Raw genomic sequence first — 57,671 nt, 5'->3', positions numbered from 1 at the left:
ATTTTATTGGGAAGAAAAAGGGCAAACGATTACGTATCAATTCCAGATGGGGAGTGGACGCTATACAAAAAGAATTGAATAGAAAAGGGTTTATTTTATTAGAGTCCCTTACAGCGCTGATGATTGCTTCCGTCTGTGTGTACTTAGTGAGTTTTGGTCAGCTTTTTTTACTTCAGGCAGAAAAGAACAGCGGGGAGGAAATGCTACTTATTCGAATGGTTTACGAAGATACCAAGACACAGCGGATATATCACAAAAGACCAGAGCGAAGTGAAGAAATGATTATGTACGATATCCAAATTATCGAAAATAATGGAGTAATCGAAAAAGTGCTTGTCAATATGGAGAAAGAAGCGATCAATATTGAAAAAACAAGAAATCCCGGCATTTACGCTGATTGAATGTCTAATCGGACTAATGATAGTAAGCAGTATATTGCTGTCATTCAATCTTTTGATCCAGCAAACCATCCAAGTAAGTGACTTTCTGCAGCGTAAAGATCAAAAAGAGTGGCTGATATTTTTAGCACAATTAGAAGAGGAACTTAACAGCAGTCACAATGTTTCCGTGAAAAATCAGCAATTGCATTACACTGTAGAGGATAAACAGTACATCATCGAAAGATATCAGACGATGATACGTAAAAGAAGAACTTCCGGCGGACATCAACCTATGTTAACAAGTATCACTGAGCTTCAATTATTGGAAAAAGAACACACAATTTCTTTTTATGTACACTTTGAAAATGGAGAAGATGGATATGCCATATGGACAAAAAATGATCAATAGAAAATGTTGTAAGGGCTCTATTTTATTTTCTGTGTTGCTTTTATTTCTTTTATGTACGTTTTTATTAACGGCAGCATTAGAAAGCTATCGTTTGTCAATGGATCTGAATATACGAATAAAAAATTATTATATAGCAAAAATAATGAAACAGATGGCTCTATCGGAACAGTCTATACTTGCTGAGAAGTCGGAAGGGATTTTTTACTACACAACGGGATCTGTAACATATCAATGGGTACAACAGTCTCTATTCTTGGAGGTAGAAGTCTCGCCGTTTATCTTTCGATTCATAGAAGAAGTAAAAAATGATACAGATACTGGTACAGAATGAGGAATTGTTCGTGAAAACGCCCTCTTTTCTGTTATAACACTGTTTTTAATAAAAAAATGTTTGCCGTTTCACAAATAAAAAACAGTGAAAACGATTGAAATTTTGTCAATTGTTCGATAGAATTAAACAGGTGAAAAAATTGTTATAATATATCTAGAAATGAGGTGCACCATGTTACCAGAAAAAATGGAACAAGGGTTCAATCAGAACCTGGAAGCTATTCAGCTTTTACAGAATGCATTGGGAACTTCCTTTTTAGAAGCCTATGTCGAAAATGCAGAAAATCTAATAGATGATTATCAAGTACGTGTGGTGGATGGAGTGCCGACAAAAGAGACAGCACAACGGATCACAGCTCTTTATGAAGAGTTGAAAAAACTTTCTTTCGAGCCAGAAGAATGGCGCAGATTGTCTCAACTGCTTTTATTGAAGGGCAACCAGACAGAACATCTGCAGGCGAACCATCAACTCACTCCTGATAGTATCGGTTTTTTATTTGTTTTTCTTATTGAACAACTATACACAAATAAAAAGGAACCAGTTAAGATTCTGGATATTGCGGCAGGAATGGGCAACTTGTTATTAACAGTTCTTTTAAACCTATCGAATGCGGGGTATCAAACAGAAGGATTTGGTGTGGATATTGATGATACATTGTTGGCTGTGGCAGCTTCTACAAGTGATTTGACACAAGCAAATGTTCAATACTTCCATCAAGACGGGTTGCAGGATTTATTAATCGATCCTGTCGATTTTGCAATCAGCGATTTGCCGATCGGTTATTATCCGAATGACGAAAAAGCAAAAGAATTTTTAACAAGTACCGAAGAAGGCCACAGTTATGCACATCATTTATTGCTGGAGCAATCAATGAAATACGTGAAGCCGGATGGTTTTGGTTTGTTTTTGATGCCAAGCGGTTTTTTAGAAACGGATCAAAGCGAAGAAATCAAAAAATGGTTTAAAGAAGAAGGCTATCTTCAAGGAATGATTCAATTGCCAGATGAGTTGTTCCGCAACAAACAATCACAAAAAAGTATTTTGATCTTACAGAAAAAAGGACCACAAGCAAAACAAGTAAAAGAAGTACTGCTTGTGAAACTTGCTTCACTAAAAGAACCAGAGAAGGTGACGGAATTTTTCAACGAGTTTAAAAACTGGAAATCATCTGCTCTGTAATCATTCAACGAGAAGGAGAGTCATATGTCTAAAACAATTGCAATCAATGCTGGGAGTTCAAGTTTGAAGTGGCAATTATATCAAATGCCAGAAGAAACCGTAGTTGCGAAAGGGATCGTCGAACGTATCGGTTTACAAGATTCTATTTTTACGATCAAGTACGGCGATAGTCAAAAATTCGAACAAATCATGGATATCGAAAACCACGAAGTAGCAGTAAAAATGCTGTTAGATCAGTTGATTGAACTGCAAATTTTAAGTTCTTATGATGAAATCACCGGTGTAGGGCACCGTGTTGTTCACGGAGGAGAAACTTATGGGGATTCAGTAGTGATCGATGAGGGAGTAATGGACCGCATTGCTGAATTAGCAGAATTTGCTCCTTTGCATAACCCTGCTAACCTGATGGGAATCAAAGCCTTTAAAAAGATTTTACCTGACATTTTGAGCGTAGCTGTATTCGATACATCTTTTCACTCAACAATGCCAAAGCAAAATTATTTATACAGCTTGCCAGTGTCTTATTACGAAGATTTCAAAGTAAGAAAATATGGCTTCCATGGCACAAGTCATCGTTATGTATCGGAACGTGCAGCAAAATTATTGAACAAACCGATTGAAGAGCTAAAAATCATTACTTGCCACTTAGGAAACGGAGTATCAATCACAGCTGTAAATGGTGGTAAATCCATGGATACTTCTATGGGATTCACGCCATTAGCTGGTGTGACAATGGGTACGCGTTCAGGCGATATCGATCCAGCTGTTCTTCCATACTTAATGGAAAAATTAGAGATTGATATTGATGAAATGATCAATGTTTTGAATAAAAAATCTGGTTTGCTAGGCCTAACAGGATTGTCTAGCGATATGCGTGATCTTGAAAAAAACTATGAAAAAGAACACATTCGTTTAGCTTATGATATCTTCGTGGATCGCATCCGAAAATATATCGGCGGATACGTGACAACGATGAATGGTGTCGATGCAATCGTCTTTACTGCTGGTATCGGCGAAAATGACGGACATGTACGCAATGAAATCATTAAAGGTATGTCTTGGTTTGGCTGTGAAATCGATCCAGCGTTGAATGAATTGCATGGTGAAGAAGTAGATATCTCTACAAAAGAATCAAAAGTAAGAGTATTAGTGATTCCAACAGATGAAGAACTAATGATTGCCCGTGACGTGGAGCGTTTGCGCGGCTAAAAATACACGCGTGTTCTCTTTAGAAAATGGATAATTTTATATCCGTTTTCTAAGAGGACATGCTTTTTTATTTTTTACACAGAAGGATCTGAATATAAAGAAGTGAGTGAATCCAAGTATTCTTTGAATCGTGAGAGGAAAGACGCTCAATAAGCGAATTTATTTTTTGAAGAACAAAAAAAGCTGTGTCCAGACAAGTGATCTTCAAAAGTTTTACTTTTGAGATCCCCTCTGAAACACAGCTTTTCATCAATTAGTCTTTTTTAGGAGGCAATTGGTTTTCTAAATCAGTTCGAACAACAAGCACATCGCAAGCCGCGTTTCTAATAACATATTCAGAAACAGAACCAATAAATAAACGTTCTACAGCATTCAATCCTGTAGCTCCTAACATAATCAAATCTACTTGATTATCTTCTGGGATTTCTTTCGCAATCAGTTGTTTTGGTGAGCCATATTCTACGACAGAGGTTACATTATTCAAGCCAGCTTTCTTTGCGTTGCTTTCATAATCTGCCAATGTTTGCTTTGCCATTTCAGTAGCTTGTTCTGCCAACATTCCATCAAATGATGAAACGGTTTGGAAAGAACGTGTGTCAATGACATGTGCTAATAGAAGTTCTCCGTTATTTCGGATAGCTACATTGACCGCCTTTTTAAAAGCTAATTCAGCTTCATCAGAACCATCCACGGCAACCATGATTTTTTTGTATTGTTGTAACATAAGCATTCACTCCTTAAGTCAATCGTGTTGTACTCTTTTATTGTAGAACACTTTGTGGAAAAAGAGAATTATTTACTGCTTTGGTTCAGCAATTTTTTTTGCAAAGCGGATACTGAAGGTGGCAGAAACGAGAATCACGATCAATAAAAAGATCAAAGCGATGAAGCGTTGATTGAAAAAAGCGGCTAAAATACCCATAACGCCTAAAACAGCATACGCAGCTCCATAAAATTGTAGGAATCCTTGATTTTTGTCATTTTTCTTGATCAATACAAAAAAGATATCCTGTTTATTAAATAAATAATAGCTAACGAATAATAATAGTAAAGTGGCGATAATCATCAAAATCCTAATCATGAACAAATCCTCCAAAATAAGCAACAAATAGAAAAAGCAATTTGCCAAGAGCAAATTGCTTTATTCTTTAAAAGATGGTAATCTCCGTTAATGCCGTTATTTGTCCTGTAGTATTGATCCCGCGAATTCAAGCAGGTGGGTCCCATGGTCGTAGCTTCGAACTACCAAATGATAAGGCATGTTACCAGCAGTGACACAAGACGGGTCCCAAGATATCAATAAAAATGTTCGGTCAACACACAAAGAGGACAATTCGAACATCACAGATTTCCCATCTCTATAGTAGCATATGAATTTAAAAAGAGCAATGAGAGAGCTCGCAGAAATAGAACCGTTTTCTTGTTTAATTTTTTGGGGGATGTTTTTTCCACTCTTTTATGCGGTAATACTGTTGACCTAGCGCCTGTTCATATTTTCCTGTATCCTTTGGCTGGTAATATTGAACATTTTTTAGCCTATCTGGTAAATATTGCTGATCGACCCAAGCATGATCGAAATGATGAGGATACTGATAACCCACACCGCGGTTGAGGGATTTCGCACCTTTGTAATGGCTATCTCTCAAGTGGTCGGGAACATCTCCAGCTTTACCCTCTCGAATATCAGCAAGTGCTGCATCTAATGCCATATAGGCAGAATTGGATTTGGGCGACAAGCAAAGATCAACGACGACATCTGCTAGCGGGATACGTGCCTCAGGTAACCCTAATCGTTCAGCAGCTAATACAGCGTTTACTGTACGCGCAGCAGCAGCAGGATTGCCTAAACCTATATCTTCATAACCGATAACCATCAGGCGACGACAAATACTTGCCAGATCACCTGCTTCAACTAGACGGGCGAGATAATGAAGGGCAGCATCCACATCACTTCCGCGAATCGATTTTTGAAACGCTGAAATAACGTCATAATGAGCATCTCCATTTTTGTCATGGGTAAGAGCTTTTCTTTGGACACATTCTTCGATAATCGACAGAGTAAGATGAATCTTTCCTTCTTTATCTGGAGGAGTCGATCGTGCAGCCAGTTCCAATCCATTCAATGCACTACGCAAATCGCCATTCGTTGCACGCGAAAGGTGAAGAAGAGCCTCTTCATCTAACTGAATTGCTTGTTGACTAAGACCGCGTTCCTTATCCTTTAAGGCATGTTCCACTGCCAACTGGATGTCTTGCTCTATTAATGGCTTGACTTCAAAAATCTGTGTGCGGCTGCGGATCGCTGGATTGATAGTAATATAAGGATTTTCAGTAGTCGCTCCGATCAAGATGATTCGGCCACTTTCTAAATGAGGAAGCAGAAAATCCTGTTTTGTTTTATCTAATCGGTGTACTTCATCCAATAAGAGGATCACAGTACCACTCATTTTAGCTTCTTCCGCTACAACCTGCAGATCTTTTTTTGAATCTGTAGCAGCGTTCAGCATGCGAAATGCATAATTAGTAGAACCGGCAATCGCACTTGCGATACTCGTTTTTCCAGTACCAGGAGGCCCATATAAAATCATGGAAGAGAGCATGCGAGCATCGACCATGCGGCGTATGATTTTTCCTTCACCGACTAGATGCTGCTGACCAACGACTTCATCGATCGTTCGAGGTCGCATGCGATAAGCCAATGGCTGTTGCATAGGATTTTCCTCCTTCTTGTTTTTACGTTCCTTAATTATAACATATTTAGTAATATAGCTAGAAAGAACAGCCTTCTGTTGTTTTGTTTTCATAGCTTATCCAACTAATATTGTGTATGATAAAGTAGGTGAGAAAAATGACGGATAAACAAAAGATAGATGAATTTTTTTGGAATAAAACGACGCCGGAAGTAGCGCGGGATTTATTGGGGATGTATTTGGAGCATGAAACACCAGAAGGAAGATTAGCTGGATATATTGTAGACGCGGAAGCATACCTAGGTCCAGAAGACGAGGCCGCCCATAGCTATGGTTTAAGAAGAACACCACGTGTGCGGGCAATGTATGAAAAACCAGGTACGATCTACCTTTACACGATGCATACTCATCGGATTTTGAACATCATCACTCAGCCAGAAGGGATTCCTCAAGGAGTAATGATACGTGCAATCGAACCAGCTGCAATGATTGAACAAATGAGTAAAAATCGTGGTGGAAAAACTGGTCCAGATATCAGCAACGGTCCTGGAAAATTAGTGGAAGCATTAGCAATTCCTCAAGAACTCTACGGTCAGTCTATAGCAGATAGTTCATTACGTTTAGTTTTTGAGAAAAAGAAGATACCAAAAAAAATCGATGCTTTGCCTAGGATCGGTATCCCGAACAAAGGGGAATGGACAGAAAAGCCGTTGCGTTTTGTTGTGTCTGGCAATCCATATATCTCTTTACAAAGAAAAAACCAAATCGAGGAAGATTGGGGTTGGAGGAAAGAAAATGAAAAAGAAGGATCTATTAACATACTTAGATGAAATAATCGAAAAACAAGTGACGGACTATGATGTGGCTTTAGATTGGGATACAAAAAATCATACGATCGAAATCGTTGTTCGTTTGTTTGCGGAAAATAAAGCACAATTTGAGATTGATGATGCAGAAGGGATTGTTTCGCAAGAACCAATTATCGAATTTGAAGATGGCGTACTCCTTTTTAATCCTCAGAAATCTGTTTTTGATGAACAAAATTATCTAGCAGCAATCCCCTATGAAGGAAAAAAAGGGTTGGCAAAATCAGTAGCTGATTCTTTAGTGGAATATTTGAATGAAGTATTAGCACAAGGGCAAAGTGATTTGCTTGATTTTTTAGATGAAGATGATGACGAAGCTGTATTCGAACTCCATTGGGATAATCAGAAACTAGCAGAGTTAGTAGAAGCAAAACAGCAAAATGAAACAGAGACTTATTTACCGTACCCAAGTTATTAAGGAGTGACAGACATGAAATGGAATGAAGTAAAAGTAGAAACCGAAAGTGAAGCAGTCGAAGCGGTCGCTAATATTTTGATGGAGGCAGGAGCGAGTGGTGTTGCGATTGAAGACTCTTTAGATGTTGAACATTTTAAATCGGATCAATATGGTGAAATTTTAGATAAAAATGATTTTACATCGTTGAAAGAAGGCGCGCTAGTCATGGCTTATTTTCCAGAAACGACTTTTTTACCGGAAATCTTGCCTTTTATCAAAGATCGTATCACGCAATTGCCTGAGTTTGGTCTAGCGATTGGAAAAAACAAAGTAACTGTTAGCGAAGTAGAGGAAAGCAATTGGGCAACAGCATGGAAGAAATATTATCATCCGGTGCGTATTACGCGAATGCTGACGGTTGCGCCAAGCTGGGAAAACTATCAGACAGAAGATCCTCTAGAAAAAATCATCACATTAGATCCAGGTATGGCGTTTGGAACAGGCACCCATCCGACGACTTCTTTGACATTGACAGCACTAGAAACAGTATTGCGTGGTGGCGAAACATTGTTAGATGTTGGAACTGGTTCGGGTGTACTAAGTATTGCAGCAAAATATCTTGGTGCGAAAGATGTCTATGCCTTTGATTTAGACGAAGTAGCCGTTCGTTCAGCGAAAGAAAATATGGATATGAATGAAGTAGCCAAAGATGTCCACGTATCAGCTAATGATCTTTTGAAAGGAATCGAGATTGAAAGTGATGTAATCGTTGCGAACATTTTAGCAAATATCATCTTATTGATGATCCCGGATGCTTGGCGTTTACTAAAACAAACAGGGACATTGATCGTTTCAGGAATCATTGAAGAGAAGAAGCAAATGGTTCTAGATGCTATGATAGAACAAGGATTCATCGTGGATCAAATTTTCCAACAAAAAGACTGGTATGCAATTATTTTGAAAAAACCAGAGGTGGAATAGATGCAGCGATATTTTTTGAAAGAATCGTATGAACCAAAAGACAATTTTATTTTAAAAGGGGAAACCTATCATCACATTGTACGGGTTATGAGAATGGAACCGAAAGATGAAGTTTTTTTGGCATTCAATGATCAGATAGCCGTTGTTGCAGAAATCACAAAAATCACCGAAGATGCTGTTTATCTGAAAGAAATTAAAAAAGAAGAAAACCAAAAGGAATTGCCAAGTTCGATAACCATAGCGAGCGGCTATCCTAAAGGAGAGAAGTTGGATTGGATTATTCAGAAATCCACTGAATTAGGCGCACAAGCTTTTCTTGGGTTTCCGGCATCAGCCTCTGTGGTTAAATGGGATGCAAAGAAACGCATGAAGCGACAACAAAGGCTTGAAAAGATTGCTCAAGAGGCAGCAGAACAATCCCATCGGCAAATCGTGCCCTCAGTAGAGTTACTGGAAACGAAACGTGACTTATTTGAACGGCTAGATGATTATGACGTGGTCTTGGTTGCTTATGAGGAATCAGCAAAGCAAGGCGAAAAATCAAATGTAGCCAAAATTCTTAGTGAAACAAAACCGGGCAGTCGAATCTTAGCTGTCTTTGGACCAGAAGGCGGCTTATCCCACGAGGAAATCAATTATTTCGTAGAACACAAAGGGATACTATGTGGATTAGGACCAAGAATCCTCCGTACAGAAACAGCGCCTCTTTATTTATTAAGTGCTGCTAGCTATCAATGGGAGTTAATGGATCCCTCTCATAGCTAACGTTTTTCAACAATAAAAGAGTATCGACGGAAAGAATTGAAAAAATAGGGAACAATTTGTATAATAGAAACAATTATTTGTACAATGAATACGAAAAATTGTTTGAAAAAGCTTTTTAAAAGCGAACATTTCCGTAAAAAAATGTATAACTTCACGGATTTTGGGGCAACTATCAAACAGATATTTGTCCCGATTCCTGTTTTACCGAAAAAGAAAGGGGGATCGATTCCTGTGCCAAAAGAAGAAATTTTAACGGGTCCCGGTGTCATAAAGCTCGTTAGTCAATATATGGGGCCCGAACATGTAGCATTTGTTGAGAAAGCATGCGAATATGCGACTGCTGCACATGACGGACAGTTTAGAAAATCAGGAGAACCCTACATTATCCATCCTATCCAAGTCGCAGGTATATTAGCAGATTTAAAAATGGACCCCCACACAGTGGCTACTGGCTTCTTGCATGATGTTGTTGAAGATACAGAAGTCACCTTAGAAGATCTGAGAGAAGAATTTGGCGATGATGTCGCTATGTTAGTAGACGGAGTAACCAAATTAGGGAAAATAAAATACAAATCCCACGAAGAGCAGCTAGCAGAAAACCATCGAAAGATGCTGCTGGCAATGGCTCAAGATTTACGCGTTATCATGGTCAAATTAGCTGATAGACTACATAACATGCGTACGTTGAAACATCTGCGGGAAGATAAGCAAAGAAGGATTGCTCAAGAAACTTTAGAAATCTATGCACCTCTTGCACATCGTTTAGGTATCAGCCGAATCAAATGGGAATTAGAAGATACAGCACTTCGTTATCTTAATCCAAAACAGTATTACCGTATCGTTCATTTGATGCAGACGAAGCGAGAAGAACGTGAAAAATACGTGAATGGTACTGTTGAGGATATTCGAGTAGCAACAGAAGAGCTGGGGATTTTTGCAGAGATCTATGGACGGCCAAAACATATTTATTCGATCTATCGTAAAATGAAAGACCAGAAAAAGCAGTTCAACGAAATCTATGACTTGCTAGCTATTCGAGTAATCGTAGACTCAATCAAGGATTGTTATGCTGTATTAGGTGCGATCCACACAAAATGGAAACCAATGCCTGGCAGATTCAAGGACTATATTGCCATGCCGAAAGCTAATATGTACCAATCTTTGCATACTACAGTGATTGGTCCGGCAGGAAATCCAGTAGAAATCCAAATCCGTACACAGGAAATGCATGAAATTGCTGAATTTGGGGTGGCTGCGCACTGGGCGTATAAAGAAGGAAAAAATGAAAAAGTAGAACCAGATGGTATGACGAAACAATTAAGCTGGTTCCATGAGATACTTGAACTCCAAGATGAAAGCTATGATGCCTCTGAATTTATGGAAGGTGTAAAAGGAGATATCTTTAGTGATAAAGTCTATGTCTTCACGCCCAAAGGAGACGTTACTGAGCTGCCAAAAGGATCTGGACCACTGGACTTTGCATACAGTATCCATACAGATATCGGTAATAAAACCACTGGTGCAAAAGTAAATGGCAAAATGGTGCAACTTGATTACAAATTAAAAAACGGGGATATCATAGAAATCATGACTTCTCCAAATTCATTTGGTCCAAGTCGTGACTGGTTGAAATTGGTGGCAACTAGCAAAGCAAGAAATAAGATCAAGCGTTTCTTCAAAGCACAAGATCGGGAAGAAAATGTGATCAAAGGTCACGAGTCTGTGGTCAAGTGTATTACAGATTTAGGGTTTACACCTAAAGATATTTTGACAAAAAACAAACTTCAAGAAGCACTTGATCGTTTTAACTATCAATCAGAAGATGATTTATATGCAGCTGTAGGATATGGGGAAGTCAGTCCTTTGACGATGGCCAATCGTCTGACAGAAAAAGAACGGAAAGAACAAAAAATCGAGCAGCAAAAGCAAGAAGCAGAAGAAATCATGAATCAGCCGAAAAAAGAACCTGAGAAAATGAAAGTACGTCATGAAGGTGGCGTTGTCATTCAAGGGGTAGAAAACTTACTGATTCGTATCAGCCGATGCTGTAATCCGATTCCTGGTGATGATATCGTTGGCTACATCACTAAAGGCAGAGGGATATCCATCCATCGTCGAGATTGTCCGAATGTTCAGCCTGATAAACCAAATGTAGCAGAACGTTTGATTGAAGTCGAATGGGAAGATACATCGAATACACGAAAAGAGTATGATGCAGACTTGGAAATCTACGGCTATAACCGTTCAGGCTTATTGAATGATGTACTTCAAACAGTCAATGCGCTGACGAAAAATCTCAACAGCGTCGAAGCTCGGACGAATAAAGATAAAATGGCGACAATCCATTTGACGGTTGGTATCCAGAATTTGTCCCACCTAAAAAGTATCGTGGATAAAATCAAAGCAGTACCTGATGTCTACAGTGTACGCCGGACGAATGGATAGGAGGGCCAGATATGAGAGCAGTCATTCAACGGGTGAGTCAAGCGGCAGTGTCAGTTGATCAGCAAGAGATTGGAAAAATTGGCTGTGGCCTACTCGTTTTATTAGGTATCCATGAAACAGATACGCCAAAAGATGTGGAATATCTAGTAAAAAAAATCGCACAAATGCGTATTTTTGAAGATGATCAAGGAAAAATGAATATTAGTGTAGAAGACGTAGGAGGACAAATTTTAAGTGTCTCTCAATTCACACTATTTGCGGATACGAAAAAAGGAAATCGACCAAGTTTTGTGGAAGCCGCACGACCAGAAATAGCTATTCCTTTATACGAATCGTTCAATGAAGGAATCAGAAGTCGCGGCATCACAGTCGCTACCGGACAATTCGGAGCAGATATGTCGATTTCTCTCGTCAATGATGGACCTGTAACGATTATTATTGATTCTAAAAACAAATAAAGTCAGTTAGTTTTCATCAATAAGAAATATAAATCAAGTCGTTTAAGTTAGACTGAAAAACTCTAACTTAAGCGACTTTTTTCTCGTCTACAAAAAGCGCTTCTTTTGTCAGCAGTCAGAAAAAAAGTTAAGCTTAAATTATACAAGTTATTTTTAGGAGGTTGCTGAAGATGAAAGAAGTACCAGTAGTAGATGTCAAAATCACGGATCTAAAAAGATTGTATCAAAAGGGATACAACATGTTGGAGGAGTTACGTCATGAAGCAGACGCTCCCGTTGTCAAAGCAAAGATTTTCAATAAAGAAGCTATTGTGATCTACGGATCGTCAGCGGCAAAAATATTTTATGACCCAAGAAATTTCAAACGAAAAGGTGCTATGCCAAAATTAGTGTTGAAGACACTTTTTGGTCAAGGTGGAGTACAGACTTTGGATGGAGCTGCCCATCATCATCGGAAAAATATTTTTATGGATCTGATGACCCCCGAAAGAATGGAAGATTATCATCGTATCTTAGATAAGAACCTGACGCAAGCACTTGAAACACAGCATGGTCAATTTGAATTATTTGATTTAAGCAAGATGGTTTTCTTTACATCGATTTGTGAGTGGGCAGGTATCAATTTATCTTTGCTTTCTAAGGATGAAGTCGAAAAATTAGCAGAATATCAAATCTCCATGATCAGCGGAACGTTTACTTCTCCGATTGATCACATAAAAGGTGTCGAAAATCGCAAGAAATCAGAGAAATGGGCGCAAAGTTTGATTGAGGAAGCTCGGAAAAATCCTGTGGCTGGAAAAGAAAATGTGGCATTGTATGCATTTGCCAATGCCACAGATCTAGACGGACAGCTTTTGCCTCTGGAAGTAGCAGCTGTTGAATTATTGAATATCATCCGTCCGACAGTTGCTTTGACTGTATGGGCGGCGTTGATGGGACACGCGCTTTTCAGCAGACCTGATTTGTACCAACAATTGAAAAACGACTTTTCTACGTTGCAAGATCCGTTCATTCAAGAAATGAGACGCTATTATCCGTTCTTTCCGATGTTACCTGCGATTTCTCTGAAAGAAGTAGAAGTCGATGGTTATCGTATACCAGAAGATAGTTGGGTCATTCTAGATTTATATGGAACAGATCATGATGAACGAACGATTGAAGCACCAGATTCCTTTATGATCAAACGATATTTAGGAAAAGCAAAAGATATTTCATATAAAGAAGAATATGAGATGATTGCACAAGGTGGAGGAGATTTTCGACAAATGCATCGCTGCGCAGGAGAATGGATCACTCTCCACAGCCTACGTGTGTTTTCCGATCAGTTAGTAAACAAGTTTGAATTCTCTGTACCTGAACAAGACTGGACGATCCCATTCAATCAGTTTCCGACTTATCCAAACAGCCGAGCGCTACTTTATAAGAATTAGATTAGTATAAACTTATCGAAAAAAGGAAGATCAGCACTGTTTGATCTTCCTTTTTTCATACTACTATAAGTGGATAAGGTCAATTGCTCAAAATCTGTGAAATGCTTCATCAATGGTTTGATAATCCTCACTGGATAAATGCAAATCTAAAGCTTGGACATTGTCAGAGACTTGCTCTGGACGTTTAGCTCCGGGTATGACTACAGACACTCTCGGATTCTTCATATACCAGGCTAGAACAAGTTGCGCAGGGGTAGCTTGGTATCTTTTAGCAATGGGGCGAAGTATGTCGACAGCGGCTAAAATTTCTTTGAAACGTTCTCCTTGAAAATCCGGATTGCTTTTTCGAGGATCTCCTTCGCTGAATTGTTTTTCCTGACCACGTTCATATTTTCCTGTCAGTAAACCGGAAGCAAGAGGAAAATAGGGGACAAAGCTGATTTTGTTTTTTTCAAGATAAGGAAATAATTCTTTTTCAGCCTGCCGATGGATCAAACTGTATTTATCTTCTACTACATCGACATATCCATCTGTATTCGCTTCTTTCAATTGTTCTAACGTGAAGTTCGATACACCAACTGCTCGGATTTTTCCTGCTTCTTTCAATTCGTGCAATGCAGCAACTGCTTCATTTTTTGGTGTGCTTTTATCCGGAAAGTGGATATAAAAAATGTCAATGTAATCAGTTTGCAGACGTTTCAGTGCGTCTTCCACCGATTGTTTGAGAAACTCGGGTGAATTGTCAAATGTTCGTCCTTTATTTGGCACATGAGCAGCTTTTGTAGCAATGACGATACGTGAACGATCATATTCTTTTTCCTTCAATACCTCACCGATCAGTTCTTCAGAACGGCCGTTTCCATAAGCATAGGCGGTATCGATCAAATTGATTCCGCTATTCAAAGCTGTACGAACCACTTGTTTTCCTGTTTCGTCTTCCAAACCGTCAAAAAGATTGTGTCCCCCAACGGCATTTGCTCCTAGTCCAAGCTGTTATGCGTAGACTTGTGAATGTCCGATTCTTATTTCTGCCATAGCTGATTCCTCCTTTTTTATCTAGTCTAAAACAAAAGAACAAAAAGCTGAACTAAAACGTTTTTGTGAGGGAAAATAGTCAGATAACTCTTGACTTTGAGATTGGTTTTTAGTAGGTTATAAGTAATATCGAAATGTCAATGAAAGAGCGAGTAAGTTTTTGAAACTTTACAAGAGAGGATCATCAAGGCTGAAAATGATCCAAAGTTTCATTAGCCCAAAGACACTCTGGAGATGGACGAGTGAAAAGCCGTCCCGCGTACGAGCGTTATTCGTAAGAGGAAAGAGAAATCTTTCAAAATTAGGTGGTACCGTGTATGAATTTCATTCACCCTTGTTCATGATGAACAAGGGTGATTTTTTTATTTACATAGCTAAGAAAGGGAGAGAAAACTATGAGTTTCCAAAGACCAAAAGGAACAAATGATATTTTGCCAGGCGAATCAGAAAAATGGCAGTTTGTCGAAGAAACAGCACGTTTATTGTTCAGAGATTATCAGTATAATGAAATGCGTACACCGATTTTTGAACATTATGAAGTGATATCCCGCAGTGTAGGTGATACGACGGATATCGTTTCAAAAGAAATGTATGATTTTTATGACAAAGGGGAACGTCATGTGACGCTTCGACCAGAAGGTACAGCGCCAATCGTTCGTTCTTTTGTTGAGCATAAATTGTTCGGTCCAGAGTATGCAAAACCGTTCAAAACTTTTTATATGGGACCAATGTTTCGCTACGAACGTCCGCAAAAAGGACGGTTACGTCAATTCCATCAGATCGGAGTAGAAGCATTTGGATCAGAGAATCCTGCAACAGATGTGGAGAGCATGGTGATGGCACTCGATTTCTTCAAACAGTTGGGAATCACGCAAATCCGTCTAGTCATCAATTCATTGGGTGATAAAGACACACGTCAAGCCTATCGTCAAGCATTAATCGATTATCTTTTACCTTTTGAAGCAGAGTTGAGTGAAGACTCTAAACGCCGTCTTCACGAAAATCCATTGCGTGTGTTGGATAGTAAGGACAAACGAGATCAAAAATTTGTAGCAGATGCGCCATCTATCTTAGATTATTTAAGCGAACCTGCTCAAAAACATTTTGATACCGTTGTTTCCATGCTGGATGCATTGGCTGTTCCTTATGAAATCGACAGTAACATGGTTCGCGGATTAGATTACTATACGCATACGATTTTTGAAATCATGAGTGACGCACCGAAAATGGGGGCACAAGCAACGATTTGCGCAGGCGGACGTTATGACAATCTAGTGGAAGAACTGGGTGGTCCTTCAACACCTGGCTTTGGATTTGCAATGGGTATCGAGCGATTACTCTTGACTATGGAGGCAGAGGAAGTAGTTATCCCTGCATTTAATGAGTTAGATGCTTATGTGGTCGCACTCGGAGACGAAACAAATATCGAAGCATTGAAAGTGGTCCAAGCGATTCGAAACTTCGGTTTTTCAGCTGACCGCGACTTCATGAACCGTAAAGCAAAAGCACAATTTAAGACAGCAGATAAAGCGAATGCCAAATTAGTATTGGTGATCGGTGAAGATGAGCTTGCTAGCCAAACGATCAATGTCAAAGCAATGGCAAGCCGAAAAGAAAAAAGTTTTCCATTAGAAGAAATATATGAGCATTTTGATGAAGTCTATGATGAAATGACTTTATTCGAGTAGGAGGAAAAAAGAAATGGCACAAAGAACGATTTATTGCGGATTAGTTTCCGAACAACAATTAGAACAAACAGTTACATTAAAAGGATGGGTACAAAAAAGACGAGACCTTGGGGGAGTAATCTTTATCGATCTACGTGATCGCGAAGGAATCGTTCAAATCGTCTTCAATCCTGAAATCAACAAAGAAGCATGGGAAATCGCAGATAAATGCCGCAGTGAATACGTGATCGAAGTAACTGGGATAGTCAGAAGACGCGGTGAAAATGCAGTAAATCCTAAAATGGCCACTGGTGAATTTGAAGTGATTGCAAGTGAAATCGTGATTTTGAATCAAGCAAAAACACCGCCATTTCAAATTGAAGATGATCAAGCAATCAGTGACGAAATACGTTTGAAATATCGTTATTTGGATCTGCGACGTCCCAAAATGACTAAAAACATCAAATTGAGAAATGCGACAACAAAAGCGATTCGTCATTATTTAGACGATAATGACTTTCTAGATATTGAAACACCTTACCTAGGAAAATCTACACCAGAAGGCGCAAGAGACTATTTAGTTCCTTCACGTGTCCATGCTGGACATTTCTATGCGTTGCCGCAATCTCCTCAACTGTTCAAACAATTGCTGATGAATGCTGGGTTCGACCGTTATTATCAAATCGTTCGTTGTTTCCGTGACGAAGATTTACGTGGAGATCGTCAGCCTGAATTTACGCAAGTAGATATTGAAACAACGTTCCTAACAGCAGAAGAAATCCAAACCTACACAGAGGGATTGATTGCGAAGGTAATGAAAGAAGTTCGCGGCATCGAAGTCGCATTGCCATTTCCCCGTATGACCTATGATGAAGCAATGGCTCGCTACGGCAGCGACAAACCGGATACACGTTTTGAAATGGAATTGATCGATCTAAGCGAAACAGTCAAAGAAGTAGAATTCAAAGTCTTCCAAATGGCTCTTGAAAACGGCGGAGTCGTGAAAGCATTGAATGCGAAGGGCGCTGCAGATCGCTACTCACGAAAAGATATGGATCAGTTAGGACAATATGTAGGGCAATTCGGAGCTAAGGGACTTGCATGGCTGAAAGTGGAAGAAGACGGTTTGAAAGGCCCGATTGCTAAATTCATGGTAGAAGCAACAGAAGCAATCATCAAAGCAACAGATGCAGAACCAGGTGACTTGCTGATGTTTGGCGCAGATAAAAGTGAAATCGTCGCTGCTGCATTAGGGGCTATCCGAACACGTTTAGGAAAAGAATTAGGACTAATCGATGAATCCAAATTCAATTTTTTATGGGTAACTGATTGGCCTCAATTTGAATTTTCAGAAGAAGAAGGTCGATATGTCTCTGCTCACCATCCATTCACGATGCCAAAAGCAGAAGATATCCCATTACTAGCTGAAGACCCTGCAAAAGTCTATGCAGAAGCTTATGATATCGTCTTGAACGGTTATGAACTAGGTGGAGGTTCTATCCGGATCCATACTCGGGAACTTCAAGAAAAAGTGTTGAAAACTTTAGGCTTTACAAAAGAACAAATGGAAGAACAATTTGGTTTCTTGCTAACAGCTTTAGATTACGGATTCCCTCCACATGGCGGCATTGCATTAGGATTGGATCGTTTTGCAATGTTATTAGCAGGGGAAGACAATATTCGTGAAGTCATTGCCTTTCCTAAAAACGGAAAAGCAGCCGATGTGATGAGTGATGCACCAAGTATGGTTTCACCTTTACAATTGTTCGAATTGAATATTGATGTAACCAATATAGAAGAATAGCCGATAAAAAGGCAAAAAGGATTTGTCGAATCTGCTTCTTTTGGCAACCTTGATTTAATTGAAAAACACTTTATAATGAAGCCATAACATATAAAGCGGGGCTTTTCCATGAAAAAAACATTCGAAAATTGGGCTTACCATGATTACACGACCAAACTTTCGGTATCAATCGTTTATGCGTTGATCGCATCTGTCGCATTGAATTTCTTTTATCAACCAGGACATATTTATTCAAGTGGTATTACTGGCCTGGCTCAGATTTTGACGACTTTGTCAAAATCACTCATAGGGTTCGAGGTGCCGGTATCAACCACTTTGTATTTACTGAATATACCTTTGTTCGTCTTGGCGTGGTTCAAAATCGGGAAGAAGTTTACAATTTTCACTTTTATCACAGTCACTTTGACCTCCCTTTGTATCCATATTTTACCGGAAACAGTCTTATCTACCGATCCAATCATTTGTGCGTTGTTTGGTGGGGCTGTGATGGGACTAGGGATTGGGCTAGCGTTGAGAAATGGCCTATCATCGGGTGGTCTAGATATCGTGAGTATCACGATTCGTAAAAAAACAGGAAAGTCGATTGGTTCTATCTCGATCTACTTCAATGCATTGATCGTTTTTGTTGCTGGGATTCTATTTGGCTGGCAATATATGTTTTACAGTACGTTGTCTATTTTCGTCAGTGGAAAAGTAACTGATGTCGTTTATACTAAACAAAAGAAAATGCAGGTAATGATCGTAACGAAACATCCAGAAAAAGTAGTGAATGAAATTCAAAACTGTATGCGTAGAGGAATCACGATCATCAATGAAGCAGAAGGTGCTTATAAACATGATAAGCAGACAGTATTGATGACGATCGTTACACGTTACGAACTGCCTCTACTCAGAGAAGCGATGAAAGCTTCTGATCCGCAAGCTTTTGTAAGTATCGCGGAAAATGTCCAGATACTTGGGCGTTTCTACGAGGATGGCATTTAGATCGAGTTTGACAAAAATTCATGAAATACTACTGTAGACAGACATTCGTTTGTCTGCAGTTTTTTTCTACCAAAGGACGGATCAGCAAATAGAAATTACTTTTTTATTTGAAATTTTCTTAAAGTTGAAAAAAAGCATGTTTATTTTTTAAAATTTATGGGATGATAGAAAAAAATAGTAGAGAAAGGACACGATTCTACTTGCTATTTTCACTTAATACCCGTATATTACGAATGAAAAAAGTTTATGAAAAGTTGGAATATTGAATGGAAAAACAAAAAAGGTTAAAAAACAGCCGCTACATCACTGGGTTTGATGGGCTCCGTTCATTAGCTGTGGTTGGTGTTATCTTCTATCACCTTCTGCCAACTAATATGAAAGGCGGCTATTTGGGCGTTCCGATTTTTTTCGTCGTATCTGGTTATCTGATCACGGATCTGCTAAGGCAGGAATGGGAACAAAATGGAAAAATCAATATTTGGCAATTTTATGTCAGAAGAATGAAGAGACTCTATCCGGCACTCGTTTTTATGCTTGTTACAGCTTCGGCTTATATCACCTTGTTCCAGCGAGGATTGTTGAATAATCTTCGAGGAGTTGTCGTCAGCAGCTTACTGTATGTCAACAATTGGTGGCAAATCAATAACGGTTTATCTTATTTCGACCGATTTGCTAATGAATCACCGTTTACGCATATCTGGTCTTTAGCGGTAGAAGGTCAAAACTATTTGGTTTGGCCAATCTTGTTTGTATTGTTGATGGTATTTGTTCGTAAAAGAAAATGGATCTTTTATACCGTGTTAGGTACATCTTTCCTCTCTGCGATTTTGATGATGATTTTGTATACACCAGGGGGCGATCCAACTCGTGTTTATTATGGAACGGACACCCGGCTGTTTTCTATATGGTTGGGAAGTGCGCTCGCTTTTGTTTGGCCAAGTACTCGTTTGAAGAAAAACATCCCGAAACAAGCAAAAAGTATCCTGAATATCGCTGGAGGAATCTCACTGTTGGCACTGATTCTTTGCTTCTTCTTTTTAGATGATCATTACAATTTCATCTATTATGGAGGGATGCTCCTAGTGAGTCTGTTATGCGTAGTACTAGTTGCAGTGACAGCACATCCTGGAGCAAGCTTGAATCGTTGGCTGACAAATCCAGTATTTACTTGGATTGGCAAACGAAGCTACGGGATTTATCTGTATCAGTTTCCAGTTATGATTTTTTATGAAGCAAAAGTGACTGATATTGCTGATCATGTTCTGTTCCATACTTTAGTGGAAATTACATTGATTTTAATCATCAGTGAACTTTCTTATCGATATGTGGAACGTCCGCTAGCACGTTTTGACTATGGTCGTACATTCCAAGTGATGAAAGGATGGTTCAGCAAACCGATCATCAGTAAGAGCAAACCATGGGTCGTTCCAGGCACATTACTTGTAGCAATTGCATTCGTTGGTTTCGTTACGGCACCGAAAAATGCTGTAACGGCCGATCAAAAACAATTGCAGGCAAAGATCGCTGAAAGTAAAAAATTAGCAGAAGAAACCAGAAACAATTCAGAAAATACCACTAGTTCAGTTGACCAAGCGGTTCTTGATAAGTATGAGTTGTCTAAGGCCCAAGGAAACAAGGCACAAAAATTAGAGCTAACGGCATTTGGTGATTCAGTTATGCTAGATGCTGCAACTGATCTACAAGAGCTTTATCCAAAAGTAGTGGTAGATGGCGATGTGGGGCGACAATTATACGCCAGTGTACCGTATATTGAAAAATTAAAGGAACAAGATTTATTGAAAGACACTGTTCTAATTGGATTAGGAACGAATGGCTCATTCTCTGAAGCTCAGTTTGATAGCGTGATGGATGCAATCGGTGATCGAAAAGTATACTGGGTCAATGTCCGAGTACCGACGAAACGTTGGCAAAATGACGTGAATGCGATGCTTGAACAGATGACGAAAAAATACGACAATATGACGCTGATTGATTGGTATAGCTACAGTAATGACCACAGTGACTGGTTTTATGATGATCAAGTCCATCCAAATCCTGAAGGGATGACACATTACATTCACTTAGTCAGCGAAGCCTTGCTAGGAGGAAGTTCAAGTACGAACAGCAGCGAGACAAACGTATCAGAATAATAGCTACAAAAAACTTCAGGCAAGAACAGTTGTTTTTGCCTGAAGTTTTTTTATCGTGTTTTTAACAGTCATCTATTTTCAGGAAGCAAAACGGTTGAGTGTGTCTTCAAATAATGTTCTTTTTGTTTTCGGGTGAGTTTTTTGAATGCAGCTTCTGCTTTTGTTGCTTCGCTTCTTGAAGAAAATACTTCTGCATGGATCATCTTAACAGGTCTTCTTTTTTGAAGACGTGTATATTTAGCGCCAGTACCATTGTTATGTTCCCCTAGTCTCCTAGAAAGGTCTGTTGTGTACCCACCGTAAAATGTCTGATCTTTACAGAATAATACGTAAAAATAATGTTTATTTGCCATAGAGCATCTCACGAATCTCTGCTGTGTATTCCCCGTCTGCATCGTAAGTGATCAATGGCGGAGCGACTTTGAATCCATCTAATTTACCATCTTTGATTCCTTCAACTAACAAAATATTTGCCTCTTTTCCAGCTTTTGGGTAAACAAATTGGATCCGTTTAGGTGCAATCCGATGATTTTGCATAATTTGGATGATCTCTAAGAATCGTTCAGGTCGATGGACCATAGCGAAACGCCCATTTGTTTTTAGTAACTTACTTGAATTGTCGATCACTTCTTCTAATGTTGTATGGATTTCATGACGGGCGATTGCTAGGTGTTTATTAGGGTTCGTTTTATTTGTTGGCAGCCCTTTGAAATAAGGTGGATTGCAGACGACTAAGTCACAAGAATTATGCCGAACGACGGATAAGCTGTCTTTCAGATCGATGGTGTGGACTGTCATCTGTTCATCTAGATGGTTCAGCGCGATGCTGCGTCTTGCCATGTCTGCTAGGCGAGGCTGAAGTTCGATAGCATCAATAGCTGCTTGAGTTCGTTTGCTTAAAAACAGGCCAACTGCACCATTACCTGCGCAAAGGTCAACAATCTGTCCTTTTTTAGGCACACGAGAGAAATGAGCAAGTAGCACAGCATCTAAAGAAAAAGAAAATACTTGGGAACTTTGGATAATTTTGATATCTTCTGCGTATAATTGGTCGATTCGTTCGTCTTCGTGAAGCATGGATTCCCTCCAAAATGAAAAAAATAGTCGTTTGTATTATACTATTTTTATTAAAAAGAACCAAGGTGGCTTGTCAAACCTCTGTTTTTTATGCATACTATGACCATAAGAAGGGAAAGGAAGAGACTATGTTTTATCGATTTATGCGAGGGGTAGTTCGAGTACTATTAGCTTTAGTCAATGGAAATGCCCGTTATGAGAATAAAGAAGTATTACCGCAAGATGAGAATTACATACTAGTTGCCCCCCATCGTACTTGGTGGGACCCATTATATCTAGCGGTAGCTGCAGCACCGAAGGAATTCAGCTTTATGGCAAAAGAAGAACTGTTCAAAAATCCGGTTCTGCGATTTATATTAACTCGATCCAATGCTTTTCCAGTTAAAAGAGAGAATCCAGGACCAAGTGTCATTAAAACACCTGTAAAGATTTTAAAATCGACAAATTTGAGTTTAATCATGTTCCCCAGTGGGACAAGGCATGCTACAGAACTTAAAGGCGGGATGGCGTTGATTTCCAGAATGTCTAAAGCGAAAATCGTGCCAGCCGTATACCAAGGTCCGCTGACACTTGGGGATTTGTTCAAGCGTAAGAGAGTGACAGTGCGTTTCGGTGAACCAATCGACCTATCAGATATCAAGAAAACGGATAAAGAAGGAATGGCGGAGATCGAACGACGAACACAAGCGGCTTTTGATAAATTGGACAAAGAAGTGAACCCAGATTTCAAATATGAAATCAAAAAAAAATAAAGTGATAAGTTTAGGAGTGGGCGGTCTTTTTGAATCTCCTGTTCTGTTCAGACTTTTCGATGAAAAACGAGGGAGAGACGTCAAGTCTGCCCTCTTTTTGCTTTCCAACGTGCAAAATAGAAGACGGGTGTCATGTAATGGATCAAAGTGTTATAATGATTAGAAGGACATTTTTTGGGGTGATTGGATGCGTTTTTTACATACAGCCGATTGGCATATCGGAAAAAAACTACAAGGTTATGACTTGATTGAAGACCAACGTCATGTATTATCTTCTATACTGAATATCGCGAAAGAAGAAAAAGTAGAGGCAATCGTGATTGCAGGAGACTTATATGATAGGAGTGTGCCGGCTGTCGATGCCGTAGCATTATACAATGAATTGATAGTTGATTGGAATTTAAAGGAAAGAATCCCAATTTTTGCTATATCAGGAAATCACGATAGCAGTACGCGACTTTCAGCTGGTACGCCATGGTTCAGTTATTCGAACTATTTTTTGCGAACGCAGCTAGCAGAAGCTTTCGAACCAGTCGAGTTTAACAACATACAATTTTTCTTTCTTCCTTACTTTGAACCAATTGCAGCCAGATTATATTTTGAAGATGACAGTATCCGCACGATCCATCAAGCGGTAGCAAAAGTGATAGATAAAATGGAAGAGCTGTTCGATTCAGGGAAAAAACACGTACTGATTAGCCATTTTTTTGTAATGGGAAGTGTAAAATCTGATTCGGAAACGAAAATCGAAGTAGGGGGTCTGGATTCGATCCCAGGCGAACTGCTTGCACCGTTTGATTATGTAGCACTAGGACATTTGCATAATCAAGCTGCTTTAAGGCAAGATAATGCTCGCTACAGTGGCTCGCCGTTGAAATTTTCTCTATCTGAGATCAACCAGAAAAAAGGCGTATGGATCGTTGATCTGGCAACAGACCTAGAGTTGAATTTTAGGGAGATCGAACCACTGCATGATATTGAAGAAATAACAGCAAGTTTTAAAGAATTGTTGGATCCTGCCTTCTATCAGTCCATCAATCGGGAAAATTATATCCATATCTATCTCACGGACAGAACGATTATCCCGAATATGATGAACCAGCTTCGGCAAATATATCCTCGTATTTTGGGGATTGAACGGGCAAACGGCCGAGCAGAACAAACAAAGCGCAAACGAAAAGTACTAGAAATGAAAGATCCTCAAAAATTAGCAGAAGCATTTTTTAGTGAAATGACGGAAGAACAGCTAACGGCAAACCAAGAAAAATGGCTCGGAGAAACGTTGCAAGAAATCATGGAAATGGAATGATCAAGAATGAAACCGAAAAAATTAAAACTTAAAAATTTTGGTCCTTTTATCAATGAGACCGTTGATTTTTCACGATTGACAGAAGCACCGCTTTTTTTGATCAGCGGGAAGACTGGAGCAGGAAAAACGACGATTTTTGATGGGATCACTTTCGCACTTTTTGGTGAAACTTCCGGAAGACTTCGTTCTGGAAAAGAGATGCGTTCCTTGTTTGCTACACCAGAAGAAGAAACAAGCGTGACTTTTTCTTTTGAACATCAGCAGATGAACTATGAAATCGAACGAAAACCAGAACAAGTTTTAGCGAAACGAAAAGGAAACGGAACAAAAAAACAGGCAGCTAAAGTAACGTTGACCATTTTTGATGGGAAAGGAAAAGAAATAAAACAAATCACAAAACGTACAGAAGCAGACCAGTTGATCAGAGAACTGATGAATCTCGATGCGAAACAGTTTTCCCAAATCGTTTTACTGCCCCAAGGAGAATTCCGTAATTTTTTGGTTTCATCAAGCAGTGAGAAAGAGACTGTTTTACGTCATTTGTTCGGTACTCAGCTTTTCCAACAGTTTAATGAGCGATTAAAGGAAAAAGCAAAGCAACAGCAACAAAAACTAGATCATTTAGAGCAAGAACTTCATCTTCTGCAAAAAAGATTTGTTTTAGTCAAAGAAGAAGAAGCAGCAGCAGGGTTTGAAGCCGTTCTTTCCCAATGGACAAACCATCAGGCCATACTAGAAAAACAAATCACTGAAGAAAAAGAAGTTTTAGCAGACTATCAGGAGAAACAGAAACAATTAGAAAATTCCTACTATCGTTTTGAAACCTTGAAAAAAAGCTATGAAGAAAAAGCGACATTACTAAATAAGCAAAAGAAATTAGCCGCTCAAAAAGACGAAATAGAGGAAAAGAAACGATGGATTGGGTATTATGAATTTACACAACGTTTAATTGAACCACTCCAGCACCTGAAAGAAATAAAAGCTGAAAAAATAGAACTGTCACAAAAAAGCAGTGAACAAATAAAGAAACTAGCGATGACTACGCAGCATTATGAAGAGTGGCAAAAAAATGAAACAGACCGCATACATCGGCAAACAAAAATCAAAGAAGCTGCTCAACAATTGCAAAACAAACAGATGATGGTACCGATTGTCGAAGCCTTGCGTAGTAAAAAACAAGAAGCAGGACAATTAAAACATTCATTAGATAAAGAAGAAACGAACGCCGAAAAGCTACATCAAAAACAGGCTATTTATCAGGAAAGAACTCGAATTCTTCAAGAAATCTTATTGGATCAGGAAAAACTGCAGGAAGATCGTCTTGCTTTTGGACAGTTAAAACATCTAGATGAAAAACAGCAGGAAATAGAACAACAAAAAACAAAAAGCATCGAATCACTCAAACAGATAAGAGAAGAGCTCAAAAAAGCAGCCGAAGAAACAACAAAAAATAATCAGCGATTGAAACAACAGATAGAACAAGCAGAACAGCTGAAAAGCCAATGGGCAAAGCAGCAAATTGCTCGTCTTCAGCTTTTTTTGCGTCCGGGGGAACCATGTCTGGTTTGTGGGTCGACAGAACATCCCGTACAACAATCAAAACATGAACAGCCAAATAAAGAAGATATCTTGAAAGTAGAGCAACAACTGGCAGAAGCTGAGTCAGCTGTAGAAAGAACCCAGCAAATCATTGCCAAAAATGAAGCATATGAAAATAATCTTCAACAGCAATTATCTGATTTAGAACAAAAAATCATGGAAACGAATATACAACTAGCTGGACAAGAAAAACACTTACGACAGGCTTTGCAACAGGCATTTCCTGCGATAACAGAACAAAAAACAACAATTGCTCTTACAGTAATCGAACAATCTTTAGATAAACGAAAAAGCAAGATAGCCAATGCAAGAGCAGAGCTGGAAGAAATAAGCCAACAAGTAGAAAAGCTTGAGCAGCAATTAGCTGACTACAAGCAGCAACAGACAGCAAAAAATAATCAGCTTCAACAACTGCAAGGCGAAATCAAAAGTTTAGAAAAACAATTACAAGATACGGATAGCAACTGTTTAGAAGAAGAGATACGACAACTTGAAAAACAGTTAGAAGAAGACTCAAACCAACTCGCTGCTGAGCAGAAAGCAGGAATGCAATTGTTGCAAGATCTGCATATGCTTCGGACACAACTTGATCTTCAACAGGAACAAATAGAAAAAATAGATGAAAAAATAGAAAAAGAACAGCAAAGAATAGCTGAAAAGCTGGAAAGCCAATCGTATTTTTCAACAACTGAGGAAGTCTGTGCATTCGCACAACAGCAAGCACAATACGAAGAGAACCAGCGCATAATCACTACTTATCATGAAGCACAATTAGTGACAGCTGACCGACTACGTCAATTAGAAAATATCCAGCTGACGGAGATAGTTCCAGATACAAAAGAGATCAGCCAGCAATTGGAAGAGATAAGAGAGATGATCGAAACAAAGCAAGAAAAGATATACAGTTTACAAGAACAAAAAATCAATAACCAGAAAATCTACGATGAATGTCTTTCGATTTATCACACAAGCCAGACGCAATTAGATGAACTTACGCAATTACAGCAGCTTTCGCAAACATTCAACGGAGAAAATCCTAAGAAGACTAGTTTAGAACGGTATGTGCTTCAAGTTTATCTACAAGAAGTGTTACAAGTAGCAAATGATCATCTCCAACGTTTAACGAAAAATCGTTATCAGTTTGAACTAGCGGATACGATCGGCAGTTATCGAGGGAAAACCGGATTAGAAATCAATATCTATGATGATCAGGCAGGCATGTCTCGAAGCGCGCATACGCTGTCTGGCGGTGAAAGTTTTATTGCAGCACTTTCTTTAGCATTAGCCCTTGCGGATGTGATTCAGACACAAGCTGGTGGGGTAGCAATCGATGCATTGTTTATTGATGAAGGTTTTGGGTCATTAGATGAAGAAGCTTTGGAAATGGCGATGGAAGCTTTAGAAACGATTGAAAGTGAAGGAAGAATGATCGGGATCATTAGCCATGTAAGAGAATTGAAAGAACGAGTATTACAGCAAATAAGAATTGATACAGAAGGTAGCGGACAAAGCAAAATACGCTATCAACTTGGATAAAAAGGGAGATTGGTAACTATGAAATGGAGTATTCCGGAAAAAGTCATTGCACGTGGGCGTCAATACTTGCAAGAAGGCCGAGTGTTATCGGTTGTCCCTGACCAAGAAGAAAACGTGTGGCATGCAGAAGTCTTGGGCAGTGAATTGTATATGGTTGATTTGGATGGGACAGCAAAAGAGATAGATTACTGCCAATGTCCATATTGGGAGGAACATAAATATTGTAAGCATACAGTTGCTGTGGAACTTTACTTACGGTCGAAAAATCTATCTCGTATCATGAAAAAAGACCAGCCGATGTTAGAACCGGTAAAAACAACAAGTGAAGGAGAAATCATTGCAAAAGGTTTTTCTCGTCTAAAAATACAAAAAAATCCTCAAGCGGTGCAACCCTTGATTATTGAATACCAAGTAGAAACGATTGAGACAAATCAGTATCATCCAGAGCTTTCTATTTTGGCGCTTTACTTACGTATCGGTTCTTTGGCATCGCCGAAAAAAACATATATCGTAAAAAACATCTATGATTTTTTACAGGCTTACACAGAAAAAGAAACCTACACAGTCAATAAGCAGTATCAGTTTCGTCTAGATAAACGGGCTTTTCAAAAAGAAGATCAAAAAATACTCGCTCATCTTGCAGGAAGTGCCCAAACGCATCAATTATTAGGCACGAATGGCTTGCAAGTCAAAGGGAAACTAGACAAAAGATACCTGCTTCTCCCAGTAGAACAAGCCCGCTTCCTGCTAGAACAGATGAATCAGACGACACGTTTGCATCTGCAGATAAATGAACAAAACGATCAAGGAATCCAATTTTCCGATCAAAACAAGCCTTTATCATTCAAAGTGGAAAAACAGGGAGAAGACTATTTATTGCAAGCATTGAATGATTTTGATTTTTTCTTTATGCATTATCAGTGGGGGCTTATCCAGGGAGTATTCTATTCTCTAACGAAGCATCAACAAACAGTTTATCAAACTTGGAAACAATTGATTCGCCGATTGGAGAAACCAGAAATAGTATTCAAGAAAAAAGAACTACCGGCCTTGTTTAAAGAAATCATTCCTCTTCTTTCGGAGATCGGAGACGTAGTGGTTGCCTCTGAAGTAGAAAAGGAAGTAGCAGATATTCCAGTCGAATTTATTTTCTTTTTTCGAAAAGCCAAAGGAAAAATCCAAGCTCGAGTCGATTTCGTCTATGGCGAAGTCATCTATTCGACCGATCCAAAACATGAGGTCTCGGCCAATCAGGACTTTCAGGTGCTGCGTGACAGAGCTGAAGAAAAACGAGTCCTTGATTTATTCAGGATGTATCGCTACCAGAAAAATGAAACTGGCTATGAGCGTCCATTGCCAAGCGGGGAGGAACTATATGCCTTTTTCCGTACAGAACTATCTGTCTTCCGTCAGTTTGGTGAAGTCAGACTTGGCAGAAAGTTGCGGGAGTTGTATTTAGATGCGCATAAACATCAACCGCAAATCGAAGTAACCGAGACTGGTTCATGGCTTGATATTCGGTTCGACGTATCGGGGATAGAAGAGCAAGAGATTGATCATGTACTGCAAAGCTTGTTGCGAAATGATGCTTTTTATACATTGGAAAATGGACAGGTTCTTTCTTTTGATTCAGAGGAATTCCAACAAACAAGCCAAGTATTGCAACAATTACGGGAGTCAATACGTTCAGAAGAAGGGACGATCCATGTACCTAAGAATCAAGGACTGATCATTCAAAATCAATTGGAAAAAAGCAATGCTACTTTTAGCGAATCGTTTCAAACGATGGTCCAAGATCTCATTCATCCAGAAGGGTATCAGGCGCAACTTCCCAAAGGATTGAATGCAAAGATGAGAGAGTATCAGAAGCAAGGGTTCCGATGGTTGAAGATGTTAGGCCATTATCAGTTTGGCGGTATCTTAGCCGATGAAATGGGACTTGGGAAAACACTGCAGACGATTGCCTTTTTACTTTCGGAAAAAGAAGAACGGGAAAGCTTTTCTGCTTTGATCGTAGCGCCGGCCAGCTTAATCTACAACTGGCAGGCAGAGGTAAAAAAATTCGCTCCTTCTTTGAATATCCAAGTAATCAATGGGAATAAAAAAGAACGGGAAGAATTGCTGGCTAAAGACACAGATATTCGAGTGACCTCTTATGCCAGTTTGAGACAGGATTTAGCTGATTACCAGTCACAAAAAATTGATTATTTGATCCTTGATGAGGCGCAAATGGTCAAAAATAGTAGTACGAAAACTGCTCAAGCATTGAGAGAATTAGCTGTGCCTCAGCGATTTGCATTAAGTGGGACACCAATCGAGAATAATTTAGAAGAATTGTGGTCATTGTTTGCAACAATCATGCCAGGATTTTTCCCAACCAAAACAAAATTCAGAGAACTTGCCGCAGAAGAAATTGCGCAAATGATCCGACCGTTCATTTTACGGCGAGATAAACAAACTGTGTTGAAAGACTTACCAGAAAAAACAGAAATGAATCTATATTCTGCACTGACAGAAGAACAAAAGACCGTTTATTTAGCTTACTTGCGTCAAATGCGTGAAGAAATCTCGTCAATGGATTCTGAAGCATTCAAGAAAAACCGGATCGGGATACTAGCAGGTCTGACAAGGTTGCGTCAAATTTGTTGCGATCCTCGTCTGTTTATTGAAGATTACCAAGGCGGTTCTGGCAAACTCGAACAAGTAAAAGATCTATTAGTCGCTGCCAAAGAGAACAAACGCAGAGTTCTGCTGTTTTCTCAATTTACAGGTATGCTTACTATCTTACAAGAAGAGTTAGCCGAGCTGGGAATCTCAACATTTTATTTAAGAGGCAGTACAAAACCGCAAGATCGATTAAGTATGGTAGATGCATTTAATGCAGGCGAAAAAGATGTTTTCCTGATTTCTTTAAAGGCTGGGGGAACGGGACTGAATTTGACAGGAGCAGATACGGTCATCTTGTATGACCTTTGGTGGAACCCTGCAATTGAAGAACAAGCTGCTGGTCGTGCGCATCGAATCGGACAGAAAAATGTGGTAGAAGTGTGGCGTATGATTTCTGAAGGAACGATTGAAGAACGAATGGATTCGCTCCAACAAGAAAAACGCGAACTGTTCCAAAAAGTGATCCAAGGAAATGAAGAACAGCTGACAAAACTGACTGAAGAAGATATCCGCATGATCTTAAGTGTAGGAGAGATTGAGAAGTAAGAGATTCGAAACAATCGTTCAGTAATGGATAAGAAGATCTTTCGAAAAAAGCAGGTGTTTAGTTGATTTAAGAAATAGCAAGGAAGTTGGGTTTCTGTTTTATCCCGATTTCCTTGCTATTATTTTTTGTTTTTATTTATAGGCGTTAAGCAAAGATTGTCTTCATTGTTTCTAACAGCTGATCAAAAGAAGAAATTTCGATATCGCAAATAGGGGTCTGGTCGATTTTGCGTTCTCGATGGTTGAACCAAAGTGCTTGCCAGTCGGCACTTTTTGCACCTAAAACATCATTGTCATAATTGTCGCCAACATATAGAGTCTCTCCTGGAAGCATATGAAATTCTTTCTCAGCAAGCTGAAAAATCTCTTTTTCTGGCTTTTGGAAACCTGTTGCTTGAGAAACCAGCATGTTGTGGGAAGGAATCCAATTGTTCAATTGAAGTTGTTTTAATTTTTTTGTCTGATGGTCAGTCGGTCCATTTGTGATAATTCCTAATGGGACATTTTTTTCCTTCAAGAAGTCAAGTGTTTTTTTGACCTCCTCATGCAAACAGATATTATCAAGTTCTTCCTCGTAAATTTTTTGAAATAGGAGACCTTCTTCTTCTGTGATGTGAGGGTAGTCTAAATCTTTTAGTGATTGGCTGATTCGATGTGCTCGCATATATTCTAGCGTCCACTCTCCTGCCATTACTTTTGGAAAGTTTTCATCACTATGATGACGGAATCGGATATATAGTGGATGCATATCTTCATCTGAAACAAGCGGCACGACTCTTTTTACCGCATTTCGAAATGGCTGCTGCTGATCATACATTGTATCATCAACATCAAACACAACTGATTTAATCAAAATTTTACACGCCTTTCGGTTTTCATTGATTTTTTCACAAATCCTTGACTATTGTAACAGAAAAAATTATCTAAAAAAGCTGATAAATAAAGGTTTTTCTTACTATATTTCTGTTTCCTTGACAGAATAAGGTTTTTATATTTCAGTTTTTTTCACTAAAAATCATGAAACACGTCAATAGGTTTGATGAACAAATTAATCATTATTGTGTAACTCGGTTGGTTTATTTTAATGCAATCTCTGAGGAATTTTCGAAAGGTTTATTTTTTTAATACAGTCTCAGTATAACTATTCAAACATAAAATAACGTTATTTAGTTTATTTGTTTATAGTAAATTTTATCTAGTAATCATTGCTTTAAAATATTGCGCTTATATAACAGAGAAAATAAGCGTTATAATAAAGAACAATATTATCTAAAATGACAAGAAACATTACTATCAAAGAAATAAAAAACATAAAAAATCTTAAGAAATCGGTTTCATCTGTGTTTTTAGATAAAATAATAGTACAGTTTTGTTTGCTGTTTCATTGTCTTCTAAAATTTGAATTAGATTTGAAAACTCTAATTTTTAAATGATGAAAAAAGCAAGAACGCTGGTTTTACTGTATATTAACCTTAGATAACTTTCATTTTTTTAAAAAAATTATGAAAAAAAGGTAGCTATTTAAAAGTTGATTATGTATAATAGAAACAGATGGGAGATTATTATGATCTTCTGTTACAAAAAAGTGATTCTTATCACGAAAAGGAGTGGTGCACGTTGTTAACATTATATACTTCTCCAAGTTGTACTTCCTGCAGAAAGGCTCGTGCGTGGTTGCAAGAACATCAGATTCCATTTGTTGAACGTAATATTTTTTCAGAACCATTGAACAGTTCTGAATTAAAAGCGATTTTACAAATGACAGAAGACGGAACAGAAGAAATCATCTCGACACGTTCCAAAGTATTCCAAAAACTGAACATGGATTTAGATGATCTGCCGTTACAAGAACTATTGGAACTTGTGCAAAACAATCCTGGATTGCTTCGCCGTCCAATCATGATTGATGATAAACGTCTACAAGTTGGTTTTAATGAAGACGAGATTCGTCGATTCCTGCCGCGCGATGTACGACAATTAGAATTGCGTCAAGCACAATTGATGGCTGGATTATAGAAGATAAAATGAAACTTGGAAAAACTATTACGAGGATAGTTTTTCCAAGTTTTTTTGTTTTTATAAATAGCTTCTTTATTGTGGGCACAAAAAAGGGTGTGAGAGTGATCATGGTATGAAAAACAGAAGTGATTGATTAGCTAAAAAGTCGGCTATATAGTATTCATCTCCCAAAAATGTTATAGTTAAATAAGATAGCTTGAACTATTGGAAAAATCTGCTGGTTTTATTAAATTCACTTAACAGCGGGATTTTTTTTCTTTACATTTAAGCTGATTTCGCTACAATGAATCTATATTGAACATTGCGGCAAAGTGAGGTGTAGCAAAATGGAAATGGAACATATCAATGAAAATACGATCCGTGTACTGATAGGTCATGAAGATTTAGAAGAACGGGGCGTTTCATTTTTGGATTTACTTGGCAATCACAAAGAAATCGAAAATTTCTTTTATAGTATTCTGGAAGAAGTTGATATCGAAGAGGAGTTCCGAGGAAGCGAAGCTGTCACTTTCCAAGTTTTGCCAAAAGGAGACGGATTAGAACTGTTTATCAGTAAAAACCTGCCAGATGAAGAAGTTTCTCAATCAGAAGATTCTGCTGTGGATTCAGAAGACGTGAGCGAATTTCTCCGTCAGCAAATTATTGGTAGCGATCCGGAAGAAGAATTATCTGGAAGCGTCCTAGAAGAACAGGAAAGACAAGCAATTTTTGCTTTTGAAGATTTTGAGCAAGTGATCCAGCTGGCAACAGATGTTGAACTAGAGTCTGCTTGGACTGATTTGTACTTATTCGAAGAGCGTTATTACCTAGTCGTTCATTTCTGGATGGAGAATCTCAACCAAGCGGATGTAGAGAATCAGATTGCTCGAATTTTGGAGTTTGCAGAAAAGAGCGATCGTACACCAGAAACATTGAATGAATATGGAAAGTGTCTGATGGCGCGTAATGCTATCGAGCGTACGAAATTTTATTTTGTATAAATCATCATTATAGTAAGAGCCATATCGATCATATATCGATATGGCTCTTTTTCGTGTAAATAAATTGTTAGACGTAAATAAGTTCAGAGGGAGAAAAATGCTGCTTGCGATGAATGAATATCATGAATGCTGTTCTGCTAAATATGCAGAAAAAGAGAAAACGTATTATTGTCGTAGTTGTCGGAAAAGAGTGGTTTTGAAAAGGGGAAAGAAAAAATGTGCTCATTTTGCCCATCGAAAAACCGACAACTGTTCGGTTTTTAGTGAGGGGGAATCAGAAGAACACTTGCAGTTAAAGGAATATTTCATGGATTGGCTGGGACAGTCAGCAGAACCTGCATTTTTGGAAGCCTATTTGCCAAGATTGAGGCAGAGACCAGATATTTTATTGGCTAATCTAGCATTAGAAATCCAATGTTCTAGATTGTCTCATCAGAGATTTGTTGAAAGAACCAAAAGTTATTTGAACAACGGTTATCAAGTATGGTGGATACTTGGTCATTCTTTTCTTGGACAGCGGCAATTTTCATTGATAGAAAAAAGTTGCTGCTATTATAATAGAAAAAGGGGGGTACATTGCTGGAAAGCTGACCTTAAGAACCAAAAACTTTATTTATATCATCATATTACAGAGACTGTATCAGGTCACATTTCTTTTTTCAGTAGCTGCTGGACTTTTTCTGGTAATGATCTTAAAAAAATATTTACTAATAATGAGATCAAAATAAATCAGATGAAGAAAACAGAAAGGTTAAGCGAGGATGGGAAGAAGTGGCTGGCGCGCCAGCTGATTTACAAACAAAAAAATACAGTATCCATACAAGAACAGTGCTACTTGCGTCACAAGCACCTTTTGTATCTATCACCGTGGATCTATCAAAACAGTCGGTTTTTCTTTTATTTACGAGAACAGGTTTTTCTTTATCGAATGTTGTACGAAGAATCCTTAAAACAACAGAAAGTACCTGATTTCAGCTCATGGTTTTGCCAAGTAAAAGAATATAAAATGCAGTGGCTTTTCCCTATGATTGAGGAAGAGAGGGTCTATCGGCAATTTTTTGATGAATGCACACATTTATCCTCTTGGAAAATATAGTAAGTATAAAAATAGAACAGGAATCGGTTTTCTATGTAAAACAAGTTTCAGTTGTGCTAAAATTGATAGAAGCAGACACATAGATTAGTAGAAAAATCAGATGCTGTAACATGTGGATGTTAGACGAGGATCTATTTTGATAGACCGAGACAAAAGGATATAAAAAGGAGTGGATTTCATGGAAGTAAAGCAGTTGCCAAAACGCGAAGAATTGCCTGAAAATTTAACTTGGGACTTGACCAAGATCTTTTCAAGCGACCAAGAATTTGATGAGAAATATCTAGAATTATCAGAAAAGTTAAAAAAATCTGAAAAATACAAAGGAACACTTGATCAAGGGGCTTCTCAATTTCTTGATGCGATTGAATTTGTGTTGAGTGTTTATCGCCAAACTGAAATCATTTATGTCTATGCGCACCTTAAAAACGATCAAGATACTGGGAATACAGAATATCAAGCGCTTTATGCAAGAGCAAGTAGTTTGTTTTCAAAGGTTAGTGAAGCTGTTTCCTGGTTTGAACCAGAAATATTGCAGTTATCAGATGAACGGATTTGGCAATATTTCAAAGAAGAACCGAAGTTAGAAGTCTATCGTCACTATATCCAGCAAATAGTAGATAATCGTGCCCATGTTTTATCTGCCGATCAGGAATCGCTTCTTGCAGGAGCAGGTGAAATCTTTGAGGCTTCAAGTGATACATTTGCTGTTTTGAATAATGCAGATTTAGTTTTCCCAACGATCGAAGGAGAGAATGGTGAAAAAGTCCAATTATCTCATGGCGTGTACGGTCAGTTGCTAGAAAGCACGGATCGAAGTGTTCGCGAAGCCGCATTTAAAGGGTTGTACAGTGTTTATGAACAATTTAGAAATACGTTTGCTTCTACTTTAAGTACGCATATAAAAGGACATAATTTTAAAGCAAAAGTTCGTAATTACAGCTCTGCCAGAGAAGCATCTTTGAGCAATAATCATATTCCTGAAAGTGTATACGACACTTTGGTAGCCGTGGTAAACAAGCATTTGCCTTTACTGCATCGATATATGGAATTACGGAAACGTTTATTAGAAGTGGAAAAACTGCACATGTACGATCTTTATACACCGGTCTTAGGAGAAGCTCCAATCACCTTTACGTATGAAGAAGCAAAAGAGAAAGCTTTGGAAGCACTGAAGCCAATGGGTGAAGAGTACATGACTATTGTAGAAAAAGCATTCTCTGAACGTTGGATCGATGTTGTCGAAAATAAAGGAAAACGAAGTGGTGCCTATTCTTCGGGAAGCTATGACACAAATCCATATATTTTATTGAATTGGCATGATACATTGGATCAGCTGTTTACGCTTGTCCACGAAATGGGACATAGTGTCCACAGTTATTTCACACGGTCGAACCAGCCTTATGTATACGGTGACTACTCTATCTTTTTAGCAGAAATTGCTTCGACAACGAACGAAAATATCCTAACAGAATATTTATTGGAAACAGAAAAAGACCCTCGTGTCCGGGCTTATGTGCTCAACCATTACTTGGATGGATTTAAAGGAACAGTTTTCCGCCAGACACAATTTGCTGAATTCGAGCACTTCATGCATACGGAAGATGAAAAAGGTGTGCCATTGACTAGTGAATATCTAAGTGATAGTTATGGTAAATTGAATGCAAAATATTATGGTCCGGCAGTCGAAGAAGATCCAGAAATCAAATTTGAATGGTCACGGATCCCGCATTTTTACTATAATTACTATGTCTTCCAATACTCGACTGGTTTTTCTGCTGCTTCAGCGTTGGCGAAAAGAATACTCAGTCAGGAACCAGATGCGCTAGAGAACTATTTGGCTTATCTAAAAGCTGGTAACAGTGATTATCCTGTTGAAGTGATGAAAAAAGCAGGAGTAGATATGACACAGGCTGCGTATATCGAAGATGCAATGTCGATGTTTGAACAACGACTAAACGAATTAGAAGAATTGATTGATCGTTTATAAGATTTTTGATTTTTTCGAATAGAAACGAAAAAAATACGTCGGCTCTCTTGTAAGGGAGTCGACGCATTTTTTTAATTAGAAAGCAAGTGTAAATGGCTAGTTCGTGAATGGAACTGAGAATCATTTGTATGTAAATGTTCACCATTAAAAACTTGATACGAGTTATCTGTTGTTTTACACAGCTCTTTGATTCTCCAAAGGCTGCTGGTGCCTTCTACTTCTACTAAAACACCAAAATCACGATCGCAAGCGTAATTGTAAACGACTGCGGAAGGATGTTTCGTGATGCCCATTTCCCGAGCAATTTTTTGATCGGAAAAGAATACTTCTTTAACAAAGTCAGATTGCCGATCTTCTTTAAACATATTCAAATCGCCGCCAATCTCTTCAAATATCGATTCAGCAAGTGCACGAGAATATGGTATGTTATTGCAGCCGACTGCTTCTTGCAGTTTGATCAAAAAACGGCGGCCTTTTTTCTTTCCTTGGAATTGAGCCGCTTTGCAGTCTAATGCGGCAGAATAAGTCGTTGAGAATAAGTGGTTACGTTTCTCAAGATTGTTTTGAGAAATTCCTTTTTGTTGCATGACATCCCCAATTGTCTGCAAATTGACCAAAGGAAGAAAGCGAATTTGCATCTTTTCTTTTGATGGTGTTCCGTACTCTTCTTCAATAAATTGTAATAACTGTTGCTCCATTTCGAAACAATATTCCCCTAAAGGATTAACAAATAAATAGATTTCGATCATATGAATCTCCCCCAAAATAGATTCTATACAACTAGTGACTAGATTCTTTCACATCCTATAACTTAACAGAAAAAAGTAAAAAAATGAACTCAAGTGCCTTGTGAAAATGAAAGGTTTCTAATTTTTAGCCTCAAGCATACGTTGGATCTTGTTCTTAGCAGGACGATAAGGCAAAGAAAAACGTTTTAAAAAATTTATAAAAGCAATTTTTCCTGCAGATGCATCCCCTACCTCTAGTTCTAGTTCAAAATCATGAAGATTGTCTCCCCAGCTTTCATCGATAGCTAAAAGTCCTTCTTCAATAGGGAACTCAGCCCGTTTTGTTGTAAGCTTTCCTGTTTGGATCAATGAAGCAGGATCGATATTCAAATCAGAAAGTTTTTGAAAAACTGCGCCCGAGCGAGGCAAACGTTTTTGAAAGATGAATGCTTCTGCTTCTTCTGTTACAAAGGTATCCGTCGTTTCGAGACGTCCTTCCTCAGCAGGTGTTTTTAATGTATATTCAGCTTGATGACCAACGAAACGGATTCGTAGGCCACAATTTTGTTTCTTCAGCTGTTCATCAACGGTATCGAAGTAAATATTAGTCTGTACACGGAAATCTTTATCTGTTAATTGATAGTGAGCGATGAATATCTCGTACTCTTGCTTTGTCAGCATAGATTTATATTCGATTTCAAGCATTTGCGTCATTTGATCGACTCCTTTTTGTCTATTCTGCCTAATTTTCTTTTTTTGGTCAATGCATAAATCAAGAGTACGAAAAAACTTTGCATATATGGTAGAATAAACAATGAATGTTAATGAAGTAGAGGTATCAGCTATGGAACGAGATTGGGAAGCATTTTTAGCACCATATGAACAAACTGTATCAGAATTGAAAGTGAAACTGCGGGGAATCCGTAAACAGTTTCGTGAACAAAATCGTCATGTTCCAATTGAATTTGTCACTGGGAGAGTCAAACCAGTTGACAGCATCGTAACAAAGTCACAGTTACGTCATATTCCGATGGGACGCTTAGAAGAAGAAATGTCTGATATTGCCGGCTTAAGGATCATGTGTCAGTTTGTAGAAGATATCCATCAAGTTGTTGAGATTATCCGTAAAAGAAAAGACATGAAAGTTCTTCAAGAACGGGATTACATCACTAATAAGAAAGCAAGTGGCTACCGTTCGTATCATCTGGTGATCGAGTATCCTGTACAGTTGATCAGTGGTGAGAAGAAAATTTTGGCGGAAATCCAAATACGGACCCTTGCGATGAATTTCTGGGCAACGATCGAGCATTCATTGAATTATAAATATCAAGGCGTTTTTCCAGAAGAAATGAGTGAACGACTTCAGCGTGCGGCAGAAGCTGCGTATCAGCTGGATGAAGAGATGTCTAGTATCCGTGAAGAAATCCAAGAAGCACAGCGATTGTTCTCCCATGGAAGAGGAAAATCAGATGATGTCTACTATCGAACGCTTTTGAAGAAAGAAAGCGAAAGAGAGGAGGCAGGGGATGAAAGTAGCGATCGTTCACAATAAAGAAGCAAAGACCATAGAAGTGGCTGAGCGCTTGAACACACTATTAGAACAAGCTGGGATCCAGCGAGATGATCATGAACCAGAGTTGGTCATCTCAATTGGTGGAGATGGCACATTATTATCGGCATTTCATCACTACAGTCATTGTCTGAATGACGTGCGTTTCTTAGGCGTGCATACAGGTCATTTAGGGTTTTATACTGATTGGCGAGATTACGAGTTGGAAGAACTAGTAGACAGCTTGCGAACAAATCGGGAACAAAGTGTCAGCTATCCCTTGTTGGATGTTCGGATCAGTTATTTGGATGAAACGCCTGATCAGCATTTTTTAGCACTAAATGAATCAACGATTAAACGGGCCAATCGTACGATGGTAGCCGATGTATACATTAAAAATGAATTGTTTGAAAGTTTCAGAGGAGATGGGTTGACGATTTCTACACCCACTGGTTCGACTGCCTATAATAAAAGTGTCGGCGGTGCAGTGATCCATCCTAGTATCAATGCCTTTCAATTGGCTGAGATTGCTTCGCTGAATAATCGAGTGTTTCGTACTTTGGGTTCTCCGATCGTGATTGCCCATGATGAGTGGTTGGAAATAAAATTGGAAAATACAGAAGATTATCTTGTAACGGTTGATCAATTGAATGTCGCAAAAGCCGATATCCGTTCTATTTATTATCGAATAGCAGAAGAACGGATCCATTTTGCTTCTTATCGACATATGCATTTTTGGCATCGCGTGAAAGATGCCTTTATTGGTGAGGATTAATATGCAGTTTACATGGGATTATGAGAAAGATCATTCTCAGCAGGTAAAATATTTTTTAAAAGAAAAAGGGATCTCAAAAGGTCTGTTAGCGAAAATAAAATTTCAAGGCGGTCAAATCAAAGTCAATGATCAAGTAGAAAATGTCTTGTTTTCTCTAGCCAAGGATGATAAGGTAACCATTGTGATTCCTGCTGAAGGAGAACATGAAACCGTACTTTTGGACGAAACGCCGATCGATATCGTGTATGAAGATGAACATGTTCTGGTAGTAAACAAACCAGCAGGCGTTTCGTCCATTCCTGCCCAATACCATCCAAATGGGACAATGGCAAATCGTGTAAAAGCTTATTACAAAAAACAAGGGTACGAAAACCAAGTAATTCATGTAGTTACACGACTAGACCGTGATACGTCTGGCTTGATGCTTTTTGCCAAGCATGGGTTTGCGCACGCAAAATTAGACACGCAACTTCGTGAAAAGAAGTTTGTAAAAAAATATCAAGCATTAGTCAGTGGAATGCTTTCCAATTTATCGGCACATGGACATATCGATTTGCCGATTGCCCGAGATTATTCTTCGCTACTGAAGCGAATGGTCTCTAATGAAGGACGTTCTGCACAGACGGAGTACTGGATAGAGAAGCGACTAACAGAAATCGCGTTAGTTGATATCCAGCTGCATACAGGAAGGACACATCAAATAAGAGTTCATTTTTCCGCCATTGGCTGTGCACTGCTCGGTGATGATATGTATAGCGGACGAATGGATCTGGGAATAAAAAGACAAGCCCTTCATTGTTATGATCTGCGTTTTTACCACCCATTTACAGAAGAGCTGCTAGAGTTCAAGCAGCCTTTAGCCGCAGACATGGAGGCAGTTGTGAGACGGTTTGAAGAATAAGGCGAGGTGAGATTGGTTTGGATGAAAATCAAGAATTAGAGGAAAGATTTGCCCAGTTGACTCAAGATTTAAGGGAAAATAATATTCAGGCATTCAGAAACAGTTTTTTAGAGATGCATATCTATGAGCAGGGGCAATTCTACCAATCTCTTACAGAAGAGAACAGGCAGCTGATCTATTCCTATCTGTCGCCTAAAGAATTAGCGGATATGTTCGATGTGATTGAAGAAGATAACGAACATATGAAAGAATATCTGGATGAGATGCGTCCTAGCTATGCCGCAGATATGCTTTCTGAGATGTATACAGATAATGCTGTCGATTTGCTTAATACGTTAGATAAAAAGCAAATTGCTAAATATTTAAGTTTGATGTCTGCAGACGATGCCAGTGAAATCAAGGAATTGCTCCATTACGAAGACGAAACAGCTGGTGCAATCATGACTACTGAATTTGTTTCGATCGTAGCAAATCAAACCGTTCGCTCTGCGATGTATGTGCTGAAGAATGAAGCAGATGTTGCTGAAACAATCTATTACATCTATGTCGTTAATCAAGAAGGTCAACTAGTGGGGGTTATTTCTCTACGCGACCTAATCGTGAATGATGATGATGCTATGATTTCTGATCTGATGAGCGAGCGGGTGCTTTCAGTTCATGTAGGCGACGACCAAGAAGATGTGGCACAAACATTCAGGGATTATGACTTCTTAGCTCTTCCTGTCACCGATTATGATGATCATTTGTTGGGAATCGTCACAGTCGATGACATCATTGACGTTATTGATGATGAAGCTGCCAGCGATTATTCAGGACTTGCCGGGGTCAATGTGGAAGAAATCAATGAAAATCCAGTAAAGGCAGCATCTCGACGTTTGCCTTGGCTAATCACTCTGTTGTTTTTAGGTATGTCTACTGCTTCTTTGATCAGTCATTATGAAGACTTGGTAAGTGAAGCGAGCATTTTAGCGGTCTTCATTTCACTGATCACAGGAACAGCTGGTAATGCTGGAACCCAGTCGCTGGCTGTGGCTGTCCGTCGACTTGCAATCTCTGATGACAAAGATCACGGGTTTGTCCGACTTGTTTTGGCTGAAGTCTTGACCGGCGTCGTAACAGGAGCTGTTACAGGGATTACGATTTTTCTGATCGTGGGCTTTTGGAAACATAATTTTATCTTAGGATTTGTGATAGGGATGGCCATGCTGTTTGCGATAACAGTGGCGAATCTTGCAGGTAGTTTGATTCCGATGCTGATGGATCGTCTAGGATTTGATCCAGCGGTAGCAAGCGGTCCATTTATCACGACCTTGAGTGATTTGACAAGTGTACTGATTTATTTCAATATTGCCTCTTTATTTATGGGCTATTTTATGTAAAAAGCAAAAACATTGGCAACAAGTATACTGCTTGTTGCCAATGTTTTTTGTTTATAAGATTATGGCTGAAGTTCAACGATTTTAGTTCCGTGGACTTCACTCACGTTTAATTCTTTAGCTACATGTGCTGCATTCGCTGCTGTTACGCCACCACCGGGCAAAATGATCAAACGGCCATCTGCATAGTCAATCAATTCTTTGAGCCGTGGGAAATGTTCTTCAATCGTTTGATCAGCAGGGCCGCCATGCGTCAAGATACGGTCAACACCGTGCGCTGCCAGCCAATCGATTGCTTCAAATTGCCGTTCTTCAGGAATACTGTCAAAAGCCATATGGAAGGTGATCTGTACGCCTTCTGCGGTTTCGATCAATAGTTCCAATGCTTCTTCGTCTAGCCATCCTGAGGGAGTAAGACAACCAAAAACTACGCCATCCGTCCCTAATTTCTTTGCTTCAATCAAATCAGTATGCATAATTTTCAATTCGATATCGTTATAGACAAAATCACCCCCTCTAGGACGGATAATCGTCATTACAGGGATATTTTTTTCCCCTGCGTAACTTAATGTTTCTTCGATCACACCAGTACTTGGGGTCGTTCCGCCGACCGCTAAGTTGTCACATAATTCGATTCGGTTAGCTCCTCTGGCAATTGCCAGAGGAATAGATGTGTAGTTTTCAGCACAAAATTCTTTGATCATCTGATCTTCTCCTTTGTCTTTCGCTTTCTTCTAGGCATTGTATCATATTTTTACCAGTTGCCAAAGTGAGCATCTAACGGTAAGATAAAACAGAAATGAGGGGGAACTATGTTAAAAAAAATTGACCGAGGACGCCAGTTTTTGGCAGAAAAACATCAGCTGTTCCGCTGTCCAGTTTGCCAAGAAGAGGTAGAAAAGTCTGATAATGGCTTGATATGCAAAAATAATCACCGTTTTGATCTGTCCAAAAAAGGAACACTTTACTTTTTATCCCACGCGGTTAAAACAGAATATGATCAAGAAATGTTCGTTCCAAGGCGTAGAATGATCCAATCAGGCATGTATCAGCCTGTTATTGAGACTATCGCACAGCATCTGCCTAATGAAGTCTCGCTATTAGATGTCGGCTGCGGAGAAGGAAGCTTCTTGAATGAACTTTCAAAATTGAAAAAGATTCAAACTGCTGTTGGATTTGATATTTCAAAAGAAGGGGTCTATGCAGCTACGGAACAATCTGTCGAGGCATTTTGGTGTGTAGCGGATTTGACCAATTTGCCATTTGCTGATCAGACATTTAACACGATCTTAAATATCTTTTCGCCTTCTCATTACCAAGAATTTCAACGTGTACTGTCAGAAGATGGAGAGGTGCTGAAAGTAGTGCCGCAAGAAAATTATTTAAAAGAACTGCGCCAGGCTTTTTATCCGAATCAACCTGAAAAGCAAAGTTATTCCAATGATCGTGTAGTCGCAAAGTTTACTGAATCGATGAAACTAACTGAACGTCAGCGTGTGACCTATGAATTTGAGATACCAGAAGAAAATCGAAAAGATCTTTTAGCAATGTCGCCCTTAGAGTGGCAAGTGGAGGAAGGAATCAAAGCAGACTTGTACAAGAATCCTTTGAATAAGATTACAATTGACATAGAATTATTAAAAGGAACTAAGAGAAAACGGTTTTCTAGTAGTTTTTAAAGAGTAGAGGTTGCAAAAGTAAGTTGAGGGTGTTATAGTAGCAACAAGTTGTTTTTTCATTGGTTTTTATCAGGTTCCTGTTCTGATAAAAGTTAGTGAGAAGAGCTTCACTAACGTAACGACTCGCAGTGACTGACACCGAGTTGATACGTTTTTTTTTATGCAAAAATCAAATTGTCAGAAAATAGAAACGAACATAAATATGAGAGGAATGATCCTGATGAATCATATCGTTTTATTCGAACCGTTAATACCTGCAAACACCGGAAATATTGCCCGTACGTGTGCGGCCACGAATACGCCGCTTCATTTAATTGAGCCCCTAGGTTTTTCAACGGATGACAAACATCTGAAACGAGCAGGGTTAGATTATTGGAATGATGTAAATATTACTTATCACAGTGATTTAGAAGCTTTTTTAGCATTTTTAGGTGATCGTAAACTACACTTGATCTCAAAATTTGCCCATAAGGTATACAGTGAAGAAAATTTTGCTGATGGAGAAGAGCACTTCTTTTTATTTGGAAAGGAAACAACTGGCTTGCCAGAAGCGTTTATGCGCGAAAACGAGGAAAAGTGTTTGCGCATCCCTATGAATGATGAGCATGTTCGTTCATTGAATTTATCGAATACAGCTGCAATGATTGTGTACGAAGCACTTCGTCAGCAAGGATTCCCTAATTTAGAATTAACGCACCATTATGAAAATGACAAGCTGGATTAGACAGTTTATTATAGAGTAAAATAAAAGAAAGACAGGAGTTTGCTGCGTATGGAACTATATTTTACCCGACATGGGAAGACACAATGGAATCAGGAAAGACGTTTTCAAGGAAGCAATGGCGATTCTCCGCTTTTGCCTCAAAGTTATGAAGAAATCAAAGCATTTGGGAAAAAAGTAAAATATGTTCCTTTTAAAGCAATTTATTCCAGTACAGCAAAACGAGCACGAGATACAGCAGAAGGTATCAATAAAGAGCTTGCTCGTCCGGTAGAGATTTTTTATACAGATAAACTGCGAGAACTAGGGCTAGGTACTTTAGAAGGACAATCAATCGATGAAATGTATCAGAAATACCCAGAGAATCTGCCGAATTTGCGTAATCACTTAGATCTATATGATCCTTCTCCTTTTCATGGAGAAACGATTGAATCAGCAATCACACGTATTGAAACTGTTGTAGCGGATGCGGTTGCTCAACATAAAAACGGACCTCTTTTATTCGTAGGTCATGGGGCCTCATTAACTGCTGCCATTCAATGGATGACAGGGAAAGAGCTAAGTGAGTTGCGGGAAATGGGCGGTTTGTTCAATAGCAGCCTGACGATTTTAGAGACTGAAGAGCCTTGCAAATTATTGTCGTATGAACTGAAAGTATGGAACCAAACAGATTTTTTAGGAACTGAAACAGCACCAGAACCTTTACTATAGAAGAAGGAGGCGGCTTCCGATGCAGCCAGAAGAAATGCCTTATTTCGTTGGTACAGTTGCCGCGATTTTTTTTCAAAATCCTAGTAATTTTTACAAAGTGCTTTTGGTACACATCAGCGAAACCACAGCTGATTACCGTGAAAAAGAAATTGTAGTTACCGGAAGCTTTGGCGATATTCAAGAAAATGAGACCTATCGTTTTTATGGAGAACTAGTGGATCACCCTAAATACGGAAGACAGCTTAAAGTCGAAAGATATGAGCAAGAAAAACCAACAACTGCGAATGGGATCGTAGCTTATCTTTCCAGCGAAAAATTCCCTGGGATCGGTAAGAAAACAGCAGAGAAAATCGTCGAGTTGCTGGGAGAAGATGCTATCGAAAAAATCATTGCTGATCCTTCGGTATTAAAACAAGTCTCTGGTTTAACGAAGCCAAAAAGAGAAATGCTTGCTGAAACGATTCGTCTAAATCACGGGATGGATCAAGTAATCATGGGATTGAATCGTTATAGATTCGGTAGTCAGTTAGCCTTCAGTATTTATCAGACCTATAAGAACGAGTCTTTGGAGATCATCGAAGAAAATCCGTATCAGCTAGTCGAAGACATAGAAGGAATCGGGTTCAAACGTGCAGATAATCTAGCCGAACAAGTCGGTATTGCAGCAGATTCACCTAGAAGAATCCGAGCAGCCATCTTGCATCAGATTTTTCAGCATGCTGTTCAAACAGGAGATACATACGTACCGGCGGAAACATTGCTTCAGCAAACCATCCGTATTTTAGAAACAAGTCGTCCAATCGAAATTCTGCCTGATCAGGTTGCTACTGTGATTATCCAGCTTGTTGAAGAAGGAAAAATCCAACAAGAAGAAACGAATCTTTACGAAAACAGTTTGTATTTTTCTGAATGGGGAATCGGCAATTCCATCCAACGTCTGCTCAGCCGTAAAAAAGAAATCCATTATCCTGAAAAAGAAGTGCAGAAAAATATTCGGCGTATCGAAAAAATATTCGGTATACAGTATGGCCCCTCGCAAGAACAAGCAATCGCTGAAGCCATCCGTTCTCCTCTATTTATTTTAACAGGAGGACCAGGTACGGGGAAAACTACTGTGATCAATGGGATCGTTAATCTTTTTGCAGAGTTGAATGGTCTGGAATTGGACCCGTCAAAATATACCCAAGAAATTTTTCCTATTCTGCTTGCAGCACCAACTGGCCGGGCAGCTAAACGAATGAACGAGACAACAGGTCTGCCTGCCAGTACAATCCATCGTTTACTTGGGCTGAATGGACGAGAAAAAACACCTTCAGTCAGCACGAAAGAATTAGAAGGCGGACTTTTGATCGTTGATGAGATGTCTATGGTCGATACATGGCTGGCTAACACATTATTCAAAGCGATTCCGACGAATATGCAGGTTATCCTAGTAGGAGATAAAGATCAGCTTCCTTCTGTCGGTCCTGGACAAGTGCTACATGACCTTTTGGAAATCGAACAAATTCCTAAAATGGAACTCAATCAGATTTATCGACAAGGTGATGGTTCTAGTATTATTCCTCTTGCCCATGAAATCAAAGAAGGGCGTCTACCAAAAGATTTCACAAAGAATCAAAAAGATCGTTCCTATTTCCGAAGCGACGCATATCAAATTGAACCCTTGATCTCTAAAATTGTGGAAAAGGCGAAAAATAAGGGATTCCGTGCACAAGATATCCAAGTATTAGCACCAATGTATCGGGGACCTGCAGGGATCGATGCGTTAAATAAAATGATGCAGGAGATATTCAATCCAGGGAGACCTGGGAAAAAGGAAGTGCATTGGAACGACACCGTTTATCGGATAGGAGACAAAGTACTCCAGTTAGTTAATACTCCCGAATTGAATGTATTCAATGGGGATATGGGAGAAATCACGGGGATTATCTTGGCAAAAGATTCGGAAGATAAAGTGGATGAATTAGTTATCCAGTTTGATGCAAATGAGGTCACTTATAAAAGAAACGAGTGGAATAAAATTACTCTTTCTTATTGTTGCTCGATCCATAAATCACAGGGCAGTGAATTCAAAATGGTCATTTTGCCCATGGTTCATCAATATCAGCGCATGCTTCAGCGTAATCTACTCTACACGGCGGTTACTCGGAGTAAGGAACTGTTGATTTTGTTAGGGGAAGAGCACGCGTATGCCACTTGTGTAGCGAATGAATCGGCAAGCCGAATGACTACGTTGAAATCAAGAATCATAGATAATGAAAAAATGACTATCACTCTGCGGACAAAATTAGCAGCTTATGAAGATTCTTTGATTGGAAATGATCCATTTGAAGATGGGACCTATACGAAAGAGTCGCAGGACATAAAAGAACAGTTACCTATAAAAGACGACAGTGGAACGAATGAATCGAAAAACCAAGTAATGGAAACAGTGGAACCAGATCTGTTTTCTTCATCGATTGTGGAAGAAAAGAAAGAAGAGATAGAATCTGCTGTTCCTAAGGAGTTCGTTCTTACTGCAGAAGCGATTAATCAGAAATTAGTAGATCCAATGATTGGTATGGAAAACATTACACCGTATACATTATAAAAGAATCTGACGATACGGATGCGCTATTTATTGGCAATATTGATCACTTAAAAAGCGGATGTGACACGACTTGTGCCTCATCCGCTTTTTGAAATTATTCTTGGTGACTTGGAGTGAAATTATAGGCTCTTCTTGGTAAATGGTGTTCAAAAGCCAGTTTCTCGGTATAAAGACAAACTTTTGCAAAAATGCGAGCAACCGTTTCCGCAAAATTTTTCTTTATACTCGAAATTACTTGAAAAATAACTGGTTTTTTGTAGAAAATTGCAGATCAAAAGGACGAGGAGCGACATCTTCTCCATCTTCTTGACCATATTGCGGCGTTGTTGAAACGATTCGTAATCTGTTTGTTGTGTAGTGATGGAAATATTTCGATTTCAATTGTTTTTTCTGCATAAGTAAAAGGATAAGCCATATGATTTTAAAAATATTGATTCGTTCGACCATGACAAAATCAATGACTGGTTTAGACGCATCTGCAGTTGGAGCAATTGCGATTCCTCCTCCAAAAAAAGGATGCTTCGTTGCTGTACATAAAAATGCATTTGAAAAACTTAACTGCTTTCCTCCTGCATCCACTAGAATTGGAAATCCTTTTTGAGTAAATAAAGTCCGGAGAATAGAGAACAAATACGAAAAAGAACCTAAGTTGTATTTGTTCAATCGTTCTTTTGTAGAAGAATGATTTGTCGCGTGGACGATAGCTGCATCTAATCCAATACCAAAATTATTAACAGCTATTCCTTTTTTTTCACTTATTTTTTCTTCATAAGCCATTATATGGACTTTATCTGGTGATTGAGCTGCTAAAATCAGCTGAAGTGCTTTTTTAGGATTCTTAGGAAGTCCCGCTCCTCGAGCAAAATCATTTCCAGAGCCTGCTGGAATATAAGCGACAGGAAATTCAACTTCCATCTGATAGAAAGTATCAAGTACCTGATGCAAGGTTCCGTCTCCTCCTACGATGATCAAAAGAGGGAAAGTTTCGATTGTTTCCTGTTCTTCTGTCCAAGGTACTAATGTTTCTTTTGCCAGAATTTCAGCAATCTCCGCATCATGTCCTTTGTATTCACTGTAATGAAGGGTATAGTTGACATGTTTGTTTTTTAATACCGGCAAGATTTTTTCTGCTACTTTATGGCCGTTTCCACTGCCTGCCGATGGATTGATCAATAAATGATAATGGAATTTCATATTTTCCTCCTGCTATTCAATAAAACAAGATATTTTAATCATCCTGTTTGCTGGTTAACCAATAATTAGCAAGCTTTTTCTATTTTTGGAATGAAAGAAACTTGTTTTTTTACAAAAAAACGCCTGTTACAAAATTAATTCTTGGTTATTATAGCAGAAGACTAGGAGAATGAAAAAGGTCTGGAGACCGAAAAACACAAAAAAGCCTAGCAAGCGCATCATCCATTACTTACGTAAGGAGAAGTTCCAAGGTTCGGTATGTCCACTTAGACCTTCAGCTGCCTGCTAGACTACTCTCTAGTAAGAGGTTGCTCAAATTCCCACATCCTTTTTTATTTATTTAAGTTTCACAACAATTCTGTTCGTGCAGAACCTACTTCGTCTGCTTTACTGGGAATTCTTATGACCCCTTACACTTATCTTATACCATATTTCGAGACTTTTGGCAAACGTTTACATTTTTGCTTATTTACTTTTTTCAAAAGTAGATAAGACAGATTGAAATAAATGAAAAGTCTGTTATAATTATTGTTTGTTTCACATAATCGCGGTTCATCAACCATCCCGCGTTAAAAAAACTAGGAGAAACGAGGAGAGAAAATGCAAAAAACGAAAAGCAGACAACGGTTGTCCGTAATCGTTGTAAATGGTATCGTCATGGCTCTTTATCTAGCGTTAACTATTTTAGTTGCGCCTGTATCCTCAGGGCCGATCCAGTTTCGTATTTCAGAAAGTTTGAATCATTTAGTTGTCTTTAACCGTAAATTACTTTGGGGAGTTTTGGGCGGGGTCATCGTCTATAATGCCTTCTTTGGATTTGGTATCATGGATGTGGTTTTCGGTGGTGGCCAAACATTGCTTTCTTTAGGTCTGACAGCTTTGTTGCAAAACAAAGTGAAAAATGTAAAGATGCGTTTAGTATTGAACACGATCTTCTTTACCATCAGCATGGGATTGATTGCTTATATGCTAGTTCCGACAGGTGGCCAAGCATTTTGGACAACCTATGGTACACTTGCATTAAGCGAGTTCATCATCATGGCTGTTTCAGCACCACTGATGTATTATTTAGATCGTTCGCTTGATTTTGAAAAGCGTGTCTAATTGTAAAAAAACGACAAAAGAAAGCAGCTGAGCTGTATTTCTTTTGTCGTTTTTATTATGCTTCTTGGTTTTGCAAATTTTCGATTTCTACCACTTTATAATTCTTTTTCTCTAAGTGGTTGACGATCGTTTCACATACTTTTGGTTCAGTGTTCGCCGGCAGCGTAATCAATGTACGTCGGATATATTCGTCTTTTTCAATATCAAGAGTAATGCAGCTGGCAATGCTACTGTGTTTTGAAATGATTTTTGCGATAGCAGCCAGATCTCCTTGCTTTCCTGTAGAAGCAATTGTCAGCACATAGCTTCCTTGTTCTACGCTCCAAGATTGGGAGAGCATATTAAGTAATGTGCTATGTGTCAAAATACCATAAAAATGATTTTCACTGTCAAGGACAGCAATATAAGGTAGCTCTTTGATCGTAAAGAATACTTTGAAGAAAGAAGTATCCAGATAAATGAACTTTGTGGCATTTTTCAAAAGATGAGTGACAGGAAGCGTCATATCACCGCCGTTTGCTTTATGACGATAGATGTGCATTTTGTAAATATTTCCACGGAAAATATTCCCTGAAGAATCTAAGATCGGCACACAACGGTATCCGGAAGTTTCTAAAATTTTTAATGCTTCTTCTAATGTACTAGTCTCTGTAACGGTTGTCAGATCTTTTTTCTTATATACAAGTGTTTTTAATAGCATCGCTATACCTCCAATTGTCTCATTTTAGCTTAATTTCAAATTAATCATATCATAATTTTATCTAAAACAATAGATAGTTTATTTCACAAATTGACAAGTAAAAAGTTACGTGATACTGTTATTAAGTATAAGTCTGATTCTCAGCAAGGGGGGCAGAAGTAAATGGCAAAGAAAAAAGCAGCACTCGCTTGTTCCGTTTGTGGGTCTCGTAACTACACAAAATCAGTCAGTGAAGGAAAAAGCGGCGAACGTTTAGAAATCAACAAATTTTGTAAATATTGTAATCAATATACATTACATAAAGAAACGAAATAAACAGCAAAGGAGGATGTCTCATGAAATTTCTAAAAAGCGTAAAAGATGAAATCAAACAAGTAACTTGGCCAAACAGAAAACAACTTCGTAAAGATACGTTGGTAGTTATCGAAACTTCTATTCTTTTCGGGTTGATGTTTTACGTAATGGATACAGCAATCCAAAGTTTATTTGGCTGGATCTTAAAATAACTCGCTAGCCACAATGTGCTTTTAGTGCTATAATGAAGCGAAAGAAAAACTTCGGGTGTACTGAGGTTTTTTTATTTTACAATGAAATGAGGAGCCTTCAATGGAATCTTTTGAAAAAAACTGGTATGTCTTGCATACATATTCAGGATATGAAAACAAAGTAAAAGCAAATATCGAATCTCGTGCGCAAAGTATGAAAATGGCCGACTTTATTTTCCGTGTCGTTGTTCCTGAAGAAAAAGAAACAGAAGTCAAAAATGGGAAAGAAAAAGAAATCGTTCATAAAACATTTCCAGGATATGTTCTTGTTGAAATGATCATGACAGACGCTTCCTGGTATGTTGTCCGTAACACACCAGGCGTGACAGGATTCGTTGGTTCACACGGAGCTGGAAGCAAACCAGCACCACTACTTCCAGAAGAAGTCAATCATATCTTGCGTTCTATCGGCATGAGTCTACGACAAAATGATCTAGAAGTAGAAGTTGGCGAAGTTGTGAAAATCATCGAAGGCGCATTTGCTGGATTAGAAGGACAAGTAACAGAAGTTGACGGAGAAAAAGAAAAATTGAAAGTCAACATCGATATGTTTGGTCGTGAAACAAGTACAGAACTTGATTTCGATCAAGTAGATAAAATCGATTAATGATTAATAAAAAGACTTGAAATGTCGATCATACGATTGACCTTTCAAGTCTTTCTTTTTTCTATATGGAAAGGAAGAGGAGAATGACAAATCAAATCAAAAATGTATGCAAACATGCGGCTACAGCAGCTTTAGTGCTTATCAGCTTGTTTGCGATAAGTGGTTGCCAGACGACGAAGACGAATACTACTGCAGTTTCTGATAAAGAAAAAACGGTAGAATCCAGTAAATTGATAGAAAAAACCACTATTCCAACACTTTTTTTCCATGGCTACAGCGGGACAGAAAATTCCTTTAAAGGGATGTTGCAACGTTTGGAAAAAAATCAAAAAGCAGTAAAAGAATTAGTTTTAATAGTAGGAGCAGATGGACAAATACAAGCAGAAGGGGACTTGTCTGGAAAAGCAGACAATCCGATGGTCCAAGTATTGTTTGAAGATAATAAAAACAACGAGTGGAACCAAGCAGAATGGATCAAATCTTGTCTTTTGTATCTGAAAGAAAACGAGGGCATAGACAAAGTCAACATAGTGGGGCATTCCATGGGAGGGGTTAGTGCATTACGCTATTTAGGAACATATGGACAGGATACGTCATTGCCGCAAGTTCAGACATTTACGGCAATTGGTGCACCTTTTAATGATTTTGTCGATGACAGTGGGCAATCTCTGACAGAGGAGTTAGCAAAGGGGCCTGCTGTTGTTGTTTCTAGCCGCTATCAAGATTATCAGCAAATGATCGGAAATTTGCCTACAACTACTCGATTTTTCCTGATTGCCGGACAATTAGATGAAGCAGACTTGAGTGATGGGACAGTACCGTTAAACAGTGCATTAGCTGTCTATGCGTTGTTGAAACAACACGGAAATGAAGTAGAAGAAAAAATAGTAAAAGGCGAAAATGCCGCTCATAGTATGCTTCATGAAAACCAAGAAGTAGATCAGCTTGTTAGTCGATTTGTTTGGAACGAATAGCAAGAAAAGGATCCGAGAGTAAATTTTTGCTTACTTTTTGTAAGGATATTATGATTTATATGTAATCAAGAAGATGAAAGAAGGATCTACTATGACTTATCATACAAGTAATGAAGAACATCCAATCGATATCGTAAACATTGCCTCACTAGAAGGTCGTGTAAAAGAGCGCATGGAAGCAGGAGCTTTTGGCTATATTCGCGGTGGTTCTGAAGATGAGTGGACGATGAAAGAAAATACGACTTCTTTTAATACAAAAAAAATCATGCCACGGATATTACGCGGAATCGACTCAGCGGATTTGCATACATCAGTTTTTGGAATTGAATTAGACACACCGATTATCCAAGCGCCATCAGCGGCCCAAGGATTGGCACATGAAAAAGGGGAAGCTGATACAGCTAAAGGGGTAGCTGCTGCTGGATCAATCTTTTCCATCAGCACTTATGCAAACACGACAATCAAAGATGCAGCAGATGCAGCGCCAGGTGCACCGCAGTTTTTCCAATTATATATGAGTAAAGACGATGGATTCAATGAGTTCATTTTGAAAAAAGCAGTAGAAGCAGGGGCTAAAGCCATCATTTTAACGGCAGATTCAACGCTTGGTGGTTACCGTGAAGAAGATGTGATCAATCAATTCCAATTTCCATTACCAATGCCTAATTTAGCTGCTTATAGCGAACAAAGTGCAAGTGGGAATGGCGAAGGAAAAGGAATTGCAGAAATTTATGCAGCTGCAAAGCAAGGCTTGACACCAGATGATATCAAAACAATCAAAGAAATCACCAATCTTCCAGTCATCGTAAAAGGAATACAATCGCCAGAAGATGCAGTCATCGCTATCTCTGCAGGGGCAGATGGTATCTGGGTATCTAATCATGGTGGTCGACAATTAGACGGAGGTCCTGCTTCCTTTGAAGTATTGCCAAAAATTGCCGAAGTAGTCAATAAACGTGTACCAGTGATTTTCGACTCTGGCGTCCGTCGAGGAGAACATGTCTTTAAGGCTTTGGCAAGTGGTGCTGACTTAGTTGCGATTGGCCGACCAGTGATCTATGGATTGAATCTAGGTGGGGCAGAAGGGGTAACTTCTGTTTTTGAACACCTGAACAAAGAATTGTCGATCACGATGCAACTTGCAGGAACAAAAACGATTGATGAAGTAAAAAATACGAAATTGATGGATTAATAAAAAAACGAAGAGAGGCCTAACTGTGCGTCTCTTCGTTTTTTTGTGATGGAAATAACTAATCTCTTAATACTCGAAACTAGGCAGCTTTTTTACGACCTCTTATTTAAAATCTCTTCTGTAAGTCGCTTAGCAGTTGGCGTAACAGCTAAGCCGCCTTCTGCTGTCTCTTTGAAAATCGATGGCATTTGTCGTCCGACTTGATACATCGCAGCAACGACTTCATCCGGTGGAATGACACTTTCGATACCCGCTAATGCCATGTCAGCAGAGATGAAAGCTTGAGAAGACCCTAAAGCATTACGTTTGACACAAGGTACTTCAACTAAACCTGCAACAGGATCGCAAATCAGTCCCATCATATTTTTCAATGTGATGGCTACTGCTTGAGCTGCTTGATGAGGAGTCCCATTTTTTGCGCAAACCAAAGCTGCCGCCGCCATTGCACTTGCAGAACCAACTTCTGCTTGACAACCCCCTTCTGCGCCACTAATAGAAGCGTTGTTCGCGATTACTAACCCGAAAGCGCCAGCAGTAAACAAAAATTCCAATTGCTGTTCATGTGACAAACCAAGCCGATCTCGGACAGCCATTAACACACCAGGAACAACCCCCGCACTTCCAGCAGTCGGTGTAGCACAAATCAATCCCATTTTTGCATTGACTTCGTTAACAGCTACAGCGTTGCGTACAGCCTTTAAGATCGTTTCTCCGCTCAAAAAATCTGCATCGTTCAAATAATCATCTAATTTTTTTGCATCGCCACCGGTAATCCCTGTGACGGAGGTGACACCTTCTTTTCCCTCGTTGATCGATTGTTCCATTACTGAAAGATTTTTTTCCATAATCGCAATGATCTGACTACGGGAACGACCGCTCATTTCCATTTCAACTGCAATCATCAATTCTGCTACACTTGAATAAGCTTTCGCTTGGTCTACTAATTCTTCAATCGATAAAAACATTTTTTCAGCTCCTTAATCGAAATAGTTTACGCTGTCGATATTTGGCAGATGTTTGAGTCTTCTTACTGTTTCTTCAACTTGAGGATTATCTACTTCAATGATCATGATGGCACTTTCGCCTTTTGATTCCCGTGTCACTGTCATAGTACCGATATTCGTATTGGTTTCAGAAAGTATACCAGTCACTTTAGCGATCATCCCTGGAACATCTTGGTGAACAACGATCAAGGTAGGTGTTCCCATGCTTAAAGAAATTTTGAATCCATTCAATTCAGAAATCTGGATATTGCCACCGCCGATCGAAATGCCAGTAACTGAAAGCTTTCGTGTTCCTTTTTTTAGAAGCATCTTTACAGAATTCGGATGTTCGGCTTTTTCACTCTTAGGAACAAACAAGACTTCCATGCCTGCTTCATATGCCAATTTCAAAGAATCAGCTAAACGTTCATCATCAGGTTCCATTCCTAATAGACCGCCAACTAATGCAATGTCTGTTCCGTGCCCCCGATAGGTTTTTGCAAATGATTCATATAGATAAATATCTACAGAATCAGGTTGCTCGCCAAATATACTGCGTACGATCTTCCCAATTCTAGCTGCTCCAGCTGTGTGGGAGCTACTTGGACCAATCATCACAGGTCCAATAATATCAAAGACACTTCTATACCTTAAATCTTTCATTTTCTCCACCTCATTTTGTTATGTAGGAATCTTTGTACAAGGGTCTAAAAAAACCGCGTTATTGTTTGCTTTCATCTGTTGAACCATGCTAGCGCAAGTGTAACATAAAAGAAGAAATGGGAACGAAAAATTGTTGTTTTTTTAGAATAAATTTAGCGTTTATTCAAGCAAAATGTAAAAATAGCAGAAAAAAATCTTGAAAAAACAAATAAATTTGCTATACTGTACCAGTGTGCATTGTTTTGCACATTATTTGTCTGGATTTTTTCAGATCAGATAAAACGTGGGAGGAGAAATATGCATCTCCAATTAACCACATCACGGACTTAAGGAGGTATGTCTCGTGGCAAAGAAAGTAGAAAAAATCGTTAAATTGCAAATTCCTGCAGGGAAAGCAACTCCAGCTCCACCAGTAGGTCCTGCACTAGGTCAAGCGGGTATCAATATCATGGGATTCACAAAAGAATTCAACGCTCGTACAGCTGATCAAGCAGGTTTGATCATTCCGGTTGTTATTTCTGTATACGAAGACCGTTCATTCACATTCGTTACAAAAACACCGCCAGCTGCTGTTCTATTGAAAAAAGCAGCTAAAATCGAAAAAGGTTCAGGTGAACCAAACAAAAATAAAGTTGCGAAAGTTTCTAGCGATCAAGTAAGAGAAATCGCTGAATTAAAAATGGAAGACCTAAACGCAGCTAACGTTGAAGCAGCAATGCGCATGGTTGAAGGAACTGCACGAAGCATGGGGATCACTGTAGAATAATCTCTACACCCTAAGACAGCAGCTTCTCAGTTGGCTCTATATTGAAAGATATAGAACACGTGGGAGGTACAACCGTTATAACCACAATCAAGGAGGAACCAAAATGGCTAAAAAGAGCAAAAAAATGCAAGATGCATTAAAAAAAGTTGATTCAAGTAAAGTTTATCCTGTTGCCGAAGCAGTAGCTTTAGCAAAAGAAACAAACATTGCAAAATTTGATGCAACAGTTGAAGTTGCATACCGTTTGAACGTAGACCCTAAAAAAGCAGACCAACAAATCCGTGGTGCTGTTGTATTACCAAACGGAACTGGTAAAACACAAACTGTTTTAGTTTTTGCTAAAGGAGACAAAGCAAAAGAAGCTGAAGCAGCTGGTGCAGATTTCGTAGGTGACGACGACATGGTTCAAAAAATCCAAAACGGATGGTTTGACTTTGACGTAGTTGTTGCAACACCTGATATGATGGCTACTGTAGGTCGTCTAGGACGTGTATTAGGACCAAAAGGCTTAATGCCAAACCCTAAAACTGGTACAGTTACAATGGATGTAACAAAAGCAGTAAACGAAGTGAAAGCTGGTAAAGTAACTTACCGTGTAGACAAAGCTGGAAACATCCATGTACCAATCGGAAAAGTTTCATTTGATGATGAAAAATTAGTTGAAAACTTTGCAACAATCCATGATGTATTGCTAAAAGCTAAACCATCAGCAGCTAAAGGTCAATACATGAAAAATGTAACGATCACAACAACATTTGGACCTGGTATCCATGTTGACCAAGCTTCTTTCTAATCAAATATTAGAACGTTGATTGATCCAACTGAAAAATAATTCTTGACTCAACTAGTTTAGCATGCTAAGCTAGTTGAGGTTAATAATTAACTTGTACCGAAGACAGTAGGTGGCTCCAAGCCTTAATTTCCTACCGAGGACGTTTATTGAATATATTCAATAGTCCCTCTATGTCTGCGGTGGCATAGAGTTTTTTATTGTGAATCACTATGAACGAAGTGAATAGATGATGAACAATACTGGTTGAGCAAAGAAACTATACAAGTGATTTGCCTTTTCAGTTCAAAAAACTCTTCCATCAAAATTCAGGAGGTGAAACTCAAAAATGAGTGAAGCAATTATCGCAAAAAAAGCAGCAATCGTTGATGAAGT

At 38.8% G+C, this 57,671-nt stretch carries 55 protein-coding genes, 1 other RNA gene, 1 pseudogene, 1 riboswitch and 1 other annotated feature (2 of these 59 running past the window's edge); of the genes and pseudogenes, 42 read left to right on the top strand and 15 right to left on the bottom strand.

Annotation, left to right across the window (positions count from 1 at the left end; all coding sequences use genetic code 11):
• The 6 genes from comGD to HMPREF2731_RS09910 all read left to right on the top strand — a co-directional run.
• Positions 1–82, top strand: partial view of a competence type IV pilus minor pilin ComGD gene (gene comGD, locus HMPREF2731_RS09935; RefSeq protein ID WP_002291349.1) — the 3' portion only. It extends 389 nt beyond the left edge of the window; 82 of the gene's 471 nt are visible here — the last part of the coding sequence; the start codon falls outside the window, past its left edge; the stop codon is at positions 80–82.
• Entirely contained in the window at positions 54–401 is a 348-nt protein-coding gene (locus HMPREF2731_RS09930; protein ID WP_002291351.1) for a hypothetical protein, read from the top strand. The genes comGD and HMPREF2731_RS09930 overlap by 29 nt, the downstream gene beginning before the upstream one ends.
• Positions 364–789, top strand: coding sequence for a competence type IV pilus minor pilin ComGF (gene comGF / locus HMPREF2731_RS09925; protein WP_002328904.1), 426 nt, complete (start codon positions 364–366; stop codon positions 787–789). The genes HMPREF2731_RS09930 and comGF overlap by 38 nt, the downstream gene beginning before the upstream one ends.
• Entirely contained in the window at positions 761–1,120 is a 360-nt protein-coding gene (gene comGG / locus HMPREF2731_RS09920) for a competence type IV pilus minor pilin ComGG (protein WP_002291353.1), read from the top strand. Before comGF ends, comGG begins: the two co-directional genes overlap by 29 nt.
• 171 nt (positions 1,121–1,291) lie before the next feature.
• Positions 1,292–2,299 (top strand): class I SAM-dependent methyltransferase, encoded by a 1,008-nt coding sequence (locus HMPREF2731_RS09915; RefSeq protein ID WP_002291354.1) that lies wholly within the window; start codon positions 1,292–1,294, stop codon positions 2,297–2,299.
• 24 nt (positions 2,300–2,323) lie between these two features.
• Positions 2,324–3,508: an acetate/propionate family kinase gene (locus HMPREF2731_RS09910; protein WP_002291355.1), complete on the top strand. Its 1,185-nt coding sequence runs from the start codon at positions 2,324–2,326 to the stop codon at positions 3,506–3,508.
• Between the two features lie 253 nt (positions 3,509–3,761).
• On the opposite strand, the gene HMPREF2731_RS09905 is transcribed toward HMPREF2731_RS09910, so the two are convergent.
• The 4 genes from HMPREF2731_RS09905 to HMPREF2731_RS09890 all read right to left on the bottom strand — a co-directional run bounded on the left by HMPREF2731_RS09905 (position 3,762) and on the right by HMPREF2731_RS09890 (position 6,219).
• Complete coding sequence (locus tag HMPREF2731_RS09905) at positions 3,762–4,232, bottom strand: universal stress protein (protein WP_002291356.1); 471 nt, start codon at positions 4,230–4,232, stop codon at positions 3,762–3,764.
• 72 nt (positions 4,233–4,304) lie between these two features.
• Positions 4,305–4,589: a hypothetical protein gene (locus HMPREF2731_RS09900; RefSeq protein WP_002291361.1), complete on the bottom strand. Its 285-nt coding sequence runs from the start codon at positions 4,587–4,589 to the stop codon at positions 4,305–4,307.
• A 77-nt stretch (positions 4,590–4,666) separates the two neighbouring features.
• Positions 4,667–4,861: non-coding RNA, 6S RNA (ssrS, locus tag HMPREF2731_RS09895), on the bottom strand.
• A gap of 71 nt (positions 4,862–4,932) precedes the next feature.
• Complete coding sequence (locus HMPREF2731_RS09890; protein ID WP_002328905.1) at positions 4,933–6,219, bottom strand: replication-associated recombination protein A; 1,287 nt, start codon at positions 6,217–6,219, stop codon at positions 4,933–4,935.
• Positions 6,220–6,356: 137 nt separating this feature from the next.
• On the opposite strand from HMPREF2731_RS09890, the gene HMPREF2731_RS09885 reads away from it, so the two are divergent.
• The 7 genes from HMPREF2731_RS09885 to HMPREF2731_RS09855 all read left to right on the top strand — a co-directional run bounded on the left by HMPREF2731_RS09885 (position 6,357) and on the right by HMPREF2731_RS09855 (position 13,540).
• Positions 6,357–7,028 carry a DNA-3-methyladenine glycosylase gene (locus HMPREF2731_RS09885; RefSeq protein ID WP_002291364.1) on the top strand — a complete coding sequence of 224 codons (672 nt, stop codon included), beginning with the start codon at positions 6,357–6,359 and terminating at the stop codon, positions 7,026–7,028.
• A complete protein-coding gene (locus HMPREF2731_RS09880; protein WP_002291366.1) occupies positions 6,994–7,482 on the top strand; it encodes a DUF3013 family protein in 489 nt (162 codons plus the stop codon). The genes HMPREF2731_RS09885 and HMPREF2731_RS09880 overlap by 35 nt, the downstream gene beginning before the upstream one ends.
• 12 nt (positions 7,483–7,494) lie before the next feature.
• A complete protein-coding gene (gene prmA / locus HMPREF2731_RS09875) occupies positions 7,495–8,442 on the top strand; it encodes a 50S ribosomal protein L11 methyltransferase (protein ID WP_002291367.1) in 948 nt (315 codons plus the stop codon).
• Positions 8,443–9,207 carry a 16S rRNA (uracil(1498)-N(3))-methyltransferase gene (locus HMPREF2731_RS09870; RefSeq protein WP_002291369.1) on the top strand — a complete coding sequence of 255 codons (765 nt, stop codon included), beginning with the start codon at positions 8,443–8,445 and terminating at the stop codon, positions 9,205–9,207. It abuts the gene before it with no gap.
• Positions 9,208–9,438: 231 nt separating this feature from the next.
• Positions 9,439–11,652, top strand: a complete 2,214-nt coding sequence (locus HMPREF2731_RS09865) for a RelA/SpoT family protein (RefSeq protein WP_002315645.1) — start codon at positions 9,439–9,441, stop codon at positions 11,650–11,652.
• 11 nt (positions 11,653–11,663) lie between these two features.
• On the top strand, positions 11,664–12,110 hold the full coding sequence (dtd, locus tag HMPREF2731_RS09860) for a D-aminoacyl-tRNA deacylase (protein WP_002291377.1): 447 nt from the start codon (positions 11,664–11,666) through the stop codon (positions 12,108–12,110).
• Between the two features lie 170 nt (positions 12,111–12,280).
• Positions 12,281–13,540: a cytochrome P450 gene (locus HMPREF2731_RS09855; protein ID WP_002291378.1), complete on the top strand. Its 1,260-nt coding sequence runs from the start codon at positions 12,281–12,283 to the stop codon at positions 13,538–13,540.
• A gap of 87 nt (positions 13,541–13,627) precedes the next feature.
• Here the strand turns inward: HMPREF2731_RS09855 and HMPREF2731_RS09850 are convergent.
• Positions 13,628–14,575 (bottom strand): annotated as a pseudogene (locus tag HMPREF2731_RS09850) (aldo/keto reductase).
• Between the two features lie 395 nt (positions 14,576–14,970).
• Between HMPREF2731_RS09850 and hisS the strand changes: the two are divergent.
• From hisS to HMPREF2731_RS09830, 4 genes are all read left to right on the top strand, one after another.
• Positions 14,971–16,263: a histidine--tRNA ligase gene (hisS, locus tag HMPREF2731_RS09845; protein WP_002291383.1), complete on the top strand. Its 1,293-nt coding sequence runs from the start codon at positions 14,971–14,973 to the stop codon at positions 16,261–16,263.
• A gap of 13 nt (positions 16,264–16,276) precedes the next feature.
• The gene (aspS, locus tag HMPREF2731_RS09840; protein ID WP_002291387.1) at positions 16,277–18,046 is read left to right on the top strand and encodes an aspartate--tRNA ligase; all 1,770 of its coding nucleotides are present in this window, start codon (positions 16,277–16,279) and stop codon (positions 18,044–18,046) included.
• A gap of 108 nt (positions 18,047–18,154) precedes the next feature.
• Positions 18,155–19,030, top strand: coding sequence for a YitT family protein (locus HMPREF2731_RS09835; protein ID WP_002291388.1), 876 nt, complete (start codon positions 18,155–18,157; stop codon positions 19,028–19,030).
• A gap of 266 nt (positions 19,031–19,296) precedes the next feature.
• Entirely contained in the window at positions 19,297–21,180 is a 1,884-nt protein-coding gene (locus HMPREF2731_RS09830; protein WP_002335455.1) for an acyltransferase family protein, read from the top strand.
• Positions 21,181–21,248: 68 nt separating this feature from the next.
• Here the strand turns inward: HMPREF2731_RS09830 and HMPREF2731_RS09825 are convergent, their stop codons facing one another.
• Together HMPREF2731_RS09825 and HMPREF2731_RS09820 are read right to left on the bottom strand one after the other, a co-directional pair.
• Complete coding sequence (locus tag HMPREF2731_RS09825; RefSeq protein WP_002309959.1) at positions 21,249–21,533, bottom strand: GIY-YIG nuclease family protein; 285 nt, start codon at positions 21,531–21,533, stop codon at positions 21,249–21,251.
• The gene (locus tag HMPREF2731_RS09820; RefSeq protein WP_002328908.1) at positions 21,523–22,257 is read right to left on the bottom strand and encodes a tRNA1(Val) (adenine(37)-N6)-methyltransferase; all 735 of its coding nucleotides are present in this window, start codon (positions 22,255–22,257) and stop codon (positions 21,523–21,525) included. Before HMPREF2731_RS09820 ends, HMPREF2731_RS09825 begins: the two co-directional genes overlap by 11 nt.
• Before the next feature lie 128 nt (positions 22,258–22,385).
• On the opposite strand from HMPREF2731_RS09820, the gene HMPREF2731_RS09815 reads away from it, so the two are divergent.
• The 4 genes from HMPREF2731_RS09815 (at position 22,386) to HMPREF2731_RS09800 (ending at position 30,666) form a co-directional block, all read left to right on the top strand.
• On the top strand, positions 22,386–23,009 hold the full coding sequence (locus tag HMPREF2731_RS09815) for a lysophospholipid acyltransferase family protein (RefSeq protein ID WP_002309961.1): 624 nt from the start codon (positions 22,386–22,388) through the stop codon (positions 23,007–23,009).
• 187 nt (positions 23,010–23,196) lie between these two features.
• Positions 23,197–24,318, top strand: coding sequence for an exonuclease SbcCD subunit D (locus HMPREF2731_RS09810; RefSeq protein WP_070872885.1), 1,122 nt, complete (start codon positions 23,197–23,199; stop codon positions 24,316–24,318).
• 6 nt (positions 24,319–24,324) lie between these two features.
• Positions 24,325–27,453 carry an AAA family ATPase gene (locus HMPREF2731_RS09805; protein WP_002328910.1) on the top strand — a complete coding sequence of 1,043 codons (3,129 nt, stop codon included), beginning with the start codon at positions 24,325–24,327 and terminating at the stop codon, positions 27,451–27,453.
• 18 nt (positions 27,454–27,471) lie between these two features.
• On the top strand, positions 27,472–30,666 hold the full coding sequence (locus tag HMPREF2731_RS09800) for a DEAD/DEAH box helicase (RefSeq protein WP_070872883.1): 3,195 nt from the start codon (positions 27,472–27,474) through the stop codon (positions 30,664–30,666).
• A 145-nt stretch (positions 30,667–30,811) separates the two neighbouring features.
• Here HMPREF2731_RS09800 and HMPREF2731_RS09795 read toward each other — a convergent pair whose 3' ends face one another.
• The gene (locus tag HMPREF2731_RS09795; RefSeq protein WP_002309968.1) at positions 30,812–31,519 is read right to left on the bottom strand and encodes an HAD family hydrolase; all 708 of its coding nucleotides are present in this window, start codon (positions 31,517–31,519) and stop codon (positions 30,812–30,814) included.
• Positions 31,520–32,283: 764 nt separating this feature from the next.
• On the opposite strand from HMPREF2731_RS09795, the gene spxA reads away from it, so the two are divergent.
• From spxA to pepF, 4 genes are all read left to right on the top strand, one after another.
• Entirely contained in the window at positions 32,284–32,682 is a 399-nt protein-coding gene (spxA, locus tag HMPREF2731_RS09790) for a transcriptional regulator SpxA (RefSeq protein WP_002296384.1), read from the top strand.
• A 329-nt stretch (positions 32,683–33,011) separates the two neighbouring features.
• Entirely contained in the window at positions 33,012–33,665 is a 654-nt protein-coding gene (locus HMPREF2731_RS09785) for an adaptor protein MecA (RefSeq protein ID WP_002328912.1), read from the top strand.
• A gap of 97 nt (positions 33,666–33,762) precedes the next feature.
• The gene (locus tag HMPREF2731_RS09780; RefSeq protein WP_002328913.1) at positions 33,763–34,761 is read left to right on the top strand and encodes a competence protein CoiA; all 999 of its coding nucleotides are present in this window, start codon (positions 33,763–33,765) and stop codon (positions 34,759–34,761) included.
• A 178-nt stretch (positions 34,762–34,939) separates the two neighbouring features.
• Positions 34,940–36,748: an oligoendopeptidase F gene (gene pepF, locus HMPREF2731_RS09775; RefSeq protein WP_002315655.1), complete on the top strand. Its 1,809-nt coding sequence runs from the start codon at positions 34,940–34,942 to the stop codon at positions 36,746–36,748.
• 71 nt (positions 36,749–36,819) lie between these two features.
• Here the strand turns inward: pepF and HMPREF2731_RS09770 are convergent, their stop codons facing one another.
• Positions 36,820–37,497, bottom strand: coding sequence for a ClpXP adapter SpxH family protein (locus HMPREF2731_RS09770; RefSeq protein ID WP_002328914.1), 678 nt, complete (start codon positions 37,495–37,497; stop codon positions 36,820–36,822).
• Between the two features lie 117 nt (positions 37,498–37,614).
• Complete coding sequence (locus HMPREF2731_RS09765; RefSeq protein ID WP_002315657.1) at positions 37,615–38,190, bottom strand: CYTH domain-containing protein; 576 nt, start codon at positions 38,188–38,190, stop codon at positions 37,615–37,617.
• A gap of 130 nt (positions 38,191–38,320) precedes the next feature.
• Here HMPREF2731_RS09765 and HMPREF2731_RS09760 point away from each other — a divergent pair, with 130 nt between their 5' ends.
• Genes HMPREF2731_RS09760 through mgtE form a run of 4 tightly spaced genes read left to right on the top strand, consistent with a single transcriptional unit; the run spans position 38,321 to position 42,080 of the window.
• On the top strand, positions 38,321–39,028 hold the full coding sequence (locus tag HMPREF2731_RS09760; RefSeq protein ID WP_002309982.1) for a GTP diphosphokinase: 708 nt from the start codon (positions 38,321–38,323) through the stop codon (positions 39,026–39,028).
• Positions 39,003–39,800, top strand: a complete 798-nt coding sequence (locus tag HMPREF2731_RS09755) for an NAD kinase (RefSeq protein WP_002315658.1) — start codon at positions 39,003–39,005, stop codon at positions 39,798–39,800. Before HMPREF2731_RS09760 ends, HMPREF2731_RS09755 begins: the two co-directional genes overlap by 26 nt.
• 1 nt (position 39,801) lies before the next feature.
• Positions 39,802–40,701 (top strand): RluA family pseudouridine synthase, encoded by a 900-nt coding sequence (locus HMPREF2731_RS09750; RefSeq protein ID WP_002315659.1) that lies wholly within the window; start codon positions 39,802–39,804, stop codon positions 40,699–40,701.
• Positions 40,702–40,718: 17 nt separating this feature from the next.
• On the top strand, positions 40,719–42,080 hold the full coding sequence (mgtE, locus tag HMPREF2731_RS09745; protein WP_002315660.1) for a magnesium transporter: 1,362 nt from the start codon (positions 40,719–40,721) through the stop codon (positions 42,078–42,080).
• Positions 42,081–42,139: 59 nt separating this feature from the next.
• Here mgtE and HMPREF2731_RS09740 read toward each other — a convergent pair whose 3' ends face one another.
• Positions 42,140–42,781 (bottom strand): copper homeostasis protein CutC, encoded by a 642-nt coding sequence (locus HMPREF2731_RS09740; protein ID WP_002309986.1) that lies wholly within the window; start codon positions 42,779–42,781, stop codon positions 42,140–42,142.
• Between the two features lie 108 nt (positions 42,782–42,889).
• Here HMPREF2731_RS09740 and HMPREF2731_RS09735 point away from each other — a divergent pair, with 108 nt between their 5' ends.
• The 4 genes from HMPREF2731_RS09735 (at position 42,890) to HMPREF2731_RS09720 (ending at position 47,778) form a co-directional block, all read left to right on the top strand.
• Positions 42,890–43,756: a methyltransferase domain-containing protein gene (locus HMPREF2731_RS09735; protein WP_002328915.1), complete on the top strand. Its 867-nt coding sequence runs from the start codon at positions 42,890–42,892 to the stop codon at positions 43,754–43,756.
• A gap of 220 nt (positions 43,757–43,976) precedes the next feature.
• A complete protein-coding gene (trmL, locus tag HMPREF2731_RS09730; RefSeq protein WP_002328916.1) occupies positions 43,977–44,480 on the top strand; it encodes a tRNA (uridine(34)/cytosine(34)/5-carboxymethylaminomethyluridine(34)-2'-O)-methyltransferase TrmL in 504 nt (167 codons plus the stop codon).
• Between the two features lie 48 nt (positions 44,481–44,528).
• Positions 44,529–45,188, top strand: coding sequence for a histidine phosphatase family protein (locus HMPREF2731_RS09725; RefSeq protein ID WP_002328917.1), 660 nt, complete (start codon positions 44,529–44,531; stop codon positions 45,186–45,188).
• A 19-nt stretch (positions 45,189–45,207) separates the two neighbouring features.
• The gene (locus HMPREF2731_RS09720; RefSeq protein ID WP_070872882.1) at positions 45,208–47,778 is read left to right on the top strand and encodes an SF1B family DNA helicase RecD2; all 2,571 of its coding nucleotides are present in this window, start codon (positions 45,208–45,210) and stop codon (positions 47,776–47,778) included.
• Between the two features lie 231 nt (positions 47,779–48,009).
• Here the strand turns inward: HMPREF2731_RS09720 and HMPREF2731_RS09715 are convergent, their stop codons facing one another.
• Positions 48,010–48,972, bottom strand: coding sequence for a diacylglycerol/lipid kinase family protein (locus HMPREF2731_RS09715; RefSeq protein ID WP_002328919.1), 963 nt, complete (start codon positions 48,970–48,972; stop codon positions 48,010–48,012).
• A 541-nt stretch (positions 48,973–49,513) separates the two neighbouring features.
• Positions 49,514–49,560, top strand: a riboswitch (PreQ1 riboswitch).
• A 12-nt stretch (positions 49,561–49,572) separates the two neighbouring features.
• On the opposite strand from HMPREF2731_RS09715, the gene HMPREF2731_RS09710 reads away from it, so the two are divergent.
• Positions 49,573–50,076, top strand: coding sequence for a QueT transporter family protein (locus HMPREF2731_RS09710; RefSeq protein ID WP_002315666.1), 504 nt, complete (start codon positions 49,573–49,575; stop codon positions 50,074–50,076).
• 55 nt (positions 50,077–50,131) lie between these two features.
• On the opposite strand, the gene cbpA is transcribed toward HMPREF2731_RS09710, so the two are convergent.
• On the bottom strand, positions 50,132–50,776 hold the full coding sequence (cbpA, locus tag HMPREF2731_RS09705) for a cyclic di-AMP binding protein CbpA (protein ID WP_002315667.1): 645 nt from the start codon (positions 50,774–50,776) through the stop codon (positions 50,132–50,134).
• Between the two features lie 162 nt (positions 50,777–50,938).
• Here cbpA and rpmG point away from each other — a divergent pair, with 162 nt between their 5' ends.
• The 5 genes from rpmG (at position 50,939) to HMPREF2731_RS09680 (ending at position 54,094) form a co-directional block, all read left to right on the top strand.
• Positions 50,939–51,091, top strand: coding sequence for a 50S ribosomal protein L33 (gene rpmG, locus HMPREF2731_RS09700; RefSeq protein ID WP_002294578.1), 153 nt, complete (start codon positions 50,939–50,941; stop codon positions 51,089–51,091).
• Positions 51,092–51,111: 20 nt separating this feature from the next.
• Positions 51,112–51,282, top strand: coding sequence for a preprotein translocase subunit SecE (secE, locus tag HMPREF2731_RS09695; RefSeq protein ID WP_002309994.1), 171 nt, complete (start codon positions 51,112–51,114; stop codon positions 51,280–51,282).
• Positions 51,283–51,382: 100 nt separating this feature from the next.
• Positions 51,383–51,928: a transcription termination/antitermination protein NusG gene (gene nusG, locus HMPREF2731_RS09690; protein WP_002294580.1), complete on the top strand. Its 546-nt coding sequence runs from the start codon at positions 51,383–51,385 to the stop codon at positions 51,926–51,928.
• Positions 51,929–51,993: 65 nt separating this feature from the next.
• Positions 51,994–52,902 (top strand): alpha/beta fold hydrolase, encoded by a 909-nt coding sequence (locus HMPREF2731_RS09685; RefSeq protein WP_083325488.1) that lies wholly within the window; start codon positions 51,994–51,996, stop codon positions 52,900–52,902.
• 91 nt (positions 52,903–52,993) lie between these two features.
• Positions 52,994–54,094 carry a lactate oxidase gene (locus tag HMPREF2731_RS09680; protein WP_002315669.1) on the top strand — a complete coding sequence of 367 codons (1,101 nt, stop codon included), beginning with the start codon at positions 52,994–52,996 and terminating at the stop codon, positions 54,092–54,094.
• 92 nt (positions 54,095–54,186) lie between these two features.
• Here HMPREF2731_RS09680 and sdaAA read toward each other — a convergent pair whose 3' ends face one another.
• Together sdaAA and sdaAB are read right to left on the bottom strand one after the other, a co-directional pair.
• Entirely contained in the window at positions 54,187–55,059 is an 873-nt protein-coding gene (gene sdaAA, locus HMPREF2731_RS09675) for an L-serine ammonia-lyase, iron-sulfur-dependent, subunit alpha (protein ID WP_002291640.1), read from the bottom strand.
• A 12-nt stretch (positions 55,060–55,071) separates the two neighbouring features.
• Positions 55,072–55,740: an L-serine ammonia-lyase, iron-sulfur-dependent subunit beta gene (gene sdaAB / locus HMPREF2731_RS09670; RefSeq protein ID WP_002315670.1), complete on the bottom strand. Its 669-nt coding sequence runs from the start codon at positions 55,738–55,740 to the stop codon at positions 55,072–55,074.
• A 343-nt stretch (positions 55,741–56,083) separates the two neighbouring features.
• Between sdaAB and rplK the strand changes: the two genes are divergently transcribed.
• The 3 genes from rplK to rplJ all read left to right on the top strand — a co-directional run.
• Positions 56,084–56,506 carry a 50S ribosomal protein L11 gene (gene rplK / locus HMPREF2731_RS09665; protein WP_002291638.1) on the top strand — a complete coding sequence of 141 codons (423 nt, stop codon included), beginning with the start codon at positions 56,084–56,086 and terminating at the stop codon, positions 56,504–56,506.
• Positions 56,507–56,609: 103 nt separating this feature from the next.
• Complete coding sequence (gene rplA / locus HMPREF2731_RS09660; RefSeq protein WP_002291636.1) at positions 56,610–57,299, top strand: 50S ribosomal protein L1; 690 nt, start codon at positions 56,610–56,612, stop codon at positions 57,297–57,299.
• 78 nt (positions 57,300–57,377) lie between these two features.
• Positions 57,378–57,505, top strand: a sequence feature (ribosomal protein L10 leader region).
• A 119-nt stretch (positions 57,506–57,624) separates the two neighbouring features.
• Positions 57,625–57,671: the 5' end (the start) of a 50S ribosomal protein L10 gene (rplJ, locus tag HMPREF2731_RS09655; protein WP_002291634.1), read on the top strand. 457 nt of this gene lie beyond the right edge of the window; the window shows 47 of its 504 coding nt (coding positions 1–47); the start codon lies at positions 57,625–57,627; its stop codon lies off the right edge, out of view.

This window comes from Enterococcus sp. HMSC072F02 (assembly GCF_001837725.1).
Lineage (GTDB): Bacteria > Bacillota > Bacilli > Lactobacillales > Enterococcaceae > Enterococcus_B > Enterococcus_B lactis.
Note: the sequence above shows the minus strand (reverse complement) of the source record. Positions and strands in the feature narration are given on the sequence as shown.

Bases quoted from the DNA above. Each gene is read 5' to 3' on its own strand.
- HMPREF2731_RS09855 (WP_002291378.1), top strand. From the start codon at position 12,281: ATGAAAGAAGTACCAGTAGTAGATGTCAAAATCACGGATCTAAAAAGA.
- HMPREF2731_RS09715 (WP_002328919.1), bottom strand. From the start codon at position 48,972: ATGAAATTCCATTATCATTTATTGATCAATCCATCGGCAGGCAGTGGA.
- HMPREF2731_RS09880 (WP_002291366.1), top strand. From the start codon at position 6,994: ATGAAAAAGAAGGATCTATTAACATACTTAGATGAAATAATCGAAAAA.
- hisS (WP_002291383.1), top strand. From the start codon at position 14,971: ATGAGTTTCCAAAGACCAAAAGGAACAAATGATATTTTGCCAGGCGAA.
- HMPREF2731_RS09800 (WP_070872883.1), top strand. From the start codon at position 27,472: ATGAAATGGAGTATTCCGGAAAAAGTCATTGCACGTGGGCGTCAATAC.
- HMPREF2731_RS09820 (WP_002328908.1), bottom strand. From the start codon at position 22,257: ATGCTTCACGAAGACGAACGAATCGACCAATTATACGCAGAAGATATC.
- HMPREF2731_RS09725 (WP_002328917.1), top strand. From the start codon at position 44,529: ATGGAACTATATTTTACCCGACATGGGAAGACACAATGGAATCAGGAA.
- HMPREF2731_RS09755 (WP_002315658.1), top strand. From the start codon at position 39,003: ATGAAAGTAGCGATCGTTCACAATAAAGAAGCAAAGACCATAGAAGTG.
- HMPREF2731_RS09890 (WP_002328905.1), bottom strand. From the start codon at position 6,219: ATGCAACAGCCATTGGCTTATCGCATGCGACCTCGAACGATCGATGAA.
- cbpA (WP_002315667.1), bottom strand. From the start codon at position 50,776: ATGCTATTAAAAACACTTGTATATAAGAAAAAAGATCTGACAACCGTT.
- HMPREF2731_RS09900 (WP_002291361.1), bottom strand. From the start codon at position 4,589: ATGATTAGGATTTTGATGATTATCGCCACTTTACTATTATTATTCGTT.
- rpmG (WP_002294578.1), top strand. From the start codon at position 50,939: ATGGCAAAGAAAAAAGCAGCACTCGCTTGTTCCGTTTGTGGGTCTCGT.
- comGG (WP_002291353.1), top strand. From the start codon at position 761: ATGCCATATGGACAAAAAATGATCAATAGAAAATGTTGTAAGGGCTCT.
- aspS (WP_002291387.1), top strand. From the start codon at position 16,277: ATGGCACAAAGAACGATTTATTGCGGATTAGTTTCCGAACAACAATTA.
- HMPREF2731_RS09785 (WP_002328912.1), top strand. From the start codon at position 33,012: ATGGAAATGGAACATATCAATGAAAATACGATCCGTGTACTGATAGGT.
- sdaAA (WP_002291640.1), bottom strand. From the start codon at position 55,059: ATGTTTTTATCGATTGAAGAATTAGTAGACCAAGCGAAAGCTTATTCA.
- HMPREF2731_RS09915 (WP_002291354.1), top strand. From the start codon at position 1,292: ATGTTACCAGAAAAAATGGAACAAGGGTTCAATCAGAACCTGGAAGCT.
- HMPREF2731_RS09750 (WP_002315659.1), top strand. From the start codon at position 39,802: ATGCAGTTTACATGGGATTATGAGAAAGATCATTCTCAGCAGGTAAAA.
- HMPREF2731_RS09805 (WP_002328910.1), top strand. From the start codon at position 24,325: ATGAAACCGAAAAAATTAAAACTTAAAAATTTTGGTCCTTTTATCAAT.
- HMPREF2731_RS09905 (WP_002291356.1), bottom strand. From the start codon at position 4,232: ATGTTACAACAATACAAAAAAATCATGGTTGCCGTGGATGGTTCTGAT.
- HMPREF2731_RS09685 (WP_083325488.1), top strand. From the start codon at position 51,994: ATGGAAAGGAAGAGGAGAATGACAAATCAAATCAAAAATGTATGCAAA.
- HMPREF2731_RS09910 (WP_002291355.1), top strand. From the start codon at position 2,324: ATGTCTAAAACAATTGCAATCAATGCTGGGAGTTCAAGTTTGAAGTGG.
- HMPREF2731_RS09765 (WP_002315657.1), bottom strand. From the start codon at position 38,190: ATGACGCAAATGCTTGAAATCGAATATAAATCTATGCTGACAAAGCAA.
- HMPREF2731_RS09760 (WP_002309982.1), top strand. From the start codon at position 38,321: ATGGAACGAGATTGGGAAGCATTTTTAGCACCATATGAACAAACTGTA.
- HMPREF2731_RS09735 (WP_002328915.1), top strand. From the start codon at position 42,890: ATGTTAAAAAAAATTGACCGAGGACGCCAGTTTTTGGCAGAAAAACAT.
- HMPREF2731_RS09710 (WP_002315666.1), top strand. From the start codon at position 49,573: ATGCAAAAAACGAAAAGCAGACAACGGTTGTCCGTAATCGTTGTAAAT.
- HMPREF2731_RS09830 (WP_002335455.1), top strand. From the start codon at position 19,297: ATGGAAAAACAAAAAAGGTTAAAAAACAGCCGCTACATCACTGGGTTT.
- HMPREF2731_RS09885 (WP_002291364.1), top strand. From the start codon at position 6,357: ATGACGGATAAACAAAAGATAGATGAATTTTTTTGGAATAAAACGACG.
- prmA (WP_002291367.1), top strand. From the start codon at position 7,495: ATGAAATGGAATGAAGTAAAAGTAGAAACCGAAAGTGAAGCAGTCGAA.
- dtd (WP_002291377.1), top strand. From the start codon at position 11,664: ATGAGAGCAGTCATTCAACGGGTGAGTCAAGCGGCAGTGTCAGTTGAT.
- HMPREF2731_RS09780 (WP_002328913.1), top strand. From the start codon at position 33,763: ATGCTGCTTGCGATGAATGAATATCATGAATGCTGTTCTGCTAAATAT.
- HMPREF2731_RS09870 (WP_002291369.1), top strand. From the start codon at position 8,443: ATGCAGCGATATTTTTTGAAAGAATCGTATGAACCAAAAGACAATTTT.
- HMPREF2731_RS09835 (WP_002291388.1), top strand. From the start codon at position 18,155: ATGAAAAAAACATTCGAAAATTGGGCTTACCATGATTACACGACCAAA.
- rplA (WP_002291636.1), top strand. From the start codon at position 56,610: ATGGCTAAAAAGAGCAAAAAAATGCAAGATGCATTAAAAAAAGTTGAT.
- pepF (WP_002315655.1), top strand. From the start codon at position 34,940: ATGGAAGTAAAGCAGTTGCCAAAACGCGAAGAATTGCCTGAAAATTTA.
- HMPREF2731_RS09740 (WP_002309986.1), bottom strand. From the start codon at position 42,781: ATGATCAAAGAATTTTGTGCTGAAAACTACACATCTATTCCTCTGGCA.
- HMPREF2731_RS09825 (WP_002309959.1), bottom strand. From the start codon at position 21,533: ATGGCAAATAAACATTATTTTTACGTATTATTCTGTAAAGATCAGACA.
- HMPREF2731_RS09770 (WP_002328914.1), bottom strand. From the start codon at position 37,497: ATGATCGAAATCTATTTATTTGTTAATCCTTTAGGGGAATATTGTTTC.
- HMPREF2731_RS09720 (WP_070872882.1), top strand. From the start codon at position 45,208: ATGCAGCCAGAAGAAATGCCTTATTTCGTTGGTACAGTTGCCGCGATT.
- nusG (WP_002294580.1), top strand. From the start codon at position 51,383: ATGGAATCTTTTGAAAAAAACTGGTATGTCTTGCATACATATTCAGGA.
- HMPREF2731_RS09680 (WP_002315669.1), top strand. From the start codon at position 52,994: ATGACTTATCATACAAGTAATGAAGAACATCCAATCGATATCGTAAAC.
- HMPREF2731_RS09815 (WP_002309961.1), top strand. From the start codon at position 22,386: ATGTTTTATCGATTTATGCGAGGGGTAGTTCGAGTACTATTAGCTTTA.
- HMPREF2731_RS09810 (WP_070872885.1), top strand. From the start codon at position 23,197: ATGCGTTTTTTACATACAGCCGATTGGCATATCGGAAAAAAACTACAA.
- secE (WP_002309994.1), top strand. From the start codon at position 51,112: ATGAAATTTCTAAAAAGCGTAAAAGATGAAATCAAACAAGTAACTTGG.
- sdaAB (WP_002315670.1), bottom strand. From the start codon at position 55,740: ATGAAAGATTTAAGGTATAGAAGTGTCTTTGATATTATTGGACCTGTG.
- trmL (WP_002328916.1), top strand. From the start codon at position 43,977: ATGAATCATATCGTTTTATTCGAACCGTTAATACCTGCAAACACCGGA.